The organism is Tessaracoccus palaemonis, assembly GCF_019316905.1.
Classification (GTDB): Bacteria; Actinomycetota; Actinomycetes; order Propionibacteriales; family Propionibacteriaceae; genus Arachnia; species Arachnia palaemonis.
The window spans coordinates 1149402-1205700 of the sequence record NZ_CP079216.1 but is presented as its reverse complement, the minus strand read 5'-3'; the positions used below and the strand labels follow the sequence as shown (position 1 = coordinate 1205700).

52 protein-coding genes, 1 tRNA gene, 3 rRNA genes and 1 pseudogene (2 of these 57 only partly in view) are annotated in these 56299 nt (G+C 68.3%); 13 read left to right on the top strand and 44 right to left on the bottom strand.

What is annotated here, in order from left to right; translation table 11 throughout:
- Both KDB89_RS05380 and KDB89_RS05375 read right to left on the bottom strand, forming a co-directional pair.
- Positions 1–34, bottom strand: the 5' portion of a protein-coding gene (locus tag KDB89_RS05380; protein WP_219083819.1) for a nuclear transport factor 2 family protein. The gene continues 335 nt to the left of window position 1, outside the view; only the first 34 of its 369 coding nucleotides appear in the window; its start codon is at positions 32–34; its stop codon lies beyond the left edge, outside the window.
- Positions 35–207: 173 nt separating this feature from the next.
- Positions 208–1424 (bottom strand): IS3 family transposase gene (locus KDB89_RS05375; RefSeq protein WP_219079980.1). Its coding sequence is split into 2 segments (ribosomal slippage): positions 208–1148 and positions 1148–1424, totalling 1218 coding nucleotides; the frame shifts between segments, so codons are not numbered across the junction.
- A gap of 108 nt (positions 1425–1532) precedes the next feature.
- Between KDB89_RS05375 and KDB89_RS05370 the strand changes: the two are divergent.
- A pseudogene (locus KDB89_RS05370) lies at positions 1533–2344 on the top strand (transposase); the annotation flags it as partial.
- Between the two features lie 1244 nt (positions 2345–3588).
- On the opposite strand, the gene rrf reads toward KDB89_RS05370, so the two are convergent.
- From rrf to argC, 10 genes are all read right to left on the bottom strand, one after another.
- Positions 3589–3705: ribosomal RNA gene (gene rrf, locus KDB89_RS05365) — 5S ribosomal RNA — on the bottom strand.
- Between the two features lie 117 nt (positions 3706–3822).
- Positions 3823–6930 (bottom strand): 23S ribosomal RNA (locus KDB89_RS05360).
- Between the two features lie 328 nt (positions 6931–7258).
- Positions 7259–8780 (bottom strand): 16S ribosomal RNA (locus KDB89_RS05355).
- Together the 16S, 23S and 5S rRNA genes form the textbook arrangement of a ribosomal RNA operon.
- An 851-nt stretch (positions 8781–9631) precedes the next feature.
- Entirely contained in the window at positions 9632–10885 is a 1254-nt protein-coding gene (gene tyrS, locus KDB89_RS05350; RefSeq protein WP_219083818.1) for a tyrosine--tRNA ligase, read from the bottom strand.
- A 62-nt stretch (positions 10886–10947) separates the two neighbouring features.
- Complete coding sequence (gene argH / locus KDB89_RS05345; RefSeq protein ID WP_219083817.1) at positions 10948–12363, bottom strand: argininosuccinate lyase; 1416 nt, start codon at positions 12361–12363, stop codon at positions 10948–10950.
- Positions 12360–12854, bottom strand: coding sequence for an arginine repressor (locus KDB89_RS05340; protein WP_219083816.1), 495 nt, complete (start codon positions 12852–12854; stop codon positions 12360–12362). Before KDB89_RS05340 ends, argH begins: the two co-directional genes overlap by 4 nt.
- Positions 12847–14019, bottom strand: coding sequence for an acetylornithine transaminase (locus KDB89_RS05335; RefSeq protein ID WP_219083815.1), 1173 nt, complete (start codon positions 14017–14019; stop codon positions 12847–12849). The genes KDB89_RS05340 and KDB89_RS05335 overlap by 8 nt, the downstream gene beginning before the upstream one ends.
- Positions 14016–14924: an acetylglutamate kinase gene (gene argB, locus KDB89_RS05330; RefSeq protein WP_219083814.1), complete on the bottom strand. Its 909-nt coding sequence runs from the start codon at positions 14922–14924 to the stop codon at positions 14016–14018. Before argB ends, KDB89_RS05335 begins: the two co-directional genes overlap by 4 nt.
- Positions 14921–16072: a bifunctional glutamate N-acetyltransferase/amino-acid acetyltransferase ArgJ gene (argJ, locus tag KDB89_RS05325; protein ID WP_219083813.1), complete on the bottom strand. Its 1152-nt coding sequence runs from the start codon at positions 16070–16072 to the stop codon at positions 14921–14923. Before argJ ends, argB begins: the two co-directional genes overlap by 4 nt.
- A complete protein-coding gene (gene argC, locus KDB89_RS05320) occupies positions 16069–17100 on the bottom strand; it encodes an N-acetyl-gamma-glutamyl-phosphate reductase (protein ID WP_219083812.1) in 1032 nt (343 codons plus the stop codon). The genes argJ and argC overlap by 4 nt, the downstream gene beginning before the upstream one ends.
- A gap of 84 nt (positions 17101–17184) precedes the next feature.
- Between argC and KDB89_RS05315 the strand changes: the two genes are divergently transcribed.
- Positions 17185–18087, top strand: coding sequence for a hypothetical protein (locus KDB89_RS05315; RefSeq protein WP_219083811.1), 903 nt, complete (start codon positions 17185–17187; stop codon positions 18085–18087).
- On the opposite strand, the gene KDB89_RS05310 is transcribed toward KDB89_RS05315, so the two are convergent.
- Together KDB89_RS05310 and KDB89_RS05305 are read right to left on the bottom strand one after the other, a co-directional pair.
- A complete protein-coding gene (locus KDB89_RS05310) occupies positions 18059–18619 on the bottom strand; it encodes a TetR family transcriptional regulator (protein WP_219083810.1) in 561 nt (186 codons plus the stop codon). The genes KDB89_RS05315 and KDB89_RS05310 overlap by 29 nt on opposite strands.
- Entirely contained in the window at positions 18606–19691 is a 1086-nt protein-coding gene (locus KDB89_RS05305; RefSeq protein ID WP_219083809.1) for a GNAT family N-acetyltransferase, read from the bottom strand. The genes KDB89_RS05310 and KDB89_RS05305 overlap by 14 nt, the downstream gene beginning before the upstream one ends.
- Positions 19692–19733: 42 nt before the next feature.
- Here KDB89_RS05305 and KDB89_RS05300 point away from each other — a divergent pair, with 42 nt between their 5' ends.
- Positions 19734–20345, top strand: coding sequence for a hypothetical protein (locus tag KDB89_RS05300; protein ID WP_219083808.1), 612 nt, complete (start codon positions 19734–19736; stop codon positions 20343–20345).
- 115 nt (positions 20346–20460) lie between these two features.
- Here KDB89_RS05300 and KDB89_RS05295 read toward each other — a convergent pair whose 3' ends face one another.
- Together KDB89_RS05295 and KDB89_RS05290 are read right to left on the bottom strand one after the other, a co-directional pair.
- The gene (locus tag KDB89_RS05295; RefSeq protein WP_219083807.1) at positions 20461–21003 is read right to left on the bottom strand and encodes a cysteine hydrolase family protein; all 543 of its coding nucleotides are present in this window, start codon (positions 21001–21003) and stop codon (positions 20461–20463) included.
- Positions 20996–21937, bottom strand: coding sequence for a PfkB family carbohydrate kinase (locus tag KDB89_RS05290; RefSeq protein WP_219083806.1), 942 nt, complete (start codon positions 21935–21937; stop codon positions 20996–20998). The genes KDB89_RS05295 and KDB89_RS05290 overlap by 8 nt, the downstream gene beginning before the upstream one ends.
- Positions 21938–21990: 53 nt before the next feature.
- Between KDB89_RS05290 and KDB89_RS05285 the strand changes: the two genes are divergently transcribed.
- Positions 21991–22794, top strand: a complete 804-nt coding sequence (locus KDB89_RS05285) for a rhomboid family intramembrane serine protease (protein WP_219083805.1) — start codon at positions 21991–21993, stop codon at positions 22792–22794.
- Positions 22795–22854: 60 nt separating this feature from the next.
- On the opposite strand, the gene pheT is transcribed toward KDB89_RS05285, so the two are convergent.
- The 7 genes from pheT to KDB89_RS05250 form a co-directional block, all read right to left on the bottom strand.
- The gene (pheT, locus tag KDB89_RS05280) at positions 22855–25344 is read right to left on the bottom strand and encodes a phenylalanine--tRNA ligase subunit beta (RefSeq protein WP_219083804.1); all 2490 of its coding nucleotides are present in this window, start codon (positions 25342–25344) and stop codon (positions 22855–22857) included.
- The gene (gene pheS, locus KDB89_RS05275; RefSeq protein WP_219083803.1) at positions 25341–26453 is read right to left on the bottom strand and encodes a phenylalanine--tRNA ligase subunit alpha; all 1113 of its coding nucleotides are present in this window, start codon (positions 26451–26453) and stop codon (positions 25341–25343) included. Before pheS ends, pheT begins: the two co-directional genes overlap by 4 nt.
- Entirely contained in the window at positions 26440–27228 is a 789-nt protein-coding gene (locus KDB89_RS05270; RefSeq protein ID WP_219084209.1) for a TrmH family RNA methyltransferase, read from the bottom strand. Before KDB89_RS05270 ends, pheS begins: the two co-directional genes overlap by 14 nt.
- Before the next feature lie 41 nt (positions 27229–27269).
- On the bottom strand, positions 27270–27638 hold the full coding sequence (gene rplT / locus KDB89_RS05265) for a 50S ribosomal protein L20 (protein WP_219083802.1): 369 nt from the start codon (positions 27636–27638) through the stop codon (positions 27270–27272).
- Positions 27639–27705: 67 nt separating this feature from the next.
- Entirely contained in the window at positions 27706–27912 is a 207-nt protein-coding gene (gene rpmI / locus KDB89_RS05260; protein WP_219083801.1) for a 50S ribosomal protein L35, read from the bottom strand.
- 36 nt (positions 27913–27948) lie between these two features.
- A complete protein-coding gene (infC, locus tag KDB89_RS05255; protein ID WP_219083800.1) occupies positions 27949–28674 on the bottom strand; it encodes a translation initiation factor IF-3 in 726 nt (241 codons plus the stop codon).
- A 192-nt stretch (positions 28675–28866) separates the two neighbouring features.
- The gene (locus tag KDB89_RS05250; RefSeq protein ID WP_219083799.1) at positions 28867–29391 is read right to left on the bottom strand and encodes an SseB family protein; all 525 of its coding nucleotides are present in this window, start codon (positions 29389–29391) and stop codon (positions 28867–28869) included.
- 54 nt (positions 29392–29445) lie between these two features.
- On the opposite strand from KDB89_RS05250, the gene KDB89_RS05245 reads away from it, so the two are divergent.
- On the top strand, positions 29446–29964 hold the full coding sequence (locus KDB89_RS05245; RefSeq protein ID WP_219083798.1) for a hypothetical protein: 519 nt from the start codon (positions 29446–29448) through the stop codon (positions 29962–29964).
- 216 nt (positions 29965–30180) lie between these two features.
- Positions 30181–31098 (top strand): type IV toxin-antitoxin system AbiEi family antitoxin domain-containing protein, encoded by a 918-nt coding sequence (locus KDB89_RS05240; RefSeq protein WP_219083797.1) that lies wholly within the window; start codon positions 30181–30183, stop codon positions 31096–31098.
- A 187-nt stretch (positions 31099–31285) separates the two neighbouring features.
- On the opposite strand, the gene KDB89_RS05235 is transcribed toward KDB89_RS05240, so the two are convergent.
- Genes KDB89_RS05235 through KDB89_RS05205 form a run of 7 tightly spaced genes read right to left on the bottom strand, consistent with a single transcriptional unit; the run spans position 31286 to position 36200 of the window.
- Complete coding sequence (locus KDB89_RS05235; protein WP_219083796.1) at positions 31286–31858, bottom strand: hypothetical protein; 573 nt, start codon at positions 31856–31858, stop codon at positions 31286–31288.
- Complete coding sequence (gene hisG / locus KDB89_RS05230; RefSeq protein WP_219083795.1) at positions 31855–32718, bottom strand: ATP phosphoribosyltransferase; 864 nt, start codon at positions 32716–32718, stop codon at positions 31855–31857. Before hisG ends, KDB89_RS05235 begins: the two co-directional genes overlap by 4 nt.
- Positions 32719–32731: 13 nt before the next feature.
- Complete coding sequence (locus KDB89_RS05225) at positions 32732–32995, bottom strand: phosphoribosyl-ATP diphosphatase (RefSeq protein WP_219083794.1); 264 nt, start codon at positions 32993–32995, stop codon at positions 32732–32734.
- A 17-nt stretch (positions 32996–33012) separates the two neighbouring features.
- Positions 33013–34260 carry a cysteine--1-D-myo-inosityl 2-amino-2-deoxy-alpha-D-glucopyranoside ligase gene (gene mshC, locus KDB89_RS05220; protein ID WP_219083793.1) on the bottom strand — a complete coding sequence of 416 codons (1248 nt, stop codon included), beginning with the start codon at positions 34258–34260 and terminating at the stop codon, positions 33013–33015.
- A 17-nt stretch (positions 34261–34277) separates the two neighbouring features.
- Positions 34278–35015, bottom strand: a complete 738-nt coding sequence (locus KDB89_RS05215) for an SCO1664 family protein (protein ID WP_219083792.1) — start codon at positions 35013–35015, stop codon at positions 34278–34280.
- Complete coding sequence (locus KDB89_RS05210) at positions 35012–35533, bottom strand: DUF3090 family protein (protein WP_219083791.1); 522 nt, start codon at positions 35531–35533, stop codon at positions 35012–35014. The genes KDB89_RS05215 and KDB89_RS05210 overlap by 4 nt, the downstream gene beginning before the upstream one ends.
- 10 nt (positions 35534–35543) lie before the next feature.
- Positions 35544–36200, bottom strand: a complete 657-nt coding sequence (locus tag KDB89_RS05205) for a histidine phosphatase family protein (RefSeq protein ID WP_219083790.1) — start codon at positions 36198–36200, stop codon at positions 35544–35546.
- Between the two features lie 71 nt (positions 36201–36271).
- On the opposite strand from KDB89_RS05205, the gene KDB89_RS05200 reads away from it, so the two are divergent.
- From KDB89_RS05200 to KDB89_RS05190, 3 genes are all read left to right on the top strand, one after another.
- The gene (locus KDB89_RS05200; protein ID WP_219083789.1) at positions 36272–37096 is read left to right on the top strand and encodes an undecaprenyl-diphosphate phosphatase; all 825 of its coding nucleotides are present in this window, start codon (positions 36272–36274) and stop codon (positions 37094–37096) included.
- A 23-nt stretch (positions 37097–37119) separates the two neighbouring features.
- Positions 37120–38082, top strand: a complete 963-nt coding sequence (locus KDB89_RS05195; protein WP_219083788.1) for an aldo/keto reductase — start codon at positions 37120–37122, stop codon at positions 38080–38082.
- A 157-nt stretch (positions 38083–38239) separates the two neighbouring features.
- Positions 38240–39685, top strand: coding sequence for a plasmid pRiA4b ORF-3 family protein (locus KDB89_RS05190; RefSeq protein WP_219083787.1), 1446 nt, complete (start codon positions 38240–38242; stop codon positions 39683–39685).
- 8 nt (positions 39686–39693) lie between these two features.
- On the opposite strand, the gene KDB89_RS05185 is transcribed toward KDB89_RS05190, so the two are convergent.
- The 6 genes from KDB89_RS05185 to KDB89_RS05160 all read right to left on the bottom strand — a co-directional run bounded on the left by KDB89_RS05185 (position 39694) and on the right by KDB89_RS05160 (position 46147).
- A complete protein-coding gene (locus KDB89_RS05185; protein ID WP_219083786.1) occupies positions 39694–40674 on the bottom strand; it encodes an ABC transporter ATP-binding protein in 981 nt (326 codons plus the stop codon).
- A gap of 8 nt (positions 40675–40682) precedes the next feature.
- The gene (locus KDB89_RS05180) at positions 40683–41705 is read right to left on the bottom strand and encodes an ABC transporter ATP-binding protein (RefSeq protein ID WP_219083785.1); all 1023 of its coding nucleotides are present in this window, start codon (positions 41703–41705) and stop codon (positions 40683–40685) included.
- Positions 41705–42718 carry an ABC transporter permease gene (locus tag KDB89_RS05175; RefSeq protein ID WP_219083784.1) on the bottom strand — a complete coding sequence of 338 codons (1014 nt, stop codon included), beginning with the start codon at positions 42716–42718 and terminating at the stop codon, positions 41705–41707. The genes KDB89_RS05180 and KDB89_RS05175 overlap by 1 nt, the downstream gene beginning before the upstream one ends.
- Before the next feature lie 63 nt (positions 42719–42781).
- Positions 42782–44515, bottom strand: coding sequence for an ABC transporter substrate-binding protein (locus KDB89_RS05170; RefSeq protein WP_219083783.1), 1734 nt, complete (start codon positions 44513–44515; stop codon positions 42782–42784).
- A gap of 52 nt (positions 44516–44567) precedes the next feature.
- On the bottom strand, positions 44568–45572 hold the full coding sequence (locus KDB89_RS05165) for an ABC transporter permease (RefSeq protein ID WP_219083782.1): 1005 nt from the start codon (positions 45570–45572) through the stop codon (positions 44568–44570).
- 200 nt (positions 45573–45772) lie between these two features.
- Complete coding sequence (locus KDB89_RS05160) at positions 45773–46147, bottom strand: DUF3224 domain-containing protein (protein WP_219083781.1); 375 nt, start codon at positions 46145–46147, stop codon at positions 45773–45775.
- Between the two features lie 130 nt (positions 46148–46277).
- On the opposite strand from KDB89_RS05160, the gene KDB89_RS05155 reads away from it, so the two are divergent.
- The 3 genes from KDB89_RS05155 to KDB89_RS05145 all read left to right on the top strand — a co-directional run bounded on the left by KDB89_RS05155 (position 46278) and on the right by KDB89_RS05145 (position 48220).
- Positions 46278–46362 (top strand) — tRNA-Leu (locus KDB89_RS05155).
- 878 nt (positions 46363–47240) lie between these two features.
- A complete protein-coding gene (locus KDB89_RS05150) occupies positions 47241–47558 on the top strand; it encodes a hypothetical protein (RefSeq protein ID WP_219083780.1) in 318 nt (105 codons plus the stop codon).
- Between the two features lie 275 nt (positions 47559–47833).
- Positions 47834–48220 carry a hypothetical protein gene (locus KDB89_RS05145; protein ID WP_219083779.1) on the top strand — a complete coding sequence of 129 codons (387 nt, stop codon included), beginning with the start codon at positions 47834–47836 and terminating at the stop codon, positions 48218–48220.
- A 26-nt stretch (positions 48221–48246) separates the two neighbouring features.
- Here KDB89_RS05145 and KDB89_RS05140 read toward each other — a convergent pair whose 3' ends face one another.
- Positions 48247–48699, bottom strand: coding sequence for a hypothetical protein (locus tag KDB89_RS05140; protein ID WP_219083778.1), 453 nt, complete (start codon positions 48697–48699; stop codon positions 48247–48249).
- A gap of 166 nt (positions 48700–48865) precedes the next feature.
- Here KDB89_RS05140 and KDB89_RS05135 point away from each other — a divergent pair, with 166 nt between their 5' ends.
- Positions 48866–52246 (top strand): PPi-type phosphoenolpyruvate carboxykinase family protein, encoded by a 3381-nt coding sequence (locus KDB89_RS05135; RefSeq protein ID WP_219083777.1) that lies wholly within the window; start codon positions 48866–48868, stop codon positions 52244–52246.
- Here KDB89_RS05135 and KDB89_RS05130 read toward each other — a convergent pair.
- The 7 genes from KDB89_RS05130 to KDB89_RS05105 all read right to left on the bottom strand — a co-directional run.
- Entirely contained in the window at positions 52227–52889 is a 663-nt protein-coding gene (locus tag KDB89_RS05130) for an HAD family hydrolase (protein WP_219083776.1), read from the bottom strand. The two genes, KDB89_RS05135 and KDB89_RS05130, sit on opposite strands and share 20 nt — an antisense overlap.
- Before the next feature lie 5 nt (positions 52890–52894).
- Entirely contained in the window at positions 52895–54007 is a 1113-nt protein-coding gene (dprA, locus tag KDB89_RS05125; RefSeq protein ID WP_219083775.1) for a DNA-processing protein DprA, read from the bottom strand.
- Entirely contained in the window at positions 54004–54390 is a 387-nt protein-coding gene (locus tag KDB89_RS14840; protein ID WP_500809355.1) for a magnesium chelatase subunit ChlI family protein, read from the bottom strand. The genes dprA and KDB89_RS14840 overlap by 4 nt, the downstream gene beginning before the upstream one ends.
- A gap of 11 nt (positions 54391–54401) precedes the next feature.
- Positions 54402–55181 carry a magnesium chelatase domain-containing protein gene (locus KDB89_RS14835; RefSeq protein WP_500809354.1) on the bottom strand — a complete coding sequence of 260 codons (780 nt, stop codon included), beginning with the start codon at positions 55179–55181 and terminating at the stop codon, positions 54402–54404.
- Positions 55178–55549, bottom strand: a complete 372-nt coding sequence (locus KDB89_RS05115) for a YraN family protein (protein WP_219083774.1) — start codon at positions 55547–55549, stop codon at positions 55178–55180. Before KDB89_RS05115 ends, KDB89_RS14835 begins: the two co-directional genes overlap by 4 nt.
- Positions 55550–55629: 80 nt before the next feature.
- On the bottom strand, positions 55630–55953 hold the full coding sequence (locus tag KDB89_RS05110) for a DUF2469 domain-containing protein (RefSeq protein ID WP_219083773.1): 324 nt from the start codon (positions 55951–55953) through the stop codon (positions 55630–55632).
- Positions 55950–56299 carry the 3' portion of a ribonuclease HII gene (locus KDB89_RS05105; protein WP_219083772.1) on the bottom strand. Its footprint extends 283 nt past the window's final position, so 350 of the gene's 633 nt are visible here — the last part of the coding sequence; its start codon lies beyond the right edge, outside the window — the gene reads right to left on this strand; its stop codon occupies positions 55950–55952. Before KDB89_RS05105 ends, KDB89_RS05110 begins: the two co-directional genes overlap by 4 nt.

Below are 56299 nucleotides of genomic sequence, written 5' to 3'. Positions count from 1 at the left end.
GCCGAACGACGTCCTGACCCGATGCCTTGTCCATCCTCCCAACCTACGCACCCCTCGTGTCACTCGCCACTCGAGCCCACTTCGACAAGCGGCTGAACCACCCTTGCGGCGATCCGGCGCTTCCCTCACCCAGACCTCTCGCCCAACTCCACGGCATGCTGAACCATCCCTGGTTGGGGTTCTCCGCAAATTGTGGACACGTGCCGCTTACGCGGCTTGATCCTTGGTGACCCGGCCGGTGTCGGTCTGGGTCTTGGTGGTTTCGAACTCGACGGGGCGTTGGTAGCCCAGGGCTGAGTGACGTCGTCGTCGGTTGTAGACGACCTCGATCCAGCGGGCGACCTCCCGTCGGGCTTGGGCCCGGGTCGGCCAGGTGTGCCGGTGGTAGAACTCGTGCTTCAGCGTGGACCAGAACGACTCAGCCATCGCGTTGTCGAAGCACACCCCGGTGCGTCCCATCGACTGCTCCACCCCGAGGCGTTTCGCGGCGCGGTGCAGTTGGTCGGAGGTGTACTGCGTGCCGCGGTCGGCATGGAACACGACCTGCCCCGGGACGTCACCACGGAGGGTTCTCGCCATAGTCAACGCGCGTTCGACCAGGTCACTGTCCTGGTGGGAGTCCATCGCCCAGCCCAGCACCCGCCGGGAACACCCGTCACGCACCACACACAGGTAGAGCCAGCCCTCCCCGGTCCGCAGGTAGGTGATGTCCGAGACCCACACCCTGTTCAACTCTCCCGTGTCCCACTCGCGGCTGACCCGGTCGGGAATGTGGTGAGTCGGGACCCCCGGGATCGTGGTCACCGGCGAGAACGAGCGCGGGGAGATCCCCTCCAGACCCTGCCGACGCAACGACGAAGCGACCGTCTTCACGTTGACTGCCGTGCCCTCCTGGTGGAGATCAGCGGTGATCCTCGGCGCGCCGTAGACCTGGTCAGAGGCCTCATGCAGAGCACGGACCCGTTCATCCAAGCTCGCCTGCCGGCGAGCCCGGCTGCTCGGACCAGCCACGCGGCGCTGGGCCCACTGGTAGTAACCCGACCTGGACACCCGCAACAGCCGCGCCATCCGGGCCACCTCAAAGTTGGCCTTCTCCGCCGCCATCAGTTCGAACCGTTCGATCGTGGTGGCTTCGACGCGAAGAAGGCAGCTGCTTTTCCCAGGAACTCGTTGTCCTTGCGTAGCTCGCTGACTTCCCGACGCAACCGCTTCAACTCGGCCCGCTCGTCCAAGCTCAGATCGCCGTCGGGCTCGCCAGCGTCCCGATCACGCTCCGCCTGGACCCACCGCCCCAACAGCTGGGACCCGATACCCAACTCCTGGGCCACATGCGCGATCGGCCGCCCGGTGTCGATCACCAACCGAGCCGCCTCGGCCCGATACTCCGCCGTGTACCTCCGACGACTCTTCTTCTCTGCTGCCATCAGGCACCCTCCCGCGGAACCCACGATCCCGCTTACTCAGGTGTCCACAAATCCAGGGTAGGCCCATGGTTTGATGCCGCTGTCTTTTTGAGTTGAGAGGATGGCGTCATGCCGAAGTTGATTGATCCAGAGGTCCGTGAGCGGGCCATCCGGCTGGTGCTCGAGCACCGGTCCGAGTATCCCTCGAACGCGAAAGCGATCGCGGCTGTCGCCCGCCAGGAGGGTGTGGGTGCGGAGTCCCTTCGACGGTGGGTTGTGCAGGCCGAGATCGATGCGAGCGACCGTGAGGGCCAGACCAGCGAAGAACACGCCGAGATCCGCCGGCTGAAGGCGGAGGACAAGCGGCTCCAGGAAGACGTCGCGATCCTGAAAGCCGCGGCGACTCTCTTCGCGGGGGAACTCGACCCCCGCAACCGCTGATACTGGGCTTCATCGACCAGACGAGGTCGGAGGGGCACGCGGTCGAGTCGATCATCCGCGTCCTGCGAGAGCAGGACGTCACGATCGCCGCGCGCACCTACCGGGTCTGGCTACGTCCCCGAGTCGCGGCCAGGACGGTCACCGATGCGATGGTCACCGACGCGGTCCGTGACGCCGCCTGGCGGGTCGAGACGCTGCCCGACGGGACCACCCGTCGGCGGATGACCCCGGAGGGCCTCTATGGGCGCAAGAGGATGACCGCACTGATCCGCCGCACCGCCATCTGTAACGCGTCCCGAGGCGCGGTGGACCGTACGATGCGGACGCTTGGCCTCTCAGGCATCACGAGGGCCAAGGGCATCCGCACCACGATCCCGGCCAAGGACGGGATCCGTGCCGGGGACCTGCTGAACCGGGACTTCACCGCACCCCGGCCGGATCACACCTGGGTGACGGACTTCACCAACGTGCGCACCTGGGCGGGATGGGTGCATGTCGCGGGATGGGGGTTGGCCGAGCATTCCCCGACTATCGCCGGGGTGAGGCTGAAAGAACGGCAAGAGCGGCGCGCTGGAGACTAGGCGGGTCGCTGTGGAGGTTCCCGGCCCACTCGTCACGAGTGGGCCGGGCCCCCGTCTCCCCCTGAGCGCCAGCTGTGTCCCCCCAGTCACAGGCACCGCTCACGTCCGGGATCCGGGTGCCCACCTGGAGCACCCTTCCCCTTCCCGAAAGGGTTCGAAGCGTGGCGTACTCGGCCACGGCACTCACTATGACGCACCCCGCCGACAAAAAGAGCACGTTTCACCAGAACGCGCACACCTTTCCTGCGGGCCCCCTCCCAGAGCCACTCACGCGCGCGCTCCTCGCAACCTCTCCCCGTCTGGCCGGCCCCTCGGCTGCATGAGCACGACACACTTGTCATGGAGGGATTCTGGGAGTGTGAACGTTGACACCGTTGGTGGGCAGGAGGATCTGCTCACCGCAAGGCCACGGCGTCCTGTCGTCGACGAATGATGGACCGGGCTCATGCCTCACGGAGGTCGGGACGTGACCGGGCCGAGGGGTCCGGAGGTCGTGTGCGGTTCTCGTCACACGACCAGGGCGAATCGGGCACTGAACCATTCTCGGGGTCGACGTCTGCGTCTGTGGCAACGCCGCGGTCGTGAGGTGGAGGCTCGCGACCGATCCACCCACGCCAGTGATGTCCAGCGCGACGGTGCCGTCTCTCGCCCTGATGACCGCGGGCGTGCCGGTGCTTCTCGTGGCGATGTGCGCTCGTGAGTTCCGGACCGGGGAAGAGCCGGTCCGCACCCTCGACCACGGTCCCCTCCCCCACCGTCGGGGGTGTGAGAGTACGACGCACTTGTCATGGAGGGATTCCGGGGGTGTGACCGCTGACATCGTCGGTGGACAGGAGGATTTGCTCACCGGGTCCGGACAAGAAGCTCGCCAGGTTGTTGTGCGTTTTTCGTGACCGGACCGGGGAGAATCGGGCACTGCACGATTCTGGGGCGACGAGGCCAGTGCATGTGGGGTGGGGTGGTGTGCGGTTTTCGTGCCGGGACCGACCAGAATCGGGCACTGCACGATTCTCGGGCGACGAGGCCCGGGGCGTGCGGGGGCTGGGTCGCAGTGTGTGGTCGGTGTGTGTGGGTCGCAGTGAACTGGATGGGGGGTGTGGGGATGAAAAAAGAGAGAGCACCCGACCCGGCATGGGGGTGGGTGCTCTCTCTTGTAAGTGTTGGTCCGGCGGCGTCCTAGTCTCCCACAGCGTCCCCGCTGCAGTACCATCGGCGCTGAGAAGCTTAACTTCCGGGTTCGGGATGGGACCGGGTGTTTCCTTCTCGCTATGACCACCGAAACAGTTATTGAACTCTACCACGAACAACCCTCACACTCACAACCCGCAAGGATCGCGTGGGGGGTTGTCTCGATCGTTGTTCGAGACATTACACAGTGGACGCGTAGCATCTTTGTAGAAGACAAGCCCTCGGCCTATTAGTATCGGTCAGCTCCACACATTACTGTGCTTCCACGTCCGACCTATCAACCCTGTGGTCTACAGGGGGCCTTACCAGATTATTCTGTGGGAGCCCTCATCTTGAAGCGTGCTTCCCGCTTAGATGCTTTCAGCGGTTATCACTTCCCAACGTAGCCAACCAGCCGTGCTCCTGGTGGAACAACTGGCACACCAGAGGTTAGTCCGTCCCGGTCCTCTCGTACTAAGGACAGCTCTTCTCAAGACTCCTACGCGCGCAGCGGATAGGGACCGAACTGTCTCACGACGTTCTAAACCCAGCTCGCGTGCCGCTTTAATGGGCGAACAGCCCAACCCTTGGGACCGACTCCAGCCCCAGGATGCGACGAGCCGACATCGAGGTGCCAAACCATGCCGTCGCTATGGACGCTCGGGCAAGATCAGCCTGTTATCCCCGGGGTACCTTTTATCCGTTGAGTCCTGGCGCTTCCATGTGCCACCAGAAGATCACTAGTCCCGACTTTCGTCCCTGCTCGAGATGTCTCTCTCGCAGTCAAGCTCCCTTGTGCACTTACACTCGAAACCTGATTGCCAACCAGGCTGAGGGAACCTTTGGGCGCCTCCGTTACCTTTTAGGAGGCGACCGCCCCAGTCAAACTACCCATCAGGCACTGTCCCTGATCCAGATAATGGACCTAGGTTAGATAACCAGAGTGACCAGAGTGGTATTTCAACGATGACTCCACCCGAACTGGCGTCCGGGCTTCACAGTCTCCCACCTATCCTACACAAGTCACACCGATCACCAATACCAAACTATAGTAAAGGTCCCGGGGTCTTTCCGTCCTGCTGCGCGTAACGAGCATCTTTACTCGTAATGCAATTTCGCCGAGTTCGTGGTGGAGACAGCGCCCAAATCGTTACTCCATTCGTGCAGGTCGGAACTTACCCGACAAGGAATTTCGCTACCTTAGGATGGTTATAGTTACCACCGCCGTTTACTGGGGCTTAAGTTCAAGGCTTCACACCGAAGTGTTGACCCTTCCCCTTAACCTTCCAGCACCGGGCAGGAGTCAGTCCGTATACATCGTCTTTCGACTTGGCACGGACCTGTGTTTTTAGTAAACAGTCGCTTGGGCCTGGTCTCTGCGACCCTCAACGCTTTCGAAGCAAGTTCTACTACGTATCAGGTCCCCCTTATCCCGAAGTTACGGGGGTATTTTGCCGAGTTCCTTCACCACGATTATCTCGATCGCCTTGGTATTCTCTACCTATCCACCTGTGTCGGTTTAGGGTACGGGCGGCTCATATCTCGCTCACGAAGCTTTTCTAGGCAGCATAGGATCACTCCAACCACACCAAAAGGTGTGGACACATCATGTCTCAGGCTCTAATGAGACGCGGATTTGCCTACGTCTCACCCTACACACTTGACCCGGTATAGCCATACCCGGGAGGAGCTACCTTCCTGCGTCCCTCCGCAGCTTGCCTACTATAAGATCGGATCACAGACTCAACACAACCCCGACAACCCGAAGGCCATCAGGAGAAGTGTCTTGCATGCTTAGCATCACTCACCTCGGCAGGGGCGATATTTCGCCGGTCACGGGAATATCAACCCGTTGTCCATCGACTACGCCTGTCGGCCTCGCCTTAGGTCCCGACTAACCCAGGGCAGATTAGCTTGACCCTGGAACCCTTGGATATTCGGCGGACGGGTTTCTCACCCGTCATTCGCTACTCATGCCTGCATTCTCACTCGTGTGCTCTCCACGACTGGGTCACCCCGCCGCTTCAACGCGCACACGACGCTCCCCTACCCATCCAAACAACCTTACGGCCTATACGTTTGAATGCCATAGCTTCGGCGGATAACTTGAGCCCCGCTAAATTGTCGGCGCAGAATCACTTGACCAGTGAGCTATTACGCACTCTTTCAAGGGTGGCTGCTTCCAAGCCAACCTCCTGGTTGTCTCCGCAACTCCACATCCTTTTCCACTTAGTTACCGCTTAGGGGCCTTAGCTGATGATCTGGGCTGTTTCCCTCTCGACAATGAAGCTTATCCCCCACTGTCTCACTGCCGCACTCTCACTTACCGGCATTCGGAGTTTGACTGATTTCGGTAAGCTGTTGGGCCCCCTAGACCATTCAGTGCTCTACCTCCGGTAAGAAACATGCGACGCTGCACCTAAATGCATTTCGGGGAGAACCAGCTATCACGGAGTTTGATTGGCCTTTCACCCCTATCCACAGCTCATCTCCTCGGTTTTCAACCCAAGTGAGTTCGGTCCTCCACGACGTCTTACCGTCGCTTCAACCTGGCCATGGATAGATCACTCCGCTTCGGGTCTAGAGCACGCGACTCAAACGCCCTATTAGGACTCGCTTTCGCTACGGCTACCCCACACGGGTTAACCTCGCCACGTACCACTAACTCGCAGGCTCATTCTTCAAAAGGCACGCCGTCACCCCGAAGGGCTCCGACGGATTGTATGCGATCGGTTTCAGGTACTATTTCACTCCCCTCCCGGGGTACTTTTCACCTTTCCCTCACGGTACTTGTCCGCTATCGGTCACCAAGGAGTATTTAGGCTTAGCAGATGGTCCTGCCAGATTCAAGCGGAATTTCAGGGGTTCCGCCCTACTTGGGGACACTCTCAAGAGTGGAAAGCTTACGTCTACAGGAGTATTACCTTCTCTGCTGTGGCCTTCGCAGCACACTTCAACTTCACTAACCATTTCTAACTCTTCGACCGTTCAACAGCACGGTCCGAGAGACCCCACAACCCCCCAGCTGCAACGCCTGTCAGCTATCACACAACTGAGGTTTGGCCTCTTCCGCTTTCGCTCGCCACTACTCACGGAATCACTATTGTTTTCTCTTCCTGAGGGTACTGAGATGTTTCACTTCCCCCCGTTCCCTCCAACTGCCCTATACATTCAGGCAGAGGTCGCCGGACATGACTCCGGTATTTCAAGGTTTCCCTATTCGGACATCCTCGGATCAAAGCTTGTTTACCAACTCCCCGAGGCTTATCGCAGGTTACAACGTCCTTCATCGGCTCTTGGTGCCAAGGCATCCACCGATCGCACTTAGTAGCTTGTCAATAATCTGCAAAGATGCTCGCGTCCACTGTGAAATTCTCAAAAAACGAGCGAGCCCACCACCAGACACCAACCACCAACAGATGACCAGGCCGGCAAGCAGTCCGCAAGAAGGCGCCACCAACAGGCAACCGACCCTTCAGGACCCAACAACGTGCAAACAAGCCACCCCACCACTTCCCACTCCCAGAAACCTGGGTTGTACTCGCGAGGGACGACTCTCAGTCAATGTTCCACCAACCAGAACCCTCCAGCCGGGAACACACGCCCCGGAACTGAAGTGAATTGAACAAACCAACCACACGGGCCGGCCTGCCAAAAGCTCCTTAGAAAGGAGGTGATCCAGCCGCACCTTCCGGTACGGCTACCTTGTTACGACTTAGTCCTAATTACCGGTCCCACCTTCGACAGCTCCCTCCCAAAAAGGGTTAGGCCACCGGCTTCGGGTGTTACCGACTTTCATGACTTGACGGGCGGTGTGTACAAGCCCCGGGAACGTATTCACCGCAGCGTTGCTGATCTGCGATTACTAGCGACTCCGACTTCATGGGGTCGAGTTGCAGACCCCAATCCGAACTGAGACCGGCTTTTTGAGATTCGCTCACCCTCACAGGCTCGCAGCTCTTTGTACCGGCCATTGTAGCATGCGTGAAGCCCTGGACATAAGGGGCATGATGACTTGACGTCATCCCCACCTTCCTCCGAGTTGACCCCGGCGGTCTCCTATGAGTCCCCGGCATGACCCGCTGGCAACATAGGACGAGGGTTGCGCTCGTTGCGGGACTTAACCCAACATCTCACGACACGAGCTGACGACAGCCATGCACCACCTGTATACCGACCAAAAAGGGGCACCTATCTCTAGATGTTTCCGGCATATGTCAAACCCAGGTAAGGTTCTTCGCGTTGCATCGAATTAATCCGCATGCTCCGCCGCTTGTGCGGGGCCCCGTCAATTCCTTTGAGTTTTAGCCTTGCGGCCGTACTCCCCAGGCGGGGTACTTAATGCGTTAGCTGCGGCACGGAGAACGTGGAATGTCCCCCACACCTAGTACCCACCGTTTACGGCGTGGACTACCAGGGTATCTAAGCCTGTTTGCTCCCCACGCTTTCGCTTCTCAGCGTCAGGAAAGGTCCAGAGAACCGCCTTCGCCACTGGTGTTCCTCCTGATATCTACGCATTCCACCGCTTCACCAGGAATTCCATTCTCCCCTACCTTCCTCAAGTCTGCCCGTATCGAAAGCAGGCTCAGGGTTAAGCCCTGAGTTTTCACTCCCGACGCAACAAACCGCCTACAAGCTCTTTACGCCCAATAAATCCGGACAACGCTCGCACCCTACGTATCACCGCGGCTGCTGGCACGTAGTTAGCCGGTGCTTCTTCTCCCACTACCGTCACTCTCGCTTCGTCATGGATGAAAGCGGTTTACAACCCGAAGGCCGTCATCCCGCACGCGGCGTTGCTGCATCAGACTTCCGTCCATTGTGCAATATTCCCCACTGCTGCCTCCCGTAGGAGTTTGGGCCGTATCTCAGTCCCAATGTGGCCGGTCAACCTCTCAGTCCGGCTACCCGTCGAAGCCTTGGTGAGCCACTACCTCACCAACAAGCTGATAGGCCGCGAGTCCATCCCTGACCGCCGGAACTTTCCAACAACACCCATGCAGGCATCGCAGAATATCCAGTATTAGCACCTGTTTCCAGATGTTATCCCAGAGTCAAGGGCAGGTTACTCACGTGTTACTCACCCGTTCGCCACTCGTGTACCCCCGAAAGGGCCTTACCGTTCGACTTGCATGTGTTAAGCACGCCGCCAGCGTTCGTCCTGAGCCAGGATCAAACTCTCCGTTGAAAACATTTCAGCACCCACCAACCACCAGGCCAGCAGGAAAACACTGTCAACAAAAAGAAGACACTGACAAACAGAAACAACCAAAACTGGCTGAATCAATCAATCAATCTCAAAGAAAAAACCGCGACACAACCACAAAGGATCATGCCGACGGGGTAAAAACGCGACAAACAACCCAGAAAACTGAATTGCTTGGTGCATCAATAAAAATGGCATTGACTTAAAGCACGCTGTTGAGTTCTCAAGTTTCGGGTACACACCGCGCCAACCCAGACAAAAACCTGTCCGAATCAACCCCGGGGCAACTCCACCAACTCTACTCCCCAAATCTCCACACTGTCAAACCAGCATTTCGAACCAGATCGTATCGAGTTGTTTCGGCCGCCGTAGCGACCTGTCCGACTTTACTCTTTCACATTCACCCCGTCAAATCGAGCGGAACTCGATTCAGGCGGAATACGAAGGAGCTGATCAACCGTTCCCGGCCGATCCATTCGTTCACGTCGCGTTTGCGACCCGTTGAACTTTACTCCCCTATTTCCTAGGCCGTCAAATTGGCCTGCGGGGTAATTGCGCTGTTGATTTGTCGGTTCTGTCCGCCGAGGCGGACCACCACTTCCCTCACGGGACCAGGCTCTGCCGACGGACCAAGTGGGTTCCATGCGAACGCACACTCGCCCGGTCAACGTTGAGTCTGGGATGGTGACCCCGGGTCCGTCCTGTTTCCAGTCCGGTGCACCAACGGGGCTCGGTGAACTATACGGGGTCGTTGGCCTGTTCGCAACTCACGGGTGATGCACGCGCGGCCGGCTCCCCGGGGGGGTGCCGGCCGCGCCTGCCGGGGTGCCTGGTCAGCCTCGAACCACGGCTCCCACCGTCTTGCGTCCCCGCCGCAGGATCGCGTAGCGACCGTGCAGCAGGAGCTCCCCCGTCAGCAGGAGTTCGGGGTCGGTCACCTTCTCGTTGTTCAGGTAGGCGCCTCCCTCGGCGACTGCGCGACGCGCCGCCCCCTTGGAGTCCACGAGGCCGGCGGCGACGAGCGCGTCGACGATCGTCACGTCGCCGTCGACCTCGGCACCCTTGACCTCACGCACCACACCGTCGAGCGTGTGCGCGGACAGCTCCTGGAGCTCTCCTCTGCCGAACAGGGCCTGGGCGGCCGCGGCGGCTGCCTCCCGCTCCGCCCGGCCGTGCACCAGATCGGTCACGTCGTCGGCCAGGGCGCGCTGGGCCTCCCGCTTGTACGGAGCGTCGATCGTGGCCTGCTCGAGCGTCTCGATCTCCTCCCTGCTACGGAAGGAGAAGACCTTCAGGTAGTCGATGACCTTCGCGTCCTCCGCGTTCAGGAAGAACTGGTGGAAGGCATACACGGACGTCAGGTTCTCGTCGAGCCACACGGTCCCGGACTCCGTCTTGCCGAACTTGGTGCCGTCGGCCTTCGTGAGAAGGGGCGTCGCCATCGCGTGCACCTTGCCCTGGTCGCTCCTGCGGATGAGCTCGACTCCCGCCGTGAGGTTGCCCCACTGGTCGGAGCCGCCCGTCTGCAGCGTCACGCCGTGGCGCCTGTTGAGCTCGCGGTAGTCCATCGACTGCAGCAGCACGTACGAGAACTCCGTGTAGGAGATGCCGGACTCGAGGCGTCGGGCCACGACGTCGCGCGCCAGCATGCGGTTGACCGGGAAGTGCTTGCCGACGTCGCGTAGGAAGTCCAGCACGGACATCTGGCTCGTCCAGTCGTAGTTGTTGACCATCGTGGCGGCGTTGTCACCCTCGAAGGAGACGAACCGCTCGACCTGGGCGCGGATCTTGTCGACCCACCCGTGCACGACGTCAACGGAGTTCATCACCCGCTCCCCCGCCTCCTTGGGGTCGCCGATCAATCCGGTGGCGCCGCCGACGAGCATGAAGGGCCTGTGGCCTGCCTGCTGGAGGCGGCGGGCGAGGAGGAGCTGGACGAGGTTTCCGGTGTGGACGCTCTGCGCCGTGGGGTCGAAGCCCACATAGAACTTGACGGGGCCCTCGTCCAGGTGCGCCGCCAGGGCGTCGCGGTCGGTCGAGTGGGCGATGAGCCCACGCCAGGCAAGGTCGTCAAGAGTTGCGTTCACGAGGCCCAAGCCTAGGACATGACGCAGCCGGGGTCCTGTTCGAACCCCGGCTGTCCGTGACCTCAGGCGGTCGCCGCCCAGGCGCCGAGCTCCGCTCGCGCGGCGTCCAGTTCGCCGAGCTGGTCCCTGACGCGGTCGGGGGCTGTGCCGCCGCGTCCGTTGCGCGAGGCGACGGAGCCCTCGACCGTGAGCACGTCGAGGACGCCCTCGTCCAGGTGTTCGGAGATCTTCGGCAGATCCTCCCTGGACAGGTCCTGCAGCGTGATGCCACCGGCCTCGCAGTACCGGACGGTCTCGCCGGCCACCTCGTGCGCGACGGCGAAGGGGACGCCGGAGCGGACCAGGTGGTCCGCCACATCGGTCGCCAGCGAGAAGCCCTTCGGCGCGACCTCCGCCATCCGCTCCGGGTGGAACGTCAGCGTCCCGACCATCCCCGCGACGGCGGGCACCAGCACGTGCAGCTGGTCCAAGCCGTCGAAGATGGGCTCCTTGTCCTCCTGCAGGTCGCGGTTGTAGGCGAGCGGCAGCCCCTTGAACGTCGCCAGCAGCCCGGCCAGGTTCCCGATGAGTCGACCGGCTTTGCCGCGCGCCAGCTCGGCGACGTCCGGGTTCTTCTTCTGGGGCATGATCGACGACCCCGTCGACCAGGCGTCGTCCAGCGTCGCGAACCCGAACTCCGCCGTGCACCAGAGGATCACGTCCTCGCTCAGCCGCGACAGGTCGACGCCGATCTGCGCGAGGACGTAGGCCGCCTCCGCAGTCAGGTCGCGCGCAGCGGTGCCGTCGATGGAGTTGGGGACCGACGAGTCGAAGCCCAGCTCCCGCGCGACGAGCTCCGGGTCCAGCCCCAGCGACGTGCCGGCGAGCGCTGCGGAGCCGTAGGGGCTGACCGCGAGACGCCTGTCGAGGTCGCGGAGCCGGTCGATGTCGCGCACGAGGGGCCAGGCGTGGGCGAGGAGGTGGTGGCTGAGCAGGATGGGCTGCGCCGACTGCAGGTGCGTGCGCCCGGGCATCACGGCGCCGAGGTACGTCGTCGCCTGCGCCGCCAGCGCCGCGATGACGCCGTCGACGTCCTGAGCGATGAGTCGGATCTCGTGGCGGAGGTAGCTGCGGATGAGCGTCGCGATCTGGTCGTTGCGGGACCGGCCTGCGCGGATGCGGCCCCCCAGCTCCGGTCCGACGATCTCCTTGAGCCCGCGCTCCAGGGCCCCGTGTACGTCCTCGTCGGAGTCCGCCGCGACGAACTCGCCCGCCTCGACCCGCCGGGCCAGCTCCGCCAGGCCCGCGTCCATGGCCTCGGCCTGCCCGTCGTCCAGCAGGCCCGCCGCCCGCAGGGCCTTCGCGTGCGCGCGCGAGCCGGCGATGTCGTGCAGCGCCAGCCGCCAGTCGAACTGCGTCGATTTCGACAGCGCGAACATCGCGTCGCTCGGCCCACCGGCGAACCGGCCGCCCCAGAGCCGTCCCTGATCTGTGCTCACAACTGCTCCCTCTCCGCCGGCCTTCCGGTCCGGGTCATCTCCGAGATCTGTCCGACCGTCGACTCTGCGGCCTCGTCGTCCGTGGCGATCACCAGGAGGGTGTCGTCGCCTGCGATCGTACCGAGGACGCCGTGGAGGCAGGCCTGGTCGAGGTACGACGCGAAGTACTGCGCCGCCCCGGGCGGCGTCTTGATGAGGATCTGGGTTCCGGCGTGCCGGATGGACTGCAGCAGCTCGGCACACAGCCGGGCCAGCTTCTCGAGGACGGCGTCCTCCCCCTCCTCCAGTGCCGCTGCGTACACGAGGGCACCGCCGACGGCGCGTTGCCTGACGGCGCCGAGCTCGAGGAGGTCCTTGGACAGCGTCGGCTGGCTGACGACGATGCCGTGCTCGCCCAGCGCGTCGATGAGTTCCCCCTGCGACGTGTAGCGCGCCTCCTGCAGGAGTTGCCGCAGCACCGCGAGGCGCCCGGTGCGGGTCGGGTTAGCCATGGGCGTCCAGCAGTCCGGGCAGCACGGCGACGAAGCCCTCGAGGTCCTCGCGCGTCGAGATCAGGGGCGGGGCGACGCGCAGCACCCCGGGGCGCGGTGCGTTGATGATCCAGCCCGCCTCCAGCGCGGCGTCTGCCACCCGGGGGGCGATGTCCTCGGTCAGGACGACGCCGAGCAGCAGGCCGCGGCCCCGGACCTCGGCGATCTTCGGGTGGCCCAGCCCGCGGATCGCGTCGGCCAGCCAGGCGCCGACGGCGCGCGCGTTCTCCAGCACGCCCCCCTCGAGCTGGTCGAGGACGGCGTTGCCAGCGGCAGCGGCGACGGGGTTGCCGCCGAAGGTGGTGCCGTGGAGGCCGGGGGTGATCAGCCCTGCCGCGGGCCCCGAGGCGAGGCACGCCCCGATGGGGAAGCCGTTGCCCAGCCCCTTGGCCAGCGTCACGAGATCCGCGACGATGCCGTCGGCCCGGTGGGCGAGATACTCACCGCTGCGCCCCATGCCGGTCTGGACCTCGTCGATCCAGAGCAGCGCGCCCGCCTCGCGGGTGATCCGCCGCGCCTCCGCGAGGAAGCCGGCGGGCACGGGCACGACGCCGTTCTCCCCCTGCACCGTCTCGAGGACGACGGCGGCCACGGTCTCATCGACGGCATCGGCCAAGGCCGTGGCGTCGCCGAACGGCACGAAGGTCACGTCTCCGGGCAGCGGCTCGAACGGCGCGCGGTACTTCTCGGAGGAGGTCAGGGCCAGCGCCCCCATGGTGCGGCCGTGGAAGGAGCCCTCCATCGCGATGATCCGGGTGCGCCCGGTCAGCCTCGTGATCTTGAAGGCCGCCTCGTTCGCCTCCGTTCCGGAGTTCGCGAAGAACACGCGCGTGTCGTCGGCGCCCGTCAGCGCGGCGAGCCGCTCGGCGAGGCGCACCTGCGGCTCGCTGGCGAAGAAGTTCGAGACGTGGCCCAGCTGGTGGAGCTGGTCCGTGATCGCCCGCGTCACCGCGGGGTTGGCATGGCCGAGCGCGAGCACCGCGATGCCGGAGAGCAGGTCGGTGTAGCGGCGACCGTCGGCGTCCCAGACGTGGACTCCCTCGCCGCGGGCGAAGACCCGCTTGGGCGCGCCGAAGGCGTTCATCATGACCGCGTCGTAGCGGTGGATCAGCTGATCCTGTGTCATGCTCCCGGCTCCTCGTTCGTGACCATGGTGCCAACGCCCTCGTTCGTGAAGATCTCGAGCAGCAGGCAGTGTTTGACGCGTCCGTCGATCACCGTCGCGGACGTGACGCCGCCCTCGACCGCACGCAGGCAGGCCTCCATCTTGGGGATCATGCCCGCATCGAGCGACGGCAGCATCGCCCGGACCTCGTCGGTGCCGATCTGTGTGATGATCGACTCCTCGTCGGGCCAGTTCGCGTAGACCCCCGCAACGTTCGTCAGCATCACGAGCCGCTTCGCCCCGAGCGCCACGGCGAGCGCCGCCGCCGAGGTGTCGCCGTTGATGTTGAGCGCGTTGCCCTGCTTGTCGGGTGCGACCGTCGCGACGACGGGAATGCGCCCTGCGTCGATCAGGTCGATCAGCGAGCTCGGGTCCACCGCGTCGACGTCACCGACCAGCCCCAGGTCGATCTCCTCGTCGCCGACCTGCAGCCCGCGCCGGGTGGCGCTGAACAGTCCGCCGTCCTCGCCCGACATGCCGACGGCGAAGTTGCCGTGCTGGTTGATCAGGTTGACGAGCTCGCGGCCGACCTGGCCGACGAGCACCATCCGCACGACGTCCATCGCCTCCGGGGTCGTGACGCGCAGCCCGCCGCGGAACTCCGAGACGATGCCGAGCCTGTCGAGCATCTCGGTGATCTGCGGCCCACCGCCGTGCACGACGACGGGCTTCACGCCGACGCGCTTGAGGAAGACGATGTCCTCGGCGAACGCCCGCTTGAGGTCGTCGTCGATCATCGCGTTGCCGCCGTACTTGATGACGACCGTCTCCCCCGCGTACTGCGCGAGCCAGGGCAGCGCCTCGATGAGCGTGGATGCCTTGGTGAGGAGCTCAGGGTGCCGCTGCACCAGGGTCTTCGGGCTCATGTCGAGTACTCCGCGTTCTCCTTGACGTAGTCATAGGTGAGGTCGTTGGTGAGGATGGTGGCGCTCCGGTCGCCTGCGTGCAGGTCGACGGTGACGCGGACGTGGCGGCCGCTGAGGTCGACCAGGTCGCGCGGTTCGCCGATCTGCCCGGCGCGGCAGACCATGACGCCGTTGAAGGAGACGTCGAGGTCGTCGGCGTCGAAGGCGGCGTCGGTGACGCCGATGGCGGACAGCACGCGACCCCAGTTGGGGTCGCCGCCAAAGATCGCGCACTTGAACAGGTTCGACCGCGCGATCTCGCGGCCGACGAGCTCTGCGTCGCGTTCGCTCGCCGCCCCCGTCACCTCGATGGCGATCTCGTGCGCAGCGCCCTCGGCGTCGGCGATCAGATGGCGGGCGAGGTCCTGGCACAGCGCGGTCAGGGATGCCGTGAACTCAGCCACCCCGGGGGTGACGCCCGAGGCACCAGACGACATCAGGATGACCGTGTCGTTGGTGGACATGCACCCGTCGGAGTCGGCGCGGTCGAAGCTCAGCCGGGTGGCCTCCCGCAGCGCCCCCTGCAGAGCGTCCGCGGGCAGCTCGGCATCGGTCGTCAGCACCACGAGCATGGTCGCGAGCCCGGGGGCCAGCATGCCGGCGCCCTTGGCCATCCCGCCGATGCTCCAGCCGGCGCCCTCGGCCACGGCCTCCTTCGGGACGGTGTCGGTGGTCATGATGGCCCTGGCGGCGTCGGGGCCGCCGTCGGGAGCCAGGCTGGCGGCCGCGTCGTCGACGCCTGCGAGCAGCAGGTCCATGGGCAGACGGACGCCGATGAGGCCGGTGGAGCACACCGCGACGTTGTCCGTGATGAGGCCGAGTCGGTCCGCGACCCGCGAGGCCGTGGCCGCCGAGTCGGCGAAGCCCTCCGGCCCCGTGCAGGCGTTGGCGCCGCCGGAGTTGAGGATGACGGCCTGCAGCTGGCCGTCCGCGACGGCCTGCCGGGACCACTTCACGGGTGCGGCGAAGACGCGGTTGCTGGTGAAGACCGCGGCGGCCGACATGGACGGGCCGAGGTTGCGGACCAGTGCGACGTCGGCGCGGCCGCTCGGCTTGAGGCCGGCCGTGACGCCGGCCGCGACGAATCCCTGGGGTGCGGTGATGCTCACGGGGCCACTCCTACCGTGCTGAGGCCGGTGCCCTCGGGGAGCCCGAGGGCAAGGTTCATGGACTGCACCGCGCCGCCGGCGGTGCCCTTCGTCAGGTTGTCGATCGCGCTGATGGCGATGAGCCGTCCGGCCGTCTCGTCGACGACCACCTGGACGATGACGCGGTTCGAGCCGACGATCGAGGCCGTCTGGGGCCACACGCCCTCGGCCAGCAGGTCGACGAAGGGCTCGTCGGCGTAGAAGGCCTCGTAGGTGGCGCGCGCCACGTCGGTGGTCACGCCGGGCGCGACGGGGGCGGAGCAGGTCGCGAGGATGCCGCGCGGCATGGGCGCCAGGGTCGGGGTGAAGCTGACGACCACCCGCTCGTCGGTGACACCTGCGAGGTTCTGGGTGATCTCGGGCGTGTGCCGGTGGACGCCGCCGACGCCGTAGGGGCTCATGGAGCCCATCACCTCGGAGCCGAGCAGGTTCGGCTTCAGGGACTTGCCGGCGCCGGAGGTGCCGCTGGCGGCGACGATGACGATCTGCGACGGGTCGACGAGCGAGCCGGCGACCGCGGGCAGCAGTGCCAGTGTGCACGCCGTCGGATAGCAGCCGGGGACGGCGACGCGACGGCTGCCGGCCAGCGCCTCGCGCGCACCGGGGAGCTCGGGCAGCCCGTAGGGCCAGGTGCCCGCGTGGGGCGTTCCGTAGAACTTCTTCCACTGCGTGGCGTCGTTCAGCCGGAAGTCCGCGCCCGCGTCGATGACGACGACATCGTCGCCCAGCTGCTCGGCAATCGCCGCAGAGGTGCCGTGCGGCAGCGCGAGGAACACGACGTCGTGCCCGGCGAGCACCTGGGCGCTCGTCTCCTGCACGACGCGGTCGGCGAGCGGCGCGAGGTGCGGCTGATGCTGGCCGAGCAGATCGCCGACGCTGGAGTTCCCGGTCAGCGCACCGATGCTCACGTCGGGATGGGCAAGGAGGAGCCGCAGGAGCTCGCCCCCCGCGTAGCCGGTGCAGCCTGCCACTGCGACTGAGTAGGTCATGGGCGTGAGTATTCCACGCAATCGATAGATATTCAACAGGCGGGCCGGTACGATTCCATCAGACTTCTACTCCGAGGAGGCGCCGTGGCCGTCCTGCGATCGATCCTGTCGTTCCTGCTGCTCGTGGCGGCCGGGCTGTCCGTGCTGACCGGGTCGGTCGCCCAGTGGGCCGACAACGCCGCGAGAACCTCCGGCCCGCTGCAGGAGATCGTCGGCCCTGTGTCCCGGGACGCGGGGGTGCAGGCCGCCCTGTCGTCGACGCTGACCCGCGTCGCGACAGACAAGATCCCCACCATCAGCGCCGCGGTGCCCGGAATCGCGGCACACCTGGAGACCCTGATCGGCCAGGCCGTCGAGGCCACGCTGGCCGACGAGGGCATCGACCAGGCGTGGGTGACCTCGATCGACACGACGCGCGCGGGCATCGTCTCGGAGCTCGACGCGTACGCCGACGACCCCAGCCAGACCCCCACGCTGTGGTTCGACCTCACGCCCTTCGTCGACGTGCTGGCCGCCAAGCTCGGGGCGCTCACGAACGACCAGCGCGTGGAGGTCTTCATCACGGAGATGGACTGGACCGACGAGGTGCGCGTGCCGCTGGGCCGCCCCGACGCCTCCCAACTCGACGGCGCGACGCAGGCGCTGGAGGTCAGCGCGCAGTGGCGCTGGTTCTATGCGGCGGGCGCGGTGCTCGCGCTGGTCGGCCTGGCTGTCGGCACCCGCCGGGCGCGCTGGGTCTGCCTGCTCATCGCCTCCCTGCTCACGGCGGCCGCCACGACCCTGGCCGCATGGGGGATGGAGTTCATCCCGTTGCCGTCCGGCTCGACGCTCGCTGCCGCTCTCGTCGGGTCGCTCGCCGACGGGGCGCTGACGTCGCTGTCGGCATGGCTGTTCCCCGTGACCTACGGATCCCTGGGCGTGGCCGCCTTCGCGCTGGTCGCGCTGATCGTGGTGTCCGTCATCGGGCGACGGGCGCCCGCGAGCTGACCCCGTCGACGAAGATGCCGACGCCGCAGGCGAAGTCCTGCTCCGCACGTCGGGCGTCGAAGCTCGTCAGCACCCCGAGGGCGTGCATCTGCGACTGCGTCTGCTCCGTGACCGCCTGACCCAGGACGAGGTGCAGCAGCGCCCGGGCTGTCGGCCCCGGCATCGCCACGCCGGCCTCGGCCAGCCTGTCGACGGCCGGCACCGTCGGGTCGATGCCGCCCAGCCCCAGCGCGAGTGAGGAGGCGACCAGCTCCGCGCCGTCGCGACGGGCCAGTAGCGCAGCTCTCAGCGCCGAGGCCCACGCGACGAGCCATTCCTCGAGGGGCAGCCCCGCCTCGGGGACGTCCACGGCGTCGAGCACCTCGTCCGCGAGGGCCGCGAGCAGGCTCTGCTTGTTGGGGACGTGGTAGTACAGCGCCCCGGCCTGGACGCCGAGCGTGTCCGCGACGCGCCGCATGCTCAGGTCGCCGAGGCCGTAGGTGTCGAGGATCTCGAGTCCGGCCCCCGTGATCGCCGCCCTACTGAGCGCCATCGGTCGGCTCCCGCCGCTCGAACCAGCCTGAGGCCGCCACGGGCACGAATCCGAGTCGCGTGTTGATGGCGAGCATGTGGGCGTTCTCCGACGCGTTACCCGTCACGACCCGGCGGGCCGCAGGCCGGGCGTCGCTGAGCTCGATGAGGTTGCGGCACTTCATCCACAGCCCGAGGCCGTGGCCGCGGTGCGGCCCCACCACGAGCGTGTCCCACTGGTCGCCGACCTCGGGGCGGGCCGGGTCGTGGATCAGCCGTGTGAAGCCGACCAGGGCTCCCGTGCGACGGTGCCGGGCGGCGGTGACGATCTGCGTGGCACCGGCGAGGTCGAGCCGGGCGTCGGCCAGCCGCACGCGCGCCGCGTCGTAGGCCTCGGCCTCCAGCTCCGCCTCCCCCGTCGGAACGTCGGTGCTCATGGCCTCCATGAGGCGGGCGACGTCGTCCAGGTGGCCGGGCGGAGTCGCTCCGACCCAGCTCACCAGTTCGTAGTCGTCGCCGGCCGCGTCCGCCGCATCGCCCAGCATGCCGAGCAGCCGGTTGCGGTCGGGCAGCATGAGCCGGGACATGGTCTCGACCTGGGCGAGGCGGAATCCGTGGGCGAGCAGGAACCCGGCGCGCGGGGAGGCCGGGTCGATGACGCCGTCCCCGTCGCGCGCGCTGAGGCCCCCCTCGGCCGGGTCCCGGCGCGTCTCCCAGGTCCAGGCCTGGAAGTTCGTGCGGCCGTCGGCCTGCGCGGTCTCGAGCGCGGCCTCCAGCAGCGCGCCGCCGATGCCGCGACCCCTGCTGTCGTGCTCGACGGCCACCGACACGTACGCGATGCGCCGGTTGTCCTGCTGCGGCAGATCCAGCGTCGCGACCCCGACCAGGCGCGAGTCGACCGACGCCCCGAACCAGTGGGTGCTGGTGTGCGGGTTGGGATCGCACTCGGCCCACCGCCGCAGCGCCGACTGGCCGAGGTCGGCGTCACCGGCCGTCTCGGCGAGGACCTCGTCCCACAGCCGGGCGTCCAGCTCGAAGGGCGCGAAGTCGGGGCCCGCGGGGTCCGTCGGGCGAGGCAGGCGCGTGATCTCCACGGGCCCCACCCTACTTCGCGACCCTCGGCATAGGATCGGAGCATGGGCAGCTACCACAAGCCAGTCAGGCGTCCCGGCGACGTGATCGAGGTTCTCAGCGGGTCCGGCGACCCGGCCGACGTGACGGCCCTCGCACACGACACTGCGCACGCGTTGCTGAGTCGGGTGCGCGGATCCTCCGATCCTCAGCTGGTCGAGGCCGTGATCGCGTACGCCGACGAGCACGGGATCGACGACGTGGCGGAGCTGTGGTCAGGAGCGGAGGCCGACACCCTCCCCGGCGCGCTGTGGCGCCTCTATCTGCTGCGCTTCACGGTCGCCGACAACCCCGCCGGGGCCGGGTACCGCTTCCGCAGCGGCCTGATGCTCGACACCGTCGGCCAGGCGCTGGCCGGCGCCGGCAATATGCCCACCCCCGAGGAGGTCGTCGACCTGGCCACCGAGATCCTGCGCGGCGCCTTCAGCGGCGACTTCGACGTCGCCCTCGACAGGGCCTCGGGCTTCGCCCGCGTGCTGGCGGTCGGCTCGAACGAGTTGGCCGGCTCCGATTCAGCGGACTCCGAGTCTGAGACGCGGCTGGCAACCGGGCTGGCGAAGATGTCTCAGGAGCTGGCCGAGGCCGCCCGCCTGTGGCGCGCGGATCGGCTGGATTGACCCACGCGTTTGGCAGCAACGGTAGAGTGGGCATCGCCGGGCCGCGGTAACCCCGGGCTCCACTATTTGCCGCCTCGAGCGGCCACACGCCGAGAGGCGTTCCGCGGTCCGGCCTTCAGCCCAGTTCGGCCGCGGTGCACAGGCGCACCTGCGGCGGGAACAGCCCCATCACCTGCAGAGCGGCCGCCTGGTTCTCCGGCGTCGAGCCCGCGCAGCCGTCCGTGACCACCGTGATGCGCGCACCCGCGTCGGCTGCCGGGAGCACCGTCGAGATCACGCAGCAGTCGGTCGCCACCCCGACGACCACGAGGTCCGGGGCCTCGCCGACCAGCGGGGCCAGCGCCTCCCACTTGCCGAACGTCGGGGCGTCCACGACGGCCGCGTCGACGGTGGCGAGCTCGTCGACCAGCGCGAGGTAGGGGTCGTCGGAGGCACGGTCGGCGAACGGCCAGGCCGACATGTAGTCGCGCCACGACCCGACCCTCTTCTCCGGTGCGGGCGGCACCCAGCGGGTCAGCAGCGTGCGACCGGGGAACCGCGGCAGCAGCGTGGAGATCACCTCGAGTGCCCCAGGCCACAGGGGCGAACCCCACTCGCTCGCCGGGTCCGCGAAGATCCGCTGCCCGTCGATCACCACGAGCCAGGCGTTGTCAGTCATGCGCAGAGTGTTGCAGCAGGGCGGCGTCGAACGCGTCGATCTCGGCGCGCGTCGGGCAGGTGGCCGGTCCCAGCCGCGTCACGGTGATCGCCCCGGCGATGTTCGCGCGCCGGCATGCCTCGACCCAGCCTGTGCCCGCCGCGCGCTCCGCCAGCAGCACGCCCGTGTGGGCGTCGCCGGCGCCGTTCGTGTCGACGGGGCTGCGCGGGTAGCCGGGCACGCTGGTGACCACGCCGCCGGCGTGTACGGCGCAGCCGGCCGGCCCGTCGCGCACGATGCTGACGGACCCGTCCGGCAGGAGTCCGGACATCGCGGCCGCGGCGGCTGCCATGTCGAGGTCGCCGACCAGCGCCCGCGCCTCCTCGAGGTTCGACGTCCACACGCTGGTCGCCGACAGCATCTCGTCGCGGATCACAGCCGGGAGGCCGGCGAACGCGGCCCCCGGGTCGAGCACGACCGGAGCCCCCGTCGGCAGCGATGGGAGCCAGGTGAGCAGAGGGTCGCGCGTCGAGTCGACCGCGAGCGTGTAGCCCGTGACGCACACCAGGTCATCGGGGCGAGGGCGCGCAGACGTCAGTGCCTCGACGGTGAGCCTCCGCTCCGCGCCCTGCAGCGTGACGAACGTCCGCTCCCCCGTCGGCTCGACCAGCACGACGCACAGGGCGGTATCGAGCTCCTCCACAGGATCTGCGGACCAGATGACGCCCTCCGCCGCCAGAGCGGCGCGCACGAGGTCGCCGTTCGGACCCGTCCCGATCGCCCCGGCGTGCACGCACGCCGCTCCGGATCGGGCGGCCGCCGCGAGGATGTTGACGGCCCCGCCCGCGGACCGGCTCCACCGCTCGCCCATCACGTTCTGGCCGCGCTCCGGCAGCGCGGGGACGGTGGCGGTGGCATCGACGAGGGCCTGACCGGTGTGGATGACACGGGGCATGAGGTGCACCCTAGGCGATGCGCGGACTTGCGCCTCTCTGGCACGCTAGAGAGGTGAGTCCTTACGCGACAGAAGACACCTGGTTCCGCATCGGCCGACTGCAGGTCACCTCCACGATCGCGGTGGTGCTGCTCGGTGCCGTCGGCATGCTTGCCTGGGTGTTCAACACCAGCCTGCCGAACTACCTGCTGTACGCGCCGCAGCTGTTGTCCTCCGGCCAGGTCTGGCGGGTCTTCACCTGGCCGCTGGCCGACGGGATCTCGCTGTGGAGCATCCTGAACCTCGTCCTGCTGTGGTACTTCGGCCGCGACCTCGAGTCCCGCCTCGGCAAGGTCAAGATGGCCTGGCTGTACGGGGGAATCTGGCTGGCGCTCACGCTCGCCACGTCCGTGACCGGCTTCCTGCTGACCGGCGCCTACGCGGCCGGCCTGCAGATGGTCGAGTTCGTCATCCTCCTGGTCTGGATCGCGGAGTACCCGACGCGCCGCTTCTTCTTCAACATCCCGGCCTGGGTCTTCGGCGCCGTGATCGTGGGCCTGCAGGTGCTGCAGTACATCGGCTACCGCATGTGGCCCATGCTGGTGAACCTCCTGCTGTCCCTGATCCTCGTGGCGATCGTGGCACGCGCGCTCGGCCTGCTCGAGTCCTACAGCTGGATCCCCGGGGCGGGCTCCTCGCGGCCCAGGCAGGCGAAGGCGCACCGCCCGTCGCGGGCGCAGCAGCGGGCCCACAACCGGCGGCTCAGCGACGACGAGCGGATGGACGAGCTGCTGGACAAGATCAACGCGCAGGGCATCCATGCGCTGTCCAAGTCCGAGCGCGCCGAGCTGCTGAAGCTGCGCGAGCGTCGCCACTGACACCGACGCGGACAGCACGAGACCCCGGCCATCGCGGCCGGGGTCTCGTGCTGTGTGGCGTCAGGCGCGCTGGACGGCGGCGAATCTCTCGACGGCGACCGCGACCGCGCGCTGGCGGGCCTCTGCGGCATCCTTGTCGGTCAGCGTCCTGTCCCCGCGGAAACGCAGGGCAAACGCGAGGGACTTGCGGCCATCGCCCACCTGGTCGCCGGTGTAGACGTCGAACAGCGACACGGACTCCAGCAGCTCGCCGGCACCCTCGGTGAGGGCGGCCGCGACGTCGGCCGATGCGACGGACTCGTCGACGATCAACGCGACATCCTCCTTGGCCAGCGGGAAGCTGTGCAGCGTGCCGATACTCCCGCCGTGGCGGGCCGCGGCGAGCAGCGCGTCGAGGTCGAGTTCGACCGCGCAGGTGCGCTCCGGCAGCCGGTAGGCCTTGACGACGGCGGGATGCAGCTCGCCTGCGTACCCGATGGCGACACCGTCGATGCTGAGCTCCGCGCACCGGCCGGGGTGCCACGGGGCCTCCTCGGCGTTGCGGCGTTCCGCGGTGACGCCGACCGCCACGGCGGCCCGCTCGGCGAACGCGACGACGTGCGTCCAGTCCGCGGGAACTGCCGGGCCCTGCCAGCCGGCGGCGCGCCACTGGCCGGTCACGACGGCGGCAAGGTGGTGGGGCTGCGCGGGCAGCGCCGCGTCGAGCGCGGCGAGCTCCTCGTCGGTGGGCCGGTGGGTGACGCCGGGGCGCGGGGCCGCGGGCTCGGAGCCATCGATGAACACCCGTCCCTGCTCGAACAGGGCAAGGTCGGTCAGGGACCGGGACGTGTTGCGCGCCACCGCGGCGAACAGGCCCGGCAGCAGGGTGCTGCGCAGGTACCCGTGGGTCTCGGAGAGCGGGTTGGCGAGCTTGACCAGCGCGCGGCGACCGTCCTCGGCGCCGAGTCCGAGCTGGTCCAGCTCGGCCGTGGACGCGAAGGGCAGCGTCAGCACCTCGGTGAAGCCGAGGTCGGCCACGGCCCGCAGCGCGGCGCGGCGGTCGCGGATCGCCGGGTCGAGCCCTGCGGACTCGGCGGGCGCGGGGAGGCGGCGGCCGATGGCGTCGTACCCGACGTGCCGGCCGACCTCCTCGACGACGTCGTACGGATCGATGAGGTCGCCGCGCCAGCTGGGCGCGGTGACGGTCAGGGAGTCGCCCAGCGCGGTGGCCTCAACGCCGGAGGCGCGCAGGAGCTTGAGCACGCGCTCCTGCTCGACGGGGGCGCCGAGGATGGCGGGGATGAGCCCGGAGCGCAGCTTGATGTGGTGCGCCTCGGGGGCGCCGCCGACGACCGTCTCGGCGGTGACGCGGCCGCCGCCGTGGGCGGCGAGCAGCTTCGCCGCGCGCTTCGCGGCCGCGTAGGGCAGCTGCGGGTCGACGCCGCGCTCGAAGCGCTTGGATGCCTCGGACGGCAGGCCGTGGCGACGGAAGGTCCGCGAGACCGAGGAGGACGCGAAGCTCGCGGCCTCCAGGACGATGGTCGTGGTGGAGTCCGACACCTCGGTGGTCTCCCCGCCCATCACGCCGGCCAGCCCGATCGGGCCGGAGTCGTCGGTGATGAGGAGGTCGTCCGCGTCGAGGTCGCGGTCCTGGCCGTCGAGTGTGCGCAGCTTCTCCCCCGCCTCGGCGAGACGGACACGGATCGGGCCGGCCAGCTTCGCGGCGTCGTACGCGTGCAGCGGTTGCCCGGACTCGAGCATCACGTAGTTGGTGACGTCGACGGCGAGCGAGATGGAGCGGACTCCGGAGGCCCGCAGCCGGGCCACCATCCAGTCCGGGGACGGCTGCGACGGGTCGATCTCGTCGATGGTCAGCGCGACGAAGGAGGAACAGCGGTCGGAGTCCAGCACGATCGGGTGCCCGCCCTCGACGGGCTCGGGCAGCCGCGTGCGGTACCGGTCCTCGTAGCTGACCTGGTTCGCGATGGCTGCCTCGCGGGCCAGGCCGCGCATGGAGAGGCAGTAGGAAAGGTCGGGGGTCACGTCGATGTCGAGGACCTCGTCGGCCGTCCACAGCAGGTCGATCGCGTCGGCGCCGGGCTCCGCGGAGTCGGCGGGAAGCACGATGATGCCGCTGTGGTCCTCCCCCAGGCCCAGCTCGTCGACGGCGCACATCATGCCGTCGGAGACGTGGCCGTAGGTCTTGCGGGCGGCGATGGCGAAGTCGCCGGGCAGCACGGTGCCGGGCAGCGCGACGACCACGAGGTCGCCGACCTCGAAGTTGCTGGCGCCGCACACGATGCCGCGGCTGGCCGGGAACTCGTCGGTGGCCTCGTCGTTCAGCTGGGCGACGTCGACGCGGCAGTAGCGGATGACCTTGCCGTTCTTCTGCGGCTCGTCGACGAAGCTGAGTACGCGGCCGACGGTCAGCGGACCGGTGACCGGGGAGCCGAGCTGCTCGATGTGCTCGACGGTGAGGCCGACCTTGATGAACTGCTCGGCCAGGTGCGCGGTCGTGACGTCGGAGGGCAGCGCGACGAGGTCACGCAGCCAGGAGATAGGGGCCTTCATCGGGCTCCTCCCAGGATGGAACGGCTGAATCGGATGTCGCCCTCGACGAAGTCACGCAGGTCGGGGGCGCCGGTGCGGAACATGACGGTGCGGTCGACGCCCATGCCGAACGCGAAGCCGGAGTACACGTCGGGGTCGATGCCGCAGGCGGCGAGCACGCGCGGGTTGACGATGCCGCAGCCGCCCCACTCGATCCAGCCCTCGGACCGGCAGGTGCGGCACGGGCGGTCGGGGTTGCCGACGGAGTCTCCGTGGCACACGAAGCAGCGCAGGTCGACCTCACCGGACGGCTCGGTGAACGGGAAGTAGTGCGGGCGCATGCGCGTGATCACGTCGTCGCCGAACATCGCCTGCGCGAGGTGGTCGAGCGTGCCGCGCAGGTCCGCCATGGAGATGCCCTTGTCGACGACGAGACCCTCCAACTGGTGGAACACGGGCAGGTGCGTCGCGTCGTACTCGTCGGCGCGGAACACCTTGCCGGGGCTGATGACGTACAGCGGGACGCCACGCGTCAGCAGCGCGCGGGCCTGCACCGGCGACGTCTGCGTGCGCAGCAGCCGGCCGGCCGACGGCGGATCGACCCAGAGGGTGTCCTGCAGGGCGCGGGCCGGGTGGTCGGGGGCGAGATTGAGGGCGTCGAAGTTGTACCACTCGGCCTCGAGCTGGGGGCCGTCGGCGACCTGGTAGCCCATCGCGACGAACACGTCGATCATCTCGTCGATGAGCGTGGTGACGGGGTGCAGCGCCCCCTGGGGCGCGACGTCGACGGGCAGCGTCATGTCGATGCGCTCGGCTACCAGAGCCGCGGCCTCCTCGGCCGCGCTCAACTCCGCCTGGCGGGCAGCGACGGCGCGGGAGACCTCGCCGCGGGCCTTGCCGACGCGCTGGCCGGCCTCCTTGCGGGCCTGCGGAGGCAGCGCACCGATCTCCCGGTTCGCCAGAGCGAGCGGGGACGCGTCGCCCGCGTGGTCGAGACGCGCCTGCTTCAGCTGGGCGGAGTCTGTCGCGGCCTCGACCGCCGCGAGTGCTGCTGCCACGTAGCCGTCGATCGCCGACGGGTCGAGTGCGGCGACCTGCTTGGGATCGAAGTTGTCGTTAGGCCCTGACATGGGACCCTCCTTCGCGTCGTTGCGCCGAGGCGGTGGCGTACAGGCACACCGCTGCGGCGCTGGAAAGGTTCAGGCTCTCGGCCTGCCCCCACATCGGGACGGCCACGACCTCGTCGGCCAGGCGCGCGTCCTCCTCGGGCAGGCCCCACGCCTCGTTGCCCATGATCCAGGCGATCGGGCCGCTCAGCTCGCCCGCGGCCGCCTTGAGGTCGAGGGCGTCGCCCTCACCGTCGGCGGCGAGCACGGTCATGCCCTGGGCCTTGACCCGGGCGACGGCGTCGGTGAGCGGCACGCCTGTGAGGATCGGCATGTGGAAGAGGCTCCCGACCGTGGAGCGGACGGTCTTGGGGTTGTAGATCTCGACGGAGCCGGTCGTGAGGATCACGCCGTCGGCCCCGAACGCGTCGGCGCACCGGATCACCGTGCCGGCGTTGCCCGGGTCCCGCACCTGCGCGCAGATCACGACGAGCCGGGCGTCGGCGATGTCCTCCCAGCCGAACTCCAGCTGCCGACACACGGCGATGATGCCCTGCGGCGTGACGGTGTCGCTGAGCTGCCGCATCTGGGCGACGGTGGCATGCCAGATCGGCACGTCGGTCCCCTCGATGAGGTCCGCGTGCTTGTCCACGTCGTCGACGATCAGCTCCTGGACGAGGCCCTTGGCCGCGAGCGCCTCGCGCACTGCCTGCCGGCCCTCCGCCAGGAAGGTGCCGGTGAGGTCCCGGCCCCTGCGCTGGGTCAGACGACGAACCGAACGCAGCACCGAGGCGGGCATGCCTGGCGCGGCGTTCGGTTCGTGAGTCACTGGACCGCCCCTCAGGCGGCCGCGACGCTCTGGTTGTCCTTCGCGACAGCAACCAGGGCGTTGAAGGCAGCGGTGTCGTTGACGGCCAGATCGGCGAGGATCTTGCGATCGACCTCGACGCCCGCGTTCTTCAGACCGGAGATCAGGCGGTTGTAGGTCATGCCCTCGGCGCGGGCGGCAGCGTTGATGCGCTGGATCCACAGCCCACGGAAGTCGCCCTTCTTGGCGCGACGGTCGCGGTAGCTGTAGGTGGCCGAGTGGAGCATCTGCTCCTTGGCCTTGCGGTACAGGCGGGAACGCTGGCCGCGGTAGCCGGAGGCCAGCTCGAGAACTTCGCGACGCTTCTTCTTCGCATTCACAGAACGCTTCACGCGTGCCATGGGATCACTCCTTGAGGATTGGTCGGCCTAGCCGACGGTGGGTTCGTTGACGAGAGGGGGGTTAGGCTCAGCGGCCCTTGTGCTTACCAAGGAGCTTGCGGATCTTCTTGGCGTCGGGAGCCGAGACGGACTCCGCGGCCTGCAGACGGCGGATGCGCGTCGAGGCCTTGTGCTCGTTGAGGTGACCCAGGTTGGCCTGACGGCGCACCAGCTTGCCGGTGCCGGTGGTCTTGAACCGCTTCTTCGCGCCGGAGTGCGACTTCATCTTGGGCATGTCCGTGCCTCGCTTTCTTCTTCGTGGCCGATCTCGTCAGAGATCGATGTCTGGGTCCATGTTGTCGGCGGGACCGCGCCTCTTCTTCGTCGAGGTGGTGCCACCGGCCGCCGCGCGGAGCTCGGCCTCAGCGACCTTGTCCTGCTCGGCGTTCTCGCGTCGCTCCGCCATCCGACGGTCCCGGTCCGCTGCCTGGTCGGCGCGGGCCTCGGTCTTCTTCTTGGTCGGGCCGAGGACCATCAGCATGTTGCGGCCGTCCTGCTTGGGCGCGGACTCGACGTAACCGAACTCGGTCACATCCTCAGCCAGGCGACGCAGCAGGTCCATGCCGAGCTCGGGGCGCGACTGCTCGCGGCCTCGGAACATGATGGTGATCTTGACCTTGTCGCCGGCCTTCAGGAACCGGACGACGTGGCCCTTCTTCGTCTCGTAATCGTGCTTGTCGATCTTGAGGCGGAGCTTCATCTCCTTGGTGTCGACGTTCGACTGGTTGCGACGGGCGTCGCGCACCTTCTGCGCGGCCTCGTACTTGAACTTGCCGTAGTCCATGAGCTTGGCGACCGGGGGCCGCGCCATCGGCGCCACTTCGACAAGATCCAGATCGTTCTCCGCGGCGAGACGCAGGGCGTCCTCGACGCGCACGATGCCTACCTGCTCGCCGTTAGGGCCGACGAGCCGGACTTCGGGTACTCGGATGCGATCATTGATCCGCGGTTCAGTGCTGATGGGTCCTCCAAGGTTGAGTCGTGTGTCGCCGGGCAAGCAGAATGGCCCCCGCACGTGCGGAGGCCACTGACATCGAACCCGGACGCACGCCGGCGTCCCGGTTACCGATGACCCGGCCGCCTGGGCAGCCTAGGTGGGAGGTGACTCCACTTGAGCGGGCAGCATGATGCTGCCGGTAACTCACGGAAGTCTACGCGGCGCAGGAACGAAACGCTAATCGGGTCCCGGTCACCCCTGCGACGACTCATCCTCCGCCCTGTCGTCGGCGTAGCGGACCCAGCCGAACTCACCGTCCTCGAACTCCACGACCGCCATGCCGGAGGCAAGGAACTCCAGCGCCTCGCCGGAGATGACGAGCGGATGGGGGCCGGCCACGTCGATGAGCAACGCGCCCGCCCCTGCGGGCCCGACCGTCGCGCAGAGTTCGTCGAGCAGGCAGGGCACCGGACGAGCGGTGGCCTGCCAGGCCCGCAGGGAGTCGACGCCGGTGAAGGCGAGCAGGTGGCTGCCCGACTCGTCGGTCAACGTGACGGCGGCCATCTCGGCATGCCTGTCAGGGTCAGGTTCGGTCCCCCCGTCGTCGCCGCTCGCCACGATGGGGAGCAGCAGCCGGCTGGAACAGAGCGCGACCAGCGCACGGATGTAGCTTGTCGGGTCCTCGACGCGGGCGAGCGCCTCGCGCGTGAGGGGGTCGGCCTCGCCGTGGTCGCCGGCGAAGCGCGAGCTGGGCTGGGCGAGGGTTCGCAGATCCATGTCAGCGAGGGTAGCCGCACCGGAGGGACTGTGGGCCTGTGACAGACTGGACTCATGATGTCACTGTCGTTCCTGATCACCCTCGGGCTGGCCGTCGTCATCCTCGCGGTCGCCGCGGGGATGACCGCCCGGACACGGGCCGCGCGCCCCGCCGTCATCGGCGCCGGCCTTGCCGCGCTGGTGGTCGGCTACTGGCTGACGGGGTGGACGCAGTTGACGATCAACGGCATCGCCTCGCTCGTCGACTGGTTCCAGCGCACGGCGCTGACGACGCCTGTCGCCTGGGGTACCGGCCTGCTGGTCGGTGGCCTCATCGTCGCCGTCGTCGGTACGCTGCTGCCGAAGGGCTCCGGCCAGCCGCCGAAGACCCCCTCGGCCACGGCCGGATCGGGTCCGCGGGCCGCGACGGGGGGTCCGGGCGCGGCCACGAAGGCGGCGCCGGGTGCCGGCGCGGTGCCCGTACCGACGCGCCAGAAGTCGACGCCCCAGGTCCAGAAGGGCGCCCAGCCCACGGGCCTGGACCCCGAGGACGCCGAGATCGAGGAGCTGCTGCGCAAGCGCGGCATCATGTGACACCACCCTTACCAACGGACGCCACCCTTCGTGACCGATGCCACCGCCCTGGCGGTGGCATGTGTTGAAACGGGTGGCGTGTGTCGGCAAGGGTGGCGTCTGCACGTAGGGGTGACGGGCGTCACGGCGCATCGGGCTGTGGATGCCAGTGGGAGAGTTGTCCACAGGCGGAGGCGTGACACGGTGAGTTGACCCTCACCGGACTGAACTCGTCGCATGACACGACACGACGTCTTCACGCACGCCCAGCTGCTCTCAACGGGGCTCACCGATCGCGAGGTCCGCCAGCGGCTCCGGGCGGGGCAGCTGACCAGGCCGAGGCGCGGCGTGTACCACGCGTCGGGCCCGCAGAGCGCCGTCGATGAGCATCGGCTGCTGATCCTCAGCGCGCTCCCATGCGTGCACGACTCCAACGTGATCAGCCACCAGTCCGCTGGCGTCGTGCACGGGCTCCCTGTCCCATCCGATGGGCTGTCTCTGGTGACGATGGCCCGGCTCACGGCGGGCCACGGCAAGGGCAGCCCACTGCTTCGAGTCCGCCAGACAGCCATCGACCCGGACGAGTACGAGGATCGCGCCGGATTCCGGGTAACCACCCTTGCCCGCACAGCCGCCGACCTCGCCAGGACCATGCCTTTCGAGTGGGCCGTGGCCACCCTCGATGCCGCGCTCGGGACCGGACTGGAACGCGCGGAGTTGGGCTCTGCCCTGAACCGGCATCCGCGCCTGGCCGGGCTGGGGACCGCCCGTCGCGCCCTCGCGTTCGCGGACGGGCAGGCAGAGTCTCCGGCCGAGTCGATCAGCCGGGTGCAGTTCGCCCGCTTCGGCGTGCCGGCACCTGTGGTGCAGTTCGAGGTGGTCGACGCCGACGGTGTGGTCGTGGCCCGCACCGACTTCGGCTGGCCGGAACTCGGCCTCGTCGGCGAGGTGGATGGGAAGTGGAAGTACGGAGAGCTGCTGAAGCCCGGCCAGTCGCCCGAGGAGGCGATCATGCGTGAGAAGCGACGGGAGGAGGCCATCCGGCAGGCCGGGTTCTGGATCGTCCGATGGGACTGGTCAACCGCGTTGCAGGGCGCGTCGCTCGCCCGGCTCATCCACAACGCGATGGCCGCGTCGGCCAGTCGATCCGCCTGAGGCCGACTGCGTCGAGGCGGGAGGCCGGCAGCACGCCGTCGCAACCACACCGTCGACACGCCACCTCAGACGCCACCCTTACCGACAGGCACCACCCGTTTCAGCACATGCCACCGCCATGGCGGTGGCATCGGTCACGAAGGGTAGCGTCGGTTGGTAAGGGTGGCGTCCGTCGATAAGGGTGGCGTCAGGCGATGGGGCCGTCAGTCGGCGACGACTGCGGAACCGCCCCACCAGCCGACGGGGTGTCACCGGTGGGCTGCGCACCAGTCGACGGGGCGGCGCCGGCACCCCGGGCGACGAGCCAACGGCGCAGGTCGACGACCTTGCGGCGGCCGGCCTCCCCCTCGAGGAACTGGATCGCCAGCACGGGCTGGCGCTTCGGCTCCTCACCGTCGCCGGTCTTCAGCAGCAGCGACGTCCAGGCGTCGCCGGGGCGCAGCCGCACGCCGGCGATCTGGGCGATGGTGAAGCGGCGGATGAAGGGCCCGTTGCGGACGATGACGCCGCGTTCGTCGGCCCACAGCCGCGAATAGCCGATGCTGAGCATGATCCCGATCATCAGGAACACGAAGAACAGCAGCGTGCCCGCCTGGGGCCAGGTGATCTTGTCGCGGATCTCCTCGCCGATCGCCCACCAGCCGAACATCGAGACGCTCAGCAGGACGATGGACAGCACGACAGCGGTCATCAGGGCCGGCGGGCTCGTGTAGGACAGACGCTCGGGAACGGGCGCCGCCTCGGGTGCGGCGTCGCTCACAGGCGGCACGCCGTGAGCTCGGTGAGCAGGATGCCGCGGGCACCGGCCTCGTAGAGCTGGTCCATCAGCAGGTGCGCGCCCTTGCGGGGCACGAGCACGCGGACGGCGTACCAGCCCTCCTTGGCCAGCGTGGAGACCGTCGGCCCCTCGACGCCCGGCGCCAGGGCGAGAGTCGCGTCGAAGCTCGACTGCTCGACGTTGTAGTCCATCATCAGGTAGTTCTGGGCGACGAGCACGGACGTGAGGCGCGTGCGGAGCGCGTCGGCGCTGGCCGGCAGCTCCTCGGCTCCGTTGCGCTGGATCAGCACGGCCTCGGAGCTGCAGATCGAGTCACCGAACAGCTCGAGGCCGGCGCGGCGGAGCGTGGTTCCCGTGTCGACGACGTCCGCGACGACGTCCGCGACGCCGAGGCGGATGGCCGACTCCACGGCCCCGTCGAGCTTCACCAGCTCGGCGGAGATGCCCTGCTCGTCGAGGAAGGCGCGCAGCAGGCCGGGGTACGACGTGGCGATGCGCTTGCCAGCGACGTCGGCGACGGTCATCGTCGAGCCGCCCAGGGCGGCGAACCGGAAGCGCGACCCGGCGAAGCCGAGCTGCATGATCTCGGTGGCGTCCGCGGCCGAGTCGATCAGCATGTCGCGGCCGGTGATGCCGAGGTCGAGGTCGCCGCGGCCGATGTAGACGGCGATGTCGCGGGGGCGCAGGTAGTAGAACTCGACGTTGTGGTCGGCGTCGATCAGCGTCAGGTCCTTGGCGTCGGTGCGCTGGCGGTAGCCGGCGGCGCGCAGCATGGCGGCGGCTGGCTCGGCCAGCGCGCCCTTGTTCGGGACGGCGATGCGGAGGAGTCGGTCGTTGCTCACGTGAAAGCCCTTGTCAGAGGTAGCGGTTGATGTCGTCGATGTCGAGGCCGAGCTTGATCATCATGACCTGGGTCCAGTAGATGAGCTGGCTCATCTCCTCGGCCGCCTCTTCCTTCGACTGGTACTCGGAGGCCATCCAGACCTCGGAGGCCTCCTCGACGATCTTCTTGCCGATGGCATGGACGCCTTCGTCGAGCTTCCTCACGGTGCCGGACCCCTCGGGTCGCGCGCTGGCGGTCTCGGTCAACTGCTCGAAGAGCTGCTCAAAGGACTTCACGGGGGGCAGCCTACCCTCTAGAGCCGGATGCCGAGCAGCGCGTCGAGCGCGTCACGCGTGGCGTCCGCCTCGGCCTGGTTCGCGACCCCGCGCTCCGCCGAGGCCTCGACCCAGGCGTCGACGGCGGCCAGCGCCGCCGGGGCGTCGAGGTCCGTGCGGAGCGCCGAGCGGAGGGCGGCGAGCAGCTCGTCGACTGGGGCGACGACCCCGGAGTCGACCACGGCGCGCCAGCGGGCCAGGCGGGCGGTGGCCACCTCGAGCTGGTCCGGGGTCCACTCCCAGTCGCTGCGGTAGTGGTGCGCGAGCAGCGCCAGCCGGATGGCCATCGGGTCGGCCCCCTGGTGGCGTAGCCGGCTGACGAGCTCCAGGTTCCCCTTGGACTTGCTCATCTTCTCGCCGTCGAGCGCGACCATCCCGGAGTGGACGAAGGTGCCGGCCAGCGGCCGCCCCGTCGCGGCGATGCCCTCGGCTGCGCACATCTCGTGGTGCGGGAAGACGAGGTCGGAGCCTCCGCCCTGCACGTCGAAGTCGGGGCCGAGCCAGCGCAGCGCGATGGCGGTGCACTCGATGTGCCAGCCTGGCCGCCCCGCGCCGAGGTCGGAGGCCCAACTCGGCTCGCCAGGGCGGGAGAAGCGCCACACGAGACAGTCGAGCGGGTGCCGCTTGCCGGGGCGGTCGGGGTCGCCGCCGTTGGCCGCGAACCGCTCGGTCATCGCCTGCTCGTCCAGGTGGCTGACCGATCCGAAGCCCGGCGCGCCGACGGTGTTGAAGTACCAGTCCGGGTACTCGTCGTCGTCGACCTGGTAGACCAGCCCGCTGTCCTTGAGCACCTCGATGAGGTCGAGCACGTAGGAGATGGACTCGACGGCGCCGATGTAGTGGTCCGGAGGAATGACGCGCAGGTCGGTCATGTCGGAGCGGAACAGCTCGATCTGCCCCTCCGCGAGTTCCTCCCAGTCCTGGCCTGTCTCGGCGGCCCGCTCCAGCAGCGGGTCGTCGACGTCGGTGACGTTCTGGGTGTAGGTGACGCTCAGCCCCAGGTCGCGCCACACGCGGCCGACGAGGTCGAACGTGACGTAGGTGTTGGCGTGACCGAGGTGCGTCGCGTCGTAGGGGGTGATGCCGCACACGTACAGCCGAGCGTCGTCGTCGACCGGCGTGACGGGGGCGATCGTGCCGGTTGCCGTGTCAAAGAGGCTGAGTGCCTCGGGCACCTGTTCCGACGGAGGAAGACTGGGAATGGCGACGGGAGCCCACGCAAACATGGCCCCAAATCTAGCGGCTACAGCGGGGGCCACGGGATCGCCGGACGTCCCTGGCCGGGACGGGGCATCTCGCCCGCCGCGAACAGGGCCGCGGCCCGGTCGGCCAGCGCCTCCCATTCCTCATCGGCCAGGCCGGGCGCGAGCGGGGCGTGGAGCGCCATCAGGCGCTCCAGCAGCCGCTGCTCCGGCTCGGTGAACGGGTCGTCCGCCCACCCCCACAGGACGGTGCGGAGCTTCGGCTCGACATGCAGGCTCACCCCGTGGTCCACACCACGGACGGCGTCCCCGTCCGCGATGAGGTGGCTGGCCTTGCGGTCGGCGTTGTTGAGGAGCGCGTCGAAGAGCGCGACGCTCCGCAGCCGGGCATCGTCGCGGTGGGCCAGCAGCAGGGGGCTGCCGTCCTCGGTCTCGACGGCGAGGATCGGCAGCCATTCCTCTGTGAGGTCCTCGGGCGGCAGCAGGTCGATCAGGTCGGTCGGCTGCCCCTCGATCCATGCCTGGGCCGATCCCTCGCCCAGCGGCCCGTCGCACCACACCGTGGTGGGCACGATGCCCAGCCCGAGTGCCTCGGACAGCTCGAACGCTGCGACCTCGCGACGGCTCAGCGTCGCCTCGGGGAAGTCCCACAGGGGCGCCTCCCCCGCCACGGGCTTGTAGACCCAGCGGTCCCCCGCCTCGTCGGAGGCGAGGAAGGTGGCGTTCGAGGCGTCGGTGAGTCGCCCCACCAGCCTCAGCGCGCCACGCGGCCCGGTCACGGGAACAACGGGCCCCGGTACCCGTTCGCCCGCGGGCAGATGTGACCGCCCGGGTCGAGGGGCTGACCGCAGGCCGGGCAGGCGGGCCTGCCGGACGCGACGAAGACCTGCGCCCTGGCCGCGAACTCGCGCGCCATCGCAGGGGTCATGCGGATCTGGAGGAGCGAGCTGTCGCCGGAGTCCTCGTCGAGTTCGACCGAGATGAGTTCGAGGACGAGCCGCTCGGTCTCCTGGTCCCAGGCCAGCCCGATGGCCGACGCCCGGAAGTTGACCTCGAGGGGCGCGTCGAGGGGGCCCATGTCGAAGGGCTGATGCGCGGGCGGCACATCGTGCCCCAGTTCGCTCAGCTGGTCGAGGACCTCGGTGACGCGCATGCTGAGCAGCAGAGTCTGCTGCTTCTCCAGCGCCACGGCTGCCAGTTCGTTGCCCTGCGCGACCTGGATGAGGAACAGCCGGCTCCCCGGCTGGCCCACGGTGCCGACCACGCAGCGGTCGGGTCGCTTGAACTCCCAGAACATGGCGCCCACCCTACTTGGCCCGTGCCACGTCGCCGCCGCCGACGACGTGCCCGGGACGTGAGCCGATCAGGTCTGACAGGTCGCCGCCCGCGTTGACGCACAGCACCAGGGTGCGGTCATCGCGCATCTCGATGACGCTCACCCCGGCGGGGTTGACGTGCACACGCTGGAACCGGTCAATGCCGATGCCGAAGGCGTGCGCCAGCACCGCCTTGATGGGGTCGCCGTGCGAGAAGACCACGATGGTCTCGTCGTCGGCGTGCCGCGCCGCCAGATCGCCGACGACGCCCGTGACCCGGTCGAACATGTCGCGCATCGACTCGCCGTCGGGGAAGGTGACGCTCCCCGGATCGGCCTGGATCGTGTCCCAGACGGCCTCGGAGCGCAACTCGTCGAGCCGGAGCCCGGTCCACCGTCCGTAGTCGCATTCGGTCAGCCCCTCGACGACCATCGCGTCCGGGAACCCCGCGAGCTGAGCGGTCTCCAGGCAGCGCTCGATCGGCGAGCTGTAGGCCGCCGCGACCGGCGCGGAGGCCAGCGCCTCGCGGAGTCGCGTCGCCTGGTCGCGCCCGGCCTCGTCGAGGCGGATCCCGGCAGCCCTTCCCGCAAGCACCCCGTCCGCGTTCGCGGTGGAGCGTCCGTGGCGGATGAGCACGACCCTGGTCATGCCGCCAGCCTATGCGCTGGCCGGGCGGGGTACAGTGACGCTGTTTTGTCTTCTCCCGAGGGGAATCGCCCATGGACTGGTTGCAGGCCATCGTGCTCGGCCTCGTGCAGGGTCTCACCGAGTTCCTGCCCGTCAGCTCAAGCGCCCACGTCTCGATCGTCGGCCAGCTGTTCTTCGGCGGCGACGACCCGGGCGCGGCCTTCACGGCCGTGACCCAGCTGGGCACCGAGACCGCAGTGCTGGTCTACTTCCGGCGGGACATCGCCCGCATCATCACGCAGTGGATCGGCAGCCTCCGAGGCAGCGTCGACCGGAAGGACCCCGACGCCCGGATGGGCTGGCTGGTGATCATCGGCTCCGTCCCGATCGTGCTGCTCGGTGTGATCTTCGAGGACGCCATCGACGCGACGCTGCGCAACCTGTGGATCACCGTGGCGATGCTGGCCGGCGTGGCGATCATCCTTGCCATCGCCGACCGCTTCGGCGCGAACAACACGCGCACCATGAAGGAGCTCACCTGGCCGCACGGCATCCTGTTCGGCCTGTTCCAGGCGTGCGCCCTGATCCCCGGCGTGTCCCGCTCGGGCGCGACGATCTCCGGTGGCCTCTTCCTCGGCTACTCCCGCGAGGCCGCGGCCCGCTACGCGTTCCTGCTCGCCGTCCCCGCCGTGTTCGGGTCCGGCCTGTACAAGTTGAAGGACATCCCCGGCGACCCGCACGTGTCGTGGGGTCCGACGATCGTCGCGACGCTGATCGCGTTCTTCGTCGGCTACGCCGTCATCGCCTGGCTGCTGCGCTACATCTCGACGCACAACTTCACGATCTTCGTCGTCTACCGCCTCGCGGTCGCCGCGGTCGTCGCGGGCCTCATCTGGTCCGGCGTGCTCGTCGCCTGAGTCGCGAGCTATAGGGTCGGGGAATGCTGACACGACCGCTGGGATCATCCGGGCTGCAGGTGTCGGCCCTCGGGCTTGGCACCATGGCCTGGGGCCGCGACGTCGAGTGGCCCGTCGCGCGCGACATGCTCACCGAGTTCGTGGCCGCCGGCGGCAACCTCGTCGACACGGCGCCTGCGTATGGGGCCGGTGTCGCGGAGAAGATGATCGGCAAGGCGATCGCGGCCGGCCTGCCCCGCGAGTCGCTGGTGATCGCGTCGAAGGCGGGGTTCGTCGTGCGCGGCGGTCACCGCGTGATCGACACCTCTCGCGGTGCGCTGCTCGATGACCTGGCGGCATCCCTGGCGCGGCTGCGGACCGACCACGTGGACCTGTGGCAGGTGCACGCCTGGGGCGACGCTCCCATCGAGGAGACGCTCTCGGCGCTCGACACCGCCGTCGCCCGGGGCATGGCCCGCTACGTCGGCGTGTCGAACTTCGTCGGCTGGCAGAGCGCCACCGCCGCCACCTGGCAGGAGGCGGACCGCTCCCGCACGAAGCTCAGCAGCGTGCAGGTCGAGTACTCGCTCCTGGCCCGCCGGGCGGAGGTCGAGGTCATCGGCTCGGCCCGCCACCACGGGATGGGCGTGCTCGCCTGGTCGTCGCTGGGCCGCGGCGTGCTGACCGGCAAGTACCGGGGGAACCGCCTCCCGGGAGGCTCCCGCGGCGCGTCGGAGCACTTCGGCTGGTTCGTCGAGCCGTACCTGCAACCCCGCTCGGCGGCCATCGTCGACGCCGTCGCACACGCCGCGCAGGGTCTGGGCCTGACCCCATCACAGGTCGCGATGCTGTGGGTGCGCGACGCGCCGCAGGTCGCCTCCGCCCTCATCGGTCCGCGCACCGTGGACCAGCTCGCGGAGCTGCTCGAGACCGACGGCAAGGAGCTCGTCGCGCCCATCGTCTCGGCGCTCGACGACATCTCCGGCGGGCCGAACGCCTACCGCTGACGAGGCCAGGGTTACGGCGCCGGGACCCTCCCTATGGGGCGGGATGGGACCCGGTGGAGATTTCCATGCCCATCACTTGGGGGAGAGCATCCGCTGAGCCAGGATTGTCCTTGATGCTGCGCTGTCAATCGAGGCGCACGAACCGGGGAGAGAACGTATGGCGGCTCAGGGCTTCGACGCGGCGGAGATTCGTAAGTTCATCGACCACATCCGCACGAGCACGATGTCGGTTCAGCCTGGTGATTGGTTCGACACGGGAGGCCTGGACAACATCTGGCGTCGTCCCGAGCCGCAGCTCCTCCCTATCCCCGCAACGGTGCGAGGTTTCCGCATCCGTATCGACCTGCAGCGTACGAAGCCGCCGGTGTGGCGACGGATAGAGGTCCCCGGCGACATCCTCCTCCCCCGGTTGCACGAGGTGATCCAGGCGGCGATGGGATGGACCGACAGCCACCTGCACCGCTTCCGCACGAGCAACGACCGAAACCCTCCCGAGTTCCTCACCCAGTTCGACCTCGATGAGGGTGACGAGGGGATGCTCGAAGACGACGTGCGTCTCGATCAGGTCCTCTCTGCCGAGGGTGATCGGCTCTGGTACGACTACGACTTCGGCGATGACTGGAAACACGTGCTCCGCGTCGAGAAGGTGCTCGACGGCCCTTCTCCGGCTCCGACGTGCGTCGGCGGGAAGCTCGCCTGCCCGCCGGAGGACTGCGGCGGCATCTGGGGCTACGGCGAGCTCGCTGACTGGGTGCGCAGCGACTACGACGACGCACTCCGCCCCGAGGTGTTCGACAGCACTGCGGAAGGTCGCGCCTGGCTGCCCGACGGCTGGCATCCCGACGCCTTCGACATGGATGAGACGAACGAACTCATCACCGCCGTGACCGCCGAACCGATCCCGGTCGTCGAGGAGCTCGCGTCGCTGCTCGAACTGTCACTCAACCGCGGCGCGCGCGGCCTGCGCAGCGCTCTCGCGCATCCCTCCGCTTCCGGTGCCACTGATGTCGACGCAGACGATGCTGCCGTTCTCACCGAACCGTTCCGTGTGCTCCTCGACGTCGTCGGGGAGGGCGCGGCCCTCACCGGCGCCGGGTATCTGAAGCCCGTCGTCGTCGAACAGATCGCACATCGCACGGGCATCACCGGATGGTGGATCGGCAAGGCCAACCGCGAGGACCTCACCTGGCCCGTCTGGGAGCTCCGCGCCACAGCACGAGCACTGGGACTCGTCTCGGTGCGAAAAGGCCGCATCGCTCCGACTCGGACGATAGCGGCACGCCGGGACGATCCGCAGGCGATCCTGCGCCACATCACCGGCCGACTCCCACTCGGAACAACCCGCGCCGAGCGACATGCCGGATGGATGGCGCTCGCCGTCGTCGCGAAAGAGACACCCGCTGAGCTGTGGGAAGCAAGCATCAGCGAGCTCCTGTCCGGCCTCGGCTGGTGCGACCGTGACGATCCCTACCGCGCGCCCTCATCCGACAGCCCAACGCTCGACGCGCTCCGCCTCCTTGCGGGCGCGACGCGCGCGAACTGGCGACCCACGGGGGTGAACCCGGCTGTCGCAGCGATCGCCCGGACCGTCATCCGGGCTTGAGCTGATGTCTACACGACGTCACGCACCGTCGGGAAGTGACAGGCCACCACGTGGCCGGGCTCGATCTCGACGGGCAGCGGGACCTCTACGGCGCACCTCTCGGTCGCCATGGGGCACCGCGTGCGGAACACGCAGCCCGACGGCGGGTTCTGGGGGCTGGGCAGGTCACCCTGGAGCAGGATCCGCTCCCGGTCGCGGCGCGGCTCCGGCACCGGAACCGCGGACAGCAGCGCCTGTGTGTAGGGGTGCATGGGCCGCTCGTACAGCGCGTCGCGGTCGGCGATCTCCATCGTCTTGCCGAGGTACATCACCATGACCCGGTCGGAGATGTGGCGCACCACGGACAGGTCGTGCGCGATGAAGACGTAGGCCAGGTCGCGCTCCTCCTGCAGGTCCTCCAGCAGGTTGATGACCTGCGCCTGGATAGACACGTCGAGCGCGGAGACCGGCTCGTCGCAGACAATGAGCTTGGGCTTCAGTGCGATGGCCCGCGCGACGCCGATGCGCTGGCGCTGGCCGCCGGAGAACTCGTGCGGGTAGCGGTTGTAGTGTTCGGGGTTGAGGCCGACGCGCTCCATCAGTTCCTGCACTGTGCGGCGGACGCCGCCCTCTGGTCTGATGCCCTGGATCTGGAACGGTGCGGCGATGATGGCGCCGATCGGGTGGCGGGGGTTCAGCGAGCCGAACGGGTCCTGGAAGACCATCTGCATCTCGCGGCGAAGGTGGCGCAACTCCTCGCCCTTGACGTCGGTGACGTCCTTGCCCTGGAACTCGATCCGGCCGCCGGTGGGCTCCAGGAGGCGCAGGACCGTGCGGCCGGCGGTCGACTTGCCGCAGCCGGACTCCCCCACGACGCCGAGCGTCTCGCCGGAGTCGAGGCTGAAGCTCAGTCCGTCGACGGCCTTGACCGGATCGCCCTCCCTGCGGATCAGCTTCTGCTGATAGGTCGGGAAGTGCTTCTTCAGGTCGTGCACTGCAAGCAGGCTCATGGTGTCTCCTACAGCCTCGGGGCGATCTGCTCGGCGAAGAGCTCGGCGCGCAGGGGCACCGGGATGTGGCAGCGCGAGTCGTGCTTCGGGTACGACTCGGCCAGCTCGGGCACGGCCACGTCGCAGGGACGCGAGCCGAACTCGGTGAATGCGCAGCGCGGATTGAAGGCGCAGCCCGGCGGCACGTTGATCAGCGACGGCGGGTTGCCGACGACCGGCAGCAGCCGCTCCGACTTCGCCCGGTCGAGCCGCGGCATGGAGGTCAGCAGGCCCCAGGTGTAGGGGTGGTCGGGCTGGTGGAAGAGGTCGTCGACCTCGGCGTACTCCACGGCCTTGCCGCCGTACATGACCATGACGTCGTCGGCGATCTCGGCGACGACTCCGAGGTCGTGCGTGATCATGATGATGGCAGAGCCGAACTCCTGCTGGAGGTCGCGCATCAGGTCGAGGATCTGGGCCTGGACGGTGACGTCGAGCGCGGTGGTCGGCTCGTCGGCGATCAGCAGCTCGGGGTTGTTGATCAGCGCCATGGCGATCATGGCCCGCTGCCTCATGCCGCCGGAGAACTCGTGCGGGTACTGGTCGAAGCGGCGCGACGGGTTCGGGATGCCGACGCGGCCGAGCATGTCGACGACGGTGGCGCGGGCAGCCTTCCTCGACACCTTCTCGTGGACGCGGATGGCCTCGGTGAGCTGCTTTCCGACCGTGTAGTACGGGTGCATCGCCGAGAGCGGATCCTGGAAGATCATCGCGAGCTTGCGGCCGCGGAGTCGGCGGAGTTCTTCGTCGCCGATGGCCAGCAGGTCGGTGCCGTCGAGCATCACGGAGCCGCTGACCTCGGCGCGGGTGCCGCGGTGCAGACCCATGATCGCGAGCGAGGTGACCGACTTCCCGGACCCCGACTCGCCGACGATGCCCAGCGTCTCGCCCTTGCGCAGCGTGAAGCTGAGGCCGTCGACGGCGCGGACGACGCCGTCATCGGTCGGGAAGTGCACGGTCAGATCGTTGACCTGCAGGAACGGTTCGCTCATCAGGCAACCTTCACTCTCGGGTCGATGAAGCCGTACAGGACGTCGACGATCATGTTGGCGATGACGACGAAGGCGGAGACGATCATCACCATCGCGACGATGGTCGGCAGGTCCATGTTGGTGACGGAGCGGACGGCCAGGAAGCCGAGGCCGTGCATCGAGAACACCGACTCGGTGATGATGGCGCCGCCGAGCAGGCCGCCGAGGTCGAGGCCGGCCGCGGTCACCAGCGGCGTCGTCGTGGCCCTCAGCCCGTGGCGGAACACGACGCGGGACCTGCGCACGCCCTTCGCCTTGGCCGTGCGGATGTAGTCCTCGCTGAGGGTCTCGATCATGTAGGCCCTCGTCAGGCGCACATAGCTGGCGGCGTAGAAGAAGGCGAGCGTGATCCAGGGCAGGACCAGGTTCTGGGCCCAGGCGATCGGACTCTCGTGGAATGGCACGTAGTCAGGGATGGGGACCCAGCCCCACTTGATGGCCGGGAAGGTCAGCAGGATGAGGCCGACGAAGAAGGTGGGCAGCGAGAAGCCCGTGAGTGCCGCGCCGACGATGGCGCGGTCGGGCCATCGGCCCTTGGTGAGCGCCGCGATGATGCCGCCGCCGACGCCGACGAGGATCCACAGGACGAAGGCGCCCACGGCGATGGAGACGGACACGGGCCAGGCCTCGCCGACCATCTCGTTGATGGTGCGGTGCTGGCTCGGCGAGTAGCCGAGGCAGGGGGCGGCGCAGTGCACGACCTGCTCGGGGTTGGCCTCGCGGAGGGCCTCGTTGTCGGGGAAGTCGCGGCCCACGACGAGGCCGGCGACGAACTTGCCGTACTGGACGGCGACCGGCTGGTCGTAGCCGAGGGCGACGCGGTTGCCCTCGAGGATGGTGGGCGTGCAGTTCTTGCCGCAGGTGTATCTTGCCGGGTCGATCGGCGATGCGTAGAACAGCATGAAGGTGGTTGCCGTGATGAGAAACAGCATCACGACGACGGAGATCATCCGCCTGAGAATGTAGTAGAACACGCCCGCTCCTTGGCAGATGGGGGCGCGCCCGAAGGCGCACCCCCACCCGGTTTGTCTGTCAGATCAGCTCTTGACCGAGACGGTCGCGATGTCGTAGTAGCCGGTGAAGGTGCCGTTGACGTAGGCACCCTGCACGTTGCTGCCACGCACGAAGACGAACTGGTCGACGATCATCGGGATCACTGCGTAGTACTTCGTGACGGCGTCGGTGTCGAGCGCGGCCCAGGCAGCCTCACGCTCGGTGGCGTCGGCGATGGCGTAGGCCTTGTCGATGCCGGCGTTGAACTCGTCGTTGTCGAAGTAGCCGTAGTCCTGGCCGGGGCCACCCTCGCTGATCTGCGAGCGGCTGTCGAGGAGCTGCGGGATGACAGTGGACGCCGACGGGTAGTCCGCGCCCCAGCCGGCCCAGTAGACGTCGTACTTGTCGGCCGAGTCCGGGGACTGCAGCGTGCCGTAGTACTGCTCGGCGGGAATGCCGATCAGGTTGGTCTCGAAGCCGGCGGCGTCCCAACCCTCCTTGAGGCCCGCGAAGATCTTGTCCATCGTGTCGTTCTTGCGGTACGCCACGTTGATCGACACCGGCAGGGTGTAGCCGGCGTCCTCGAGGAGCTTCTTCGCGGCGGCCGGATCGCCGGACTCACCGGCGAGCAGCGGGGTGTCCGGGAAGGCCGGGAGCGCGGGGTTGATCAGCGAGTTGGTCGGGTTGGCGACCTCCTCACCGCCACTGGCCGTGACGTAGGCCGAGCGGTCGGCGGAGAGCGCGAGGGCCTCGCGGGCCACCTCGTCGCTCATGACCTTCGACTTGAAGTTCGGCACGAGGTAGCGCGTGTAGGGCGAGGCGACGATGTCGGTTCGGTCCGAGGCCGACGTGGTGTTCGCGAGCGCGGTGACGGGGGCCTGGTCGAACGAGATGGCGTTCTTGTCGTCGCCCTGGTCGGCGATCAGGCGCTCGTAGACGACCTCCTGGGTCAGAGACTCGTCCCAGGCGATCTGGTCGGGGTAGGCCTTGCGGACCTCATCGGTGGAGGCGTCCCAGTACTCGTTGCGCACGAAGGTGCCGCCGCTGTTCGGCGACCAGGTGCCGTCGAGCTTGTAGGGGCCGTTGGAGAAGATCTGGTAGTTCGACTTGTCGCCCTGGTCCTTGTCCTCCCGGAAGGCGCCGAAGGCCGTCATCGTGATGGTGCTGTTGAAGTCCATGACGGGCTGGTTCAGCTTGAACGTGATGACGTTGTCGTCGCAGCTGACGGCCTTGTCGTAGAGGTCCTGGCCCTCACCGCTGTAGGGGCCGGCGTACTGCGACGAGCCGTCGTCATTCTTGGGGATGTCCAGGAACTGGATGGCGTAGTTGGGGCCGCCGGTGATGACGTCGACGGCATAGGTGCGGGAGATGCCGTACTTGTAGTCCTCGCAGGTGACGTCCTTGCCGTCCTCCCACTTGATGCCGTCCTTGAGCGTGAACGTCCAGGTCTTGCCGTCGTCACTCACGGTGCCGGTGTCGGTCGCGGCGTCGGCGACCAGCGTCGCCTGCTCCGTGTTTGAGTCGACGGCGGACCAGGTGGTCAGCGTGCGTGCGAAGGCGCGGTTGCCGAACTCGATGGCGGTGCCCACGTAGGTGCGCTGAGGGTCCCAGTGTTCGGTGGCAGTGCCGATCAGCAGGTTCAGGGTGCCGCCCGCGGTGGGTTCCGCCTCGGCTGCCGCCGCGCCGGAGGGGCTTTCCGAAGACGTGGTGGACCCGCAGGCCGAGACCAGGCCTACGGCCATCAGTGCCGCGACCGCGGCGATCTTGCTACGCCTCATGGGCGCTCTCCTTCACTAGTGGTTGGGGATGGGAAGTCACAGGTGGGCGGCGTCACTGACGATCCGCCTTGGGGTCGAGCGCGTCACGCAGCCCGTCGCCGAGGAGGTTGAACGCGAGGACGACCAGGAACAGGGTCAGGCCAGGGAAGATGAAGTACGCGGGGTCGGACGTCGCGTAATGCACCGAGTCGTTGAGGATCGACCCGAACGACGGCGTCGGCGCCTGGATCCCGACGCCCAGGAACCCGAGCGCGGCCTCGGTCGCGATGTTCTGCGGCATCACGAGCGTCGTGTACACGAGGATCGGGGCCCAGAGGTGCGGCAGCAGTTCCTTGAAGTAGATGCGTCCGCGCCCGGCACCCAACGAGCGGGCCGCCTCGACGAACTCGCGCTCCTTGAGCGAGAGGACCTGGCCGCGGATGATGCGGGCGAAGTAGGGCCACCCGAAGAAACCCATCACCGCGATCATGAACAGCATCGACGCAGGCGTGCGCCCCACGCCGAGGGCCGACTGGAGGAGGTCGATCGTGATGGTGGACAGGGCGATGAGCATCAGGGTCTGCGGGAAGCTCAGCACGAAGTCGATGAGCCGAGAGAAGAACCAGTCGACCTTTCCGCCCGCCGTGCCAGAGACGATGCCGATGATCGTGCCGAGCACCACGGAGATCGCGACGGCGGAGGTCGAGACCACGAGCGAGACGGTGAGCCCGGACAGCACCCGCGAGAGCAGGTCGCGGCCGGTGCCAGGCTCCACGCCCATCGGGTGCTCCCACGAGACGCCGCCGAAATCCCCGATCGGCAGCGACCCGAGCCCGCCGACCAGGTCGCTGTTGTTCAGGTAGGGGTTGATGATCCCGAAGCGGGTCATCAGGGGTGCGGTGAGCGCAAGCAGGACGAACAGCACCGCCACGCCGAAGGCCACCATGGTGACCTTGTCCCGGACCAGCCTGGTCCGCACGATCTGCCACGGCGTACGGCCTGCGATGGCCACCGCTCCGTCGCGGGCATCCGCAACGGGATCGGACGCCTCGGCGGCGCGCGCTGTGTCGGCTGACATGTGTTCTCCTCACTGCCCTGCTCCTCGAAGCAGGGCGGCGAGCACAAGTTAGCGAACCAGAGGTGACCGGTAGGGAACGTGCGTGTAACAGTCACGTTGCGATGTGTTCAACGAATCGCGAAATCGGGCTGCGGGAGCCGAGCGCCGTAGGTGCCAGCCCAGGCCGGGAGAACCGATGCGCGCCCCAGGCCGGCGTCGCGTCAGGAGAGGTCGAACGTCACGTGATGCAGGCCGTCGTCGTCGATCTCCAGGCGGAGCACTCCTCCGACCTCGGCCAGCTCGCCGGTACCGGAACCGGGCACGATCTCGTAGCGCAGGTCCTGCACCCCGCCCCGCATGGATCCGAACTGGTGGAAGGTCACTGTGCCGCGGCGGCCGGCGAGCACGCCGTCGAACACCTCGAGGGCGACGTAGCCCGCGGTGCCGTCGACCGGGGCGCCGGCCGACATCATCAGCCCGGTGCTGACGCCCTCCGCGTCGCCGGACCAGCGCTTGGTGAAGTCGAAGCGCCCGGTACCGGGCAGCAGTCCCTCGGCGGGGGTGATCTCGATCTCGAATGTTGCGACGACAGTCATCGGTCCTCCTCGACCAGGGTCCTGCCCCCAGCGTAGGCCGCCGAGCCCCGCCGCGGGAGCCTCGATTGTGCATCGCGTCCCCAGACCTGCTAGTGTTTCGTGTCGCGCCCCGAAAGGGGATGCACCACTCGTCCGGGTGGCGGAATAGGTAGACGCGCTAGCTTGAGGTGCTAGTGCCCGTTAAGGGCATGGAGGTTCAAGTCCTCTCTCGGACACAGATCGAAGTCCCAGTTGACAAGGCTTTGCGGCTCGCCAGCTGGGGTTTTCTCATGCCTGGATCGGCCATCGGATCACTCCAGGACGCTCTGGGACGTCGCGACGCCGTTGACGCCCGCCCTAGCCGCGCTCACGCCAGGGGGCTTGCTCTACACCCGTTCAGAGCGCACCGACGGCACCCACGGTTCTGATCAATCTCGAGTCTTGTTCTATTCTTCGAACGCATGAGTCTCTTGAACACCGAGGGCGGCCAGCTGGCACGCGACGTACAGCGGGGTCTGGTCCGCGCCGGGCTCAAGGATGTCACCGCGCTGTAGGTCGCCCCCCAGGCGGGACGGCGACTCATCCTGTGCCGTGGTCCCCACCTGTACCGGTTGGAGGTCCGGCCGGCCGCCGGGCACACCGAGGGCCCCTCCACAGAACCGGGCTGGACCGTGCTTGTCGTGGACAGCCGGTTCGACGCCACCAGTCCCGACAGCTCACGGATATGGGCGTGAACTTCATGGACGACGGGGGCAATGTCCATCTGTCCCTCGATGGAGCGACGGTCGTCCTCACGGCCGGCCGCGCCAAGGCGACAGTCAGGCAGCCTTCCGGCACCAGAGATCAACGGGGCACAGGAACGCTTGCCCTGGAACGCGCCGCCAGCCACCGGGTGTCCCGACAACTCACGGATAGGGGTGTGAGCTGTGACGAGGGACCGCTGCACGGATAGGTGACAGGTATGTAGTCACGCCGCCACTGCGGCGGTCCCCGCAGACGGTCCGGGAAGCGTACTGCCTCCGCACCTACAACCCCTCGGACTCTGACACCCGACAGGAGTTCGCCGTACCCTGGGGAGGGAGGCTAGCGACTGCAGGAAGCGAGGTCTGGGGCTGTGGCGGACGACGTGCATGTGTTCGAGAACTCGAGTCGCGACGGCGTTCTTCGTTACAGCGCTTTCACGCTGCGGGAGGACGGGACAGCGGCCATCGAGATTCATGACATCGACGCCCTCGGTCTCGCAGGCGCAGATGAGTACGAGTCCACAGAGGCCTTCACCCCAGATCAGGTCGACAAGATGTGCGCTGGGCTCAGCGTCACCCGCAAGCACCTCGTTGAGGCTGTCGGGAGCCGTTTCGCGTCGAGCCTCGACTTGAAGGCCGCATTCGATGCCTGGGGCATCGAGGGAGGGTCAGTCTCCAGCTGGTTCTGATCGCAACACCAGAAGCCCGCGCTGGTCGAGACGGAGGTGCCGGTTGCGGGATTGCCTCCTCGGTTGGCTCGGAATGATCAGCCCGACGAACACGAGGCAATCTACCGCGCGGCGCTCACCCGAGCATCGAACCCCGCATTGAAGCGGCAACGAACCTGGGACGGTTCAGATCGAGTTGGGCGTCGCGCAGGTCGGCTGCCGTTGCTACGCACATCGACGGAGGTTCTCCACGACCGCGTACTGTTGACCCCTGACAGCGACGAGGGAGTACGCACATGGGACTGTTCAGCAAGCTCTTCGGCGGCGAGGAGGCAGCCACGACATCGACGACGGCGTTCAACCGCGACGCCGTGCGCGAGCCGGTTGAGCGGCTCATCGCCGCTCTCGACGCCTTGACCGCCGAGATGAAGAGCGACGTCTTGAAGCTGCACAACCCGGGCTGGCAGGGGCGCATCAAGGATCTCCGCGGCTCCTCCGGATCCCTCTCGCTCCTGGTCCGCACCCCCGGCTTCGAGAAGGATGACCTGTTCGAGGTCCTCTCGACCGTACGCCCCCTCTACCGGGGCGTGCCGACACAGCACGTCGAGCATCTGCACCACCTGAACCAAGAGGTCGTGGACGCGATCGAGGATGTGCACGCCGCCTCCCGGGTCGCCGTCTAGTTGAACCTAGCCGTCAGGAGCCAGGATCAGTCAGGACTGTCGGCATTGATCTGCTCGACGGAACTGATGACGTCCCGTCGAACGTCGACCGGAAGCTGAGTTCCGTTGAAGTGGATCACAAGAGGGTCCACTTGATAGCCAGCATCCCCCAACGTGGCGGCATACTCTGCCGCTTCAGCAACCGTTCCAAATTTCAGCAAGACCAGGTACTGATTTCCAACCGCCTGAACGCAGTTGGTCACGTTCCCGCAGACGCTCGAAGTCTCGTCGGAGGCATCCAGATAGGGCCAGTCAGGGTCAGTCTGGGTGGTGTATGCCTCGACCAGATCGAGCCTGCCCCGACTCTCTGCGTTGGGGACGCAGCCACCGAGGACGACCGCGACGGCAGCCGCCACAGCCAGAAGGCGCAGCCGAAGCGCGCGTGGCAGACACACTGTTGCTCGAGGAATGTGGCGGGCTTTGCGCCGACGGGTCTTCATGGTCGCAGCTCCATTGATGATCGCGAGCGGCTCTCGGGCCCAGCCTACGCGATGTGGGACGAGTTCACATGCCGGCCGGTCCGGCACCCCTGGGAGGTCACGCAACTGGTCTGACCGAACGACGGGCACCCCTGGTCTGCGCTTCTCCTACGCGCCATAGTGGAGCATGGCGAATTTCGCGGACACCGCTGCTATCAACCTCCGCCTCGGCCTCCTCGGCATCCCCCTGCCGGACGAGGGGCTGGCCGGGCAGGCCGCCGATCTGGTGCGGCCCATCCTTGCCCGACAGCGTGAGCTCAGTCGCCGGCTGCAGAACCGGCTGCCCGCCGTCGACGCCCGGATCCAGACGTTCCTCGACGCGTACCTGGAGGGCACCGGCACCGCGCCGGCGCTCCCGCGCCAGACGCTCGTGCTCGACCAGGCCGGCCTCGCCCGGCAGATGAGCCTCCCCGTCGACGGGGACACCTTCACCTCGGAGACCCTGTCGAGCTACCGGCTGGTCAACGGCATCCTGCACAACCCGGCCAACGACCGCCGCACCACCAAGGGCGTCTTCCACATCGCCGAGGGCGGCCTGCCCATCCAGGACGACAAGCTCGCCGTCCCCCGCGCCGTGTTCGGGCGGCTCCTGGAGCACGCCTTCAACCCGCCCGCGGACTCCATGGTCCTGCCCTACACCTCCGCGCAGGAACCCCAGCCTCGCTGCTGGGTCTCGCTGCTGCTGCGCCCCGTCGTCGTGCCCAACGTGCCGGGCTACACCGACGAGGTGTCGATGGAGACGCGCTTCTTCGCGCCCGCGACCCTGATGGCCAACCTCGACTTCGTCGAGGGGATCTTCCGCAACGGCGGAGACCCCTACCTGCCCGAGAACGACGCTTCCCTGAACCCCGAGACGTGGACGGGCCACTCGGGCCTGGTCGTGCTGGCGCCGCACCTCACGAAGCTCACGAAGAAGGAGCTCGGGCTCCCCCACGTCGACGACGCCACCGAGCGCCAGAAGCGCGACGGCATGTGCTGGAGCGACCCCGAGGAGCGCTACAACGGCGGCTCCGCGTTCAAGGCGTGCGCGCGTGACGAGCGCGGCGTGATCGTCACCGTGATCGCGGACAACTACTTCGGCTACTGCAAGAAGGAGGTCAAGGCACAGATCAGCTACTCGGCCAACCTGCTGGGTCGCGTCGAGGAGGAGCACTCGGGCGGCGCCATCGCCTTCCCCCGCTACAACCTCGGCCAGACGTTCACCGACAAGTACGCCGACCCCACCTACACCATCGACGAGGTCATCGCCCGCGACGCCGACCGGTTCGAGCAGCAGGCCGAGGGCCACGCCGTCGACCTCGAGCACCCCGACGTCGTGCTGGTCCCCGAGCGCTCGACCTTCTCGCTGCGCGACCTCTCGGTCACCTGGGAGCGGGGCGGCGAGCAGTTCAGCATCCCGCTGCGCGCCGCGACCCACTACATCGGCCCTGACGGGTACATCGTCGAGCTGACACACCTGGCGGCCGACGGAGAGCAGTGGACCCTGGTCGGCACCTCCCCCGTCGCCACCTCGTGCCACAAGCCCGCCACGGTCTCGGGCGGCGGCAAGTCGGAGATCTCCAAGTCCATCACCGACGCGTTCGTGCAGGGCAACGCATACATCGCGGACTTCGCCGACGACATGGTCAAAGTCGCCGACATCATCGACCGCGACTACTCCACCCGGTTCATCCAGCCGCCTGACAAGGACAGCCGTCCGCTGCTGTCCGACCACCGCAGCGTCGGGTCCGTCATCAAGCTGCTGACCCCGTCGGACGAGTACACGCAGGAGTACAACGCGTGGCTCGAGAGCATCGAGCATCACATCAAGGAACTGGTCTTCGTCGTCAAGCGGTTCTACCGCCCCGAGTGGGGCGGCGACTGGGCCAGCCACTTCTCCGTCGGCCGCATCAACGGCCGCGCCGGGCACGCGCTCCGCCTCGACGGCGACAAGATCGTCGTGAACATGCTGCGCGTCGGCTTCGCCCCCGACGGCTCGTGGCGCCTGTTCGGCCTGCGGCATGACTTCCACCCCGCGGCCAAGGTGCAGACCGAGGACGACATCACCGCCAGCATCGTGGTGCCTGGTGAGGTGGCCGGGCGCGAGGACGGTCTCTCCCGCAAGTACGTCACCAACTGCGAGCAGCTGCTGTTCCAGCGCCCCGACGACGCCATCCACCGCGGCTACGACAAGCAGGCGGAGGCGGACATCGCCGGCGGCCCGTTCCTCAGCAACTTCGAGCCGCTGACCACCAAGGACGCCCGGGCCCTCGTGGACGACGCCATCGCGTTCTCGCAGTTCACGCGTCCGATGCAGGACCTCATCCGCCAGGTCGCCGACGGCCACGCGAAGGCCCCGTTCTTCGTCAGCTCCGCGAACCCGCGCATCGTGAACGGCGCCAGGTCGAAGAACCCGCGATACCTGCAGGTGCGCCCCGACCATTCCCGCCCCGACGAGACCGCGCGGGCGGAACTCGCGGCCCACATGTTCCGCAGGCTGCCCGTGTCGGCGGATCTTCGGCTCCCCGTCGACGTTGTTGCGGCGGGCCGCCGCAACAACGCGGCGGAGGAGGGCGTGCCGCCGCTGTGCTGCTACGCGCCGCTGCACTACCTGGAGCTGCCGGAGCTCTTCATGGAGTTCATCTCGTCGATGACGGGCAAGTCGCCGTCGACGACCGGGGCCGGCTCCGAGGGCGCCATGACGAAGGGGCCCTTCAACGCGCTGCCGTCGGTCGTCGACCTCAACGCGGCCTTCCTGTCCTTCGCGCTGACCGGCTACGACGGCTGGCTGTCGTCCGCCGGCGTGATCGGCCCCAGCGTGCGTGTCGACCACGACATCTCGCTGCTGATCCCGGAGCTGTTCTCGCGCATGTCCCCCGCAGAGCGCAGCGCGGCCCACCTGATCGAGGAGGGCGCGCTCGAGCGCATCGGCGACTTCCGCGTCGGCGACGAGCTGATCGAGGCGAGCCGGCTCGGGTACCGCATCACGGAGCGGTTCCAGACGAAGTACTTCGGCCGCATCTTCATGCACCCGCACGTGGTGTTCACGGAGAACATGCTGCGCCCGGAGCTGCAGGACGAGGCCGCGTACGCCGAGTCCGTCCGCACGATCGTCACGACGCATCAGCGGGTGGCCCAGTCCTACTTCGACGACGGCACCATCGCCCTGGCCATCCCGCCGCTGAAGGCGCTGCTGGAGATCATGGCCCACGGCGCCTCGTCGGAGGGGTGGACGCTGGCGGACCCGGAGTTCCGGGCGCTGTTCGACCGCGAGACCGTGCTGGCGTCCGCCTGGTACGCCGAGCGGCTGCTGACGCAGGCGAACCAGATGGCCCTGCACGCGGAGCGGGCCGTGGGTGCGATGAAGCGGTTCGTGGAGGAGCCGACCAACGCGGCCGCGGCCGCGCGGCTCGGGATCGTGGAGAAGATCTCGGCGATGCAGTCGGCGCTGGCCGACGCCAGTTCCCCCGAGGCGCCGGAGCGCCTGACGGGAACGCTGGGCAGGCAGGTCAGCTGGCGGCTCGGCTGAGCGCCTCCGCCACGACGTCGAGCGTGAGCTGGTCGAGGCTCTCCACCACGGTGGCCTCGGCCAGCAGTTCGGCGCCCGGCGGGTGGAAGTGCGGGGGGACGGCCACGACCGCCATGCCTGCGGCCAGCGCCGAGCGGATGCCGTTGGGGGCGTCCTCGACGGCGACGGCCTCGCCGGGCGCGACGCCCAGCAGCTCGCACGCCCTCAGGTAGCCGTCCGGTGCGGGCTTGCCCCGCTCGACCTCCTCGGTCGAGACGGTGGCCTGCAGCAGGTCGCCGATGCCGAGCGCCTCGACGGCCGCGTCGATCAGGACCCGCGGCGACGAGCTGGCGATCGCCACCGGGTAACGGTCCGCCATCCGCCGCACCGCCTCGACGGCGCCGGGGAGGACGTCGACGCCGGCGCGGTGGTGCGCGGCCATCGCCTCGATGGTCAGCCGGGCCGCCTCATCGGGCGTCCCGGGGAGGCCCACAGCGTCGACGAGGTAGGCGCTCCATTCCTGCGTGCTCATGCCCATCATCGCCTGCGTGGCCCCATCCGGCCAGGCCAGCCCCGCGTCGCGGGCCAGTCCGCGCCGGACGATGTCCCAGCTCTCCTCCGTGTCGATCAGGGTGCCGTCGAGGTCGAAGATGATCGCAGCCATGCGCCTCAGCCTAGCCGCCGGGACGGGAGGGAGAACTCCCCGTCCCCGCTGAGCTGCAGCCAGCCGCTCTCGATCAACTGCTGGGCCCCGTCCAGCACGTCGATGATGCGCTGCCCCGTCCGCGACGACAGCTGCGCCGCCGTCACCCGCTCCCCGCTGCCGACCGCCTCCCGCAGTTCGCGCAGCGGTCCTGGCAACCGGTCGATGGGCACGGACTCCCCCCTCGAGGGCTGCTCGGGCAGCGTGCCCACGGGGGCGAGCAGCACCCGGACCTCGTCGGCGGTGGTCACGAGCGTGGCCTCCGCGTCGCGGATCAGCCGGTGCGGGGTGACCGACAGCGATGACGTGACGGGGCCGGGCACGGCCGCGACAGGTCGGCCCAGTGCGGCGGCCCAGGAGGCCGTGTTCTTCGCCCCCGACCGCGCGGCGGCCTCCACCACCACGACGATGCCCGACAGCGCGGCGATGATCCGGTTCCTCGCGAGGAAGGCGTGCCTGCTCGGACGCTCCCCCGGCGGCAGCTCGCTGATCAGGGTCCCGGAGGCCGCCACCGACGTGGCGAGGCGCGCGTGGGCGCTGGGGTAGGGCTCGTCGAGGCCTCCCGCCAGCACCGCGTGCGTGACCCCGCCGGCGCCGAGCGCGCCGCGGTGAGCGGCAGCGTCGATCCCGAAGGCCAGCCCCGAGACGACCGGGTGCCCCGCCGAGGCTAGGTCGGCGGCCAGCCCGACTGCCGTGTGCTCTCCGTAGCTCGAGCAGGCCCTGGCGCCGACCAACGCGACGGCGCGGTCCACGGCGCCCAGGGGTTCGCCCCGCAGCCAGAGCCCCGCCGGCGTCCCTCCCATGCCCGCCACCTCTACGTGTTCCAGGTCGGCCAGCGGCGCGGGCCACTCCTCGTCACCCGGCATGATGAACCGGGCCCCGCACGCCTCTCCCGCCGCGGCGACGGCCGCCGGATCGACCACCGCGGCCCGGCGCCCGAACGTCGACGACTCGCCCTCCGCGACGAGCGCCTCCCAGAGCTCGGCCGCTCCGAAGTCCTGCCAGGCCCTGGCCAGCGCCGGGGAACTCCATGCCTTCAGGGCACAGAGCCCCATCCGGGCCGTCCGTTCGCGGTTCACGCCGCGCTCCGCGCGCTGCCCAGCCGTAGCTGGAGCGCCGCCCGCACCTCGCGCCCGCCGGGCACGTCGCGGCCGGACATGTCGGTCAGGGTCCAGGCGACCTTCAGGACCTTGTCGACGCCGCGCATGCTCAGCTGGCCGCGCTCAAGGGCGTTGTTGAGGGCGCCGAGATCCTGCGGCAGCGGGAGGTGTCTGCGCAGGTACGGCCCGGGAATCTCGCCGTTGGTGCTCCACGGGGTGCCGCGGAGTCGCCGCGCCTGCCGGTCCCTGGCCTCCAGGACCCGCTGCAGCACCGTGGAGCTGGGCTCGGGAGCGGACTCCCCCAGGTCGGCCAACACCCGGTTGACCCCGGTCATGTGGTGCCGCAGATCGATCCGGTCCATGATGGGGCCGCTCAGTATCTGCGCACCTTGACGGCGTCGCAGCGGCACTCCGCCCCGGCCACGCCGTGCATGCCGCAGGGACAGGGGTTGGCGGCCAGCATCGTCTTTCCGACGCCTGGCGCGCCGTGCAGGAACAGGTGGTGCCTGCCCGACGCGGCGACCTCCAGCGCGAAGCGCCCGTCCGCGTGGCCGATGACGTCGGACAGGTCCGCGTGCCCGTCGGCGCGGTCCTCGGCCGGCAGCCAGGACGGGTCCGCCGACTCCGTCGGGTTGTCCACCGGCTTCCCGTTGAGGATCAGCGCCACCTCCTGCAGCCGTCCGGCTCCCCACACGGTCAGGCCAGGCACCAGCGAGGCCTCGTCCTGCTGGCCTGTCGGCACGATGGCGTGGTCGAACCCCGCCCTGGCCGCGGCGAGCAGCGCGGGAAGCACCCCGCGCACGCGGCGCACGCGCCCGTCGAGGCTGAGCTCCCCCAGCAGCACCGTCCGCGACAGCAGCCCGGGCCTGACGCCGCCCTCCGCGGCCATGGCCGCCACGGCGATGGCCACGTCGTAGTGCGAGCCCATCTTCGGTAGGCTGGCCGGCGACAGGTTGATGGTGACCAGCTGGGGCGGGTACGGCAGCCCCTCGGCTGCGACGGCGGCCTTGACCCGGTCCTTGGCCTCGGACAGCGCCTTGTCCGGCAGCCCGACCAGCAGCGTCCGGGGTAGCCCGCCGCCTTTGGCCGCCTCCACCTCCACGGGCACGCCGTCGATGCCGGACAGCGCGACGGACCATGCCGATGGCCTCACCGCTCCTCGATCCCGCGGGCGTGGATCAGCTCCGGGTCCTTGCCCGGCGGCCACAGGACGCCGATCGCGTCGACCCGCAGCAGGCGCACATGAGCCCGGGCGCCCTTCGCGTAGATCGCCGCGAGCCGCCGCAGCCGCCTGGCCTTCTCGAAGGTGATCGCGTCGAGCGGATGACCGTAGCCCAGGCCCGAGCGTGACTTCACCTCCACGACCACCAACGCCCCGGCCTCGTGGTCGAGCGCGACGATGTCCGCCTCGCCCTCCGGGCAGCGCCAGTTGCGGGTCAGAATCGTCCACCCGAGCCCCGCCACATACGCTGCGGCGAGGTCCTCCCCTCTACGGCCGAACTCGGCCCGCGCGTTGCTCATCGCATCCACCTCCACCTCAGTGATGGCGGATCCGGGCGCGCAAATGCCAGCCGGCTACGCGGCTGTGGACAGATCCAGGGTCAGGAGGCCGGGGAGTCCTGGTCGGGCACCTGCAGGTCCGAGTGGACGATCTCCTCGATGGAGACGTCTCGGAACGTCAGGACCTTGGCGGACTTCACGAAGCGCGCGGGTCGGTACATGTCCCACACCCAGGCGTCGCCCATGGACACCTCGTAGTACACGTCACCGCCCTCGGTGCGGACCTTCAGGTCGACGGCGTTGCACAGGTAGAACCGGCGTTCGGTCTCCACCGCGTAGGTGAAGATGCCGACGACGTCCTTGTACTCGCGGTACAGGTCAAGCTCCAGCTTGCTCTCGTACTGCTCCAGGTCTTCGGCGCTCATGATTGGACCACTCTAGCGCTCCGCACGACGTTGTCGAAGCACCACCGGTGGATAGCGGAGGGGCCGTGCTCGTCGAGGGCGCGTTGGTGCACGGCCGTGCAGTAGCCCTTGTGCACCGCGAAGCCGTACTCCGGGTAGAGGGCGTCGTAGTCGACCATGATGCGGTCCCGGGTGACCTTCGCGATGATCGAGGCGGCGCTGACGCAGGCGGCGACCTTGTCGCCCTTCCACATCGACACGGCGGGCACGCCGAGGCCGTCGACGGCGAAGCCGTCGGTGATGACGAAGCTCGGGGCCACGTCCAGGCGCAGGACGGCGCGTCGCAGGCCGTGCAGGTCGGCCTGGT

What these genes read in the sequence shown, in the direction of transcription:
- KDB89_RS05340 (WP_219083816.1), bottom strand. Translation starts at nt 12,854, where the DNA reads ATGGCTAACCCGACCCGCACCGGGCGCCTCGCGGTGCTGCGGCAACTC.
- KDB89_RS05335 (WP_219083815.1), bottom strand. Translation starts at nt 14,019, where the DNA reads ATGACACAGGATCAGCTGATCCACCGCTACGACGCGGTCATGATGAAC.
- argB (WP_219083814.1), bottom strand. Translation starts at nt 14,924, where the DNA reads ATGAGCCCGAAGACCCTGGTGCAGCGGCACCCTGAGCTCCTCACCAAG.
- argC (WP_219083812.1), bottom strand. Translation starts at nt 17,100, where the DNA reads ATGACCTACTCAGTCGCAGTGGCAGGCTGCACCGGCTACGCGGGGGGC.
- KDB89_RS05310 (WP_219083810.1), bottom strand. Translation starts at nt 18,619, where the DNA reads ATGGCGCTCAGTAGGGCGGCGATCACGGGGGCCGGACTCGAGATCCTC.
- KDB89_RS05300 (WP_219083808.1), top strand. Translation starts at nt 19,734, where the DNA reads ATGGGCAGCTACCACAAGCCAGTCAGGCGTCCCGGCGACGTGATCGAG.
- KDB89_RS05295 (WP_219083807.1), bottom strand. Translation starts at nt 21,003, where the DNA reads ATGACTGACAACGCCTGGCTCGTGGTGATCGACGGGCAGCGGATCTTC.
- KDB89_RS05290 (WP_219083806.1), bottom strand. Translation starts at nt 21,937, where the DNA reads ATGCCCCGTGTCATCCACACCGGTCAGGCCCTCGTCGATGCCACCGCC.
- pheT (WP_219083804.1), bottom strand. Translation starts at nt 25,344, where the DNA reads ATGAAGGCCCCTATCTCCTGGCTGCGTGACCTCGTCGCGCTGCCCTCC.
- pheS (WP_219083803.1), bottom strand. Translation starts at nt 26,453, where the DNA reads ATGTCAGGGCCTAACGACAACTTCGATCCCAAGCAGGTCGCCGCACTC.
- KDB89_RS05270 (WP_219084209.1), bottom strand. Translation starts at nt 27,228, where the DNA reads ATGCCCGCCTCGGTGCTGCGTTCGGTTCGTCGTCTGACCCAGCGCAGG.
- rplT (WP_219083802.1), bottom strand. Translation starts at nt 27,638, where the DNA reads ATGGCACGCGTGAAGCGTTCTGTGAATGCGAAGAAGAAGCGTCGCGAA.
- rpmI (WP_219083801.1), bottom strand. Translation starts at nt 27,912, where the DNA reads ATGCCCAAGATGAAGTCGCACTCCGGCGCGAAGAAGCGGTTCAAGACC.
- KDB89_RS05250 (WP_219083799.1), bottom strand. Translation starts at nt 29,391, where the DNA reads ATGGATCTGCGAACCCTCGCCCAGCCCAGCTCGCGCTTCGCCGGCGAC.
- KDB89_RS05245 (WP_219083798.1), top strand. Translation starts at nt 29,446, where the DNA reads ATGATGTCACTGTCGTTCCTGATCACCCTCGGGCTGGCCGTCGTCATC.
- KDB89_RS05240 (WP_219083797.1), top strand. Translation starts at nt 30,181, where the DNA reads ATGACACGACACGACGTCTTCACGCACGCCCAGCTGCTCTCAACGGGG.
- mshC (WP_219083793.1), bottom strand. Translation starts at nt 34,260, where the DNA reads ATGTTTGCGTGGGCTCCCGTCGCCATTCCCAGTCTTCCTCCGTCGGAA.
- KDB89_RS05210 (WP_219083791.1), bottom strand. Translation starts at nt 35,533, where the DNA reads ATGTTCTGGGAGTTCAAGCGACCCGACCGCTGCGTGGTCGGCACCGTG.
- KDB89_RS05205 (WP_219083790.1), bottom strand. Translation starts at nt 36,200, where the DNA reads ATGACCAGGGTCGTGCTCATCCGCCACGGACGCTCCACCGCGAACGCG.
- KDB89_RS05200 (WP_219083789.1), top strand. Translation starts at nt 36,272, where the DNA reads ATGGACTGGTTGCAGGCCATCGTGCTCGGCCTCGTGCAGGGTCTCACC.
- KDB89_RS05195 (WP_219083788.1), top strand. Translation starts at nt 37,120, where the DNA reads ATGCTGACACGACCGCTGGGATCATCCGGGCTGCAGGTGTCGGCCCTC.
- KDB89_RS05190 (WP_219083787.1), top strand. Translation starts at nt 38,240, where the DNA reads ATGGCGGCTCAGGGCTTCGACGCGGCGGAGATTCGTAAGTTCATCGAC.
- KDB89_RS05185 (WP_219083786.1), bottom strand. Translation starts at nt 40,674, where the DNA reads ATGAGCCTGCTTGCAGTGCACGACCTGAAGAAGCACTTCCCGACCTAT.
- KDB89_RS05180 (WP_219083785.1), bottom strand. Translation starts at nt 41,705, where the DNA reads ATGAGCGAACCGTTCCTGCAGGTCAACGATCTGACCGTGCACTTCCCG.
- KDB89_RS05170 (WP_219083783.1), bottom strand. Translation starts at nt 44,515, where the DNA reads ATGAGGCGTAGCAAGATCGCCGCGGTCGCGGCACTGATGGCCGTAGGC.
- KDB89_RS05165 (WP_219083782.1), bottom strand. Translation starts at nt 45,572, where the DNA reads ATGTCAGCCGACACAGCGCGCGCCGCCGAGGCGTCCGATCCCGTTGCG.
- KDB89_RS05160 (WP_219083781.1), bottom strand. Translation starts at nt 46,147, where the DNA reads ATGACTGTCGTCGCAACATTCGAGATCGAGATCACCCCCGCCGAGGGA.
- KDB89_RS05145 (WP_219083779.1), top strand. Translation starts at nt 47,834, where the DNA reads ATGGGACTGTTCAGCAAGCTCTTCGGCGGCGAGGAGGCAGCCACGACA.
- KDB89_RS05140 (WP_219083778.1), bottom strand. Translation starts at nt 48,699, where the DNA reads ATGAAGACCCGTCGGCGCAAAGCCCGCCACATTCCTCGAGCAACAGTG.
- KDB89_RS05135 (WP_219083777.1), top strand. Translation starts at nt 48,866, where the DNA reads ATGGCGAATTTCGCGGACACCGCTGCTATCAACCTCCGCCTCGGCCTC.
- KDB89_RS05130 (WP_219083776.1), bottom strand. Translation starts at nt 52,889, where the DNA reads ATGGCTGCGATCATCTTCGACCTCGACGGCACCCTGATCGACACGGAG.
- KDB89_RS14840 (WP_500809355.1), bottom strand. Translation starts at nt 54,390, where the DNA reads ATGGACCGGATCGATCTGCGGCACCACATGACCGGGGTCAACCGGGTG.
- KDB89_RS05115 (WP_219083774.1), bottom strand. Translation starts at nt 55,549, where the DNA reads ATGAGCAACGCGCGGGCCGAGTTCGGCCGTAGAGGGGAGGACCTCGCC.
- KDB89_RS05110 (WP_219083773.1), bottom strand. Translation starts at nt 55,953, where the DNA reads ATGAGCGCCGAAGACCTGGAGCAGTACGAGAGCAAGCTGGAGCTTGAC.